Source organism: Pseudomonas sp. YuFO20 (assembly GCF_035064975.1).
In the GTDB taxonomy this organism is placed as follows: Bacteria; Pseudomonadota; Gammaproteobacteria; order Pseudomonadales; family Pseudomonadaceae; genus Aquipseudomonas; species Aquipseudomonas putida_AE.
Genome location: NZ_JAXDEO010000007.1, coordinates 1 through 56644, shown reverse-complemented (window position 1 = coordinate 56644; position 56644 = coordinate 1). Strand labels below are relative to the sequence as shown.

General features: G+C 61.6%; 55 protein-coding genes (1 of these 55 cut by a window edge). 28 read left to right on the top strand and 27 right to left on the bottom strand.

From position 1 onward, the window contains the following. Nucleotides 1-657 carry the 3' portion of a DNA-3-methyladenine glycosylase gene (locus SOP85_RS05900; protein ID WP_274074452.1) on the top strand. 42 nt of this gene lie to the left of the window's left edge, so 657 of the gene's 699 nt are visible here — the last part of the coding sequence; its start codon lies beyond the left edge, outside the window; it ends in the stop codon at nt 655-657. 175 nt (nt 658-832) lie between these two features. Continuing rightward, nucleotides 833-2149, top strand: coding sequence for a bifunctional DedA family/phosphatase PAP2 family protein (locus SOP85_RS05895; RefSeq protein WP_323626380.1), 1317 nt, complete (start codon nt 833-835; stop codon nt 2147-2149). Nucleotides 2150-2285: 136 nt separating this feature from the next. Here SOP85_RS05895 and SOP85_RS05890 read toward each other — a convergent pair whose 3' ends face one another. The 4 genes from SOP85_RS05890 to SOP85_RS05875 all read right to left on the bottom strand — a co-directional run bounded on the left by SOP85_RS05890 (nt 2286) and on the right by SOP85_RS05875 (nt 4334). Then, a complete protein-coding gene (locus tag SOP85_RS05890; protein WP_323626379.1) occupies nt 2286-2546 on the bottom strand; it encodes a hypothetical protein in 261 nt (86 codons plus the stop codon). Nucleotides 2547-2656: 110 nt separating this feature from the next. Beyond that, on the bottom strand, nt 2657-3247 hold the full coding sequence (locus SOP85_RS05885; protein WP_274074450.1) for an LON peptidase substrate-binding domain-containing protein: 591 nt from the start codon (nt 3245-3247) through the stop codon (nt 2657-2659). An 11-nt stretch (nt 3248-3258) separates the two neighbouring features. Beyond that, nucleotides 3259-3975 (bottom strand): LrgB family protein, encoded by a 717-nt coding sequence (locus SOP85_RS05880; protein ID WP_008065952.1) that lies wholly within the window; start codon nt 3973-3975, stop codon nt 3259-3261. Then, nucleotides 3972-4334, bottom strand: coding sequence for a CidA/LrgA family protein (locus SOP85_RS05875; RefSeq protein ID WP_274074449.1), 363 nt, complete (start codon nt 4332-4334; stop codon nt 3972-3974). Before SOP85_RS05875 ends, SOP85_RS05880 begins: the two co-directional genes overlap by 4 nt. A gap of 194 nt (nt 4335-4528) precedes the next feature. Between SOP85_RS05875 and SOP85_RS05870 the strand changes: the two genes are divergently transcribed. The 3 genes from SOP85_RS05870 to SOP85_RS05860 all read left to right on the top strand — a co-directional run bounded on the left by SOP85_RS05870 (nt 4529) and on the right by SOP85_RS05860 (nt 7485). Next, complete coding sequence (locus tag SOP85_RS05870) at nt 4529-4984, top strand: MaoC family dehydratase (protein ID WP_274074448.1); 456 nt, start codon at nt 4529-4531, stop codon at nt 4982-4984. 113 nt (nt 4985-5097) lie between these two features. After that, nucleotides 5098-6816, top strand: a complete 1719-nt coding sequence (locus tag SOP85_RS05865; RefSeq protein WP_274074447.1) for a C13 family peptidase — start codon at nt 5098-5100, stop codon at nt 6814-6816. 27 nt (nt 6817-6843) lie between these two features. Continuing rightward, entirely contained in the window at nt 6844-7485 is a 642-nt protein-coding gene (locus SOP85_RS05860; protein ID WP_274074446.1) for an oxidoreductase, read from the top strand. A gap of 85 nt (nt 7486-7570) precedes the next feature. Here the strand turns inward: SOP85_RS05860 and SOP85_RS05855 are convergent, their stop codons facing one another. Genes SOP85_RS05855 through mpl form a run of 3 tightly spaced genes read right to left on the bottom strand, consistent with a single transcriptional unit; the run spans nt 7571 to nt 9826 of the window. After that, entirely contained in the window at nt 7571-7855 is a 285-nt protein-coding gene (locus tag SOP85_RS05855; protein WP_274074445.1) for a YceK/YidQ family lipoprotein, read from the bottom strand. Then, entirely contained in the window at nt 7848-8480 is a 633-nt protein-coding gene (ubiX, locus tag SOP85_RS05850) for a flavin prenyltransferase UbiX (RefSeq protein WP_274074444.1), read from the bottom strand. The genes SOP85_RS05855 and ubiX overlap by 8 nt, the downstream gene beginning before the upstream one ends. Then, nucleotides 8477-9826, bottom strand: coding sequence for a UDP-N-acetylmuramate:L-alanyl-gamma-D-glutamyl-meso-diaminopimelate ligase (gene mpl / locus SOP85_RS05845; RefSeq protein WP_323626378.1), 1350 nt, complete (start codon nt 9824-9826; stop codon nt 8477-8479). The genes ubiX and mpl overlap by 4 nt, the downstream gene beginning before the upstream one ends. A gap of 194 nt (nt 9827-10020) precedes the next feature. On the opposite strand from mpl, the gene SOP85_RS05840 reads away from it, so the two are divergent. Continuing rightward, nucleotides 10021-11145, top strand: coding sequence for a J domain-containing protein (locus SOP85_RS05840; protein WP_323626377.1), 1125 nt, complete (start codon nt 10021-10023; stop codon nt 11143-11145). Between the two features lie 36 nt (nt 11146-11181). Here the strand turns inward: SOP85_RS05840 and SOP85_RS05835 are convergent, their stop codons facing one another. Then, entirely contained in the window at nt 11182-13104 is a 1923-nt protein-coding gene (locus SOP85_RS05835; RefSeq protein ID WP_323626376.1) for a sigma-54-dependent Fis family transcriptional regulator, read from the bottom strand. Between the two features lie 301 nt (nt 13105-13405). Between SOP85_RS05835 and exaC the strand changes: the two genes are divergently transcribed. The 10 genes from exaC to SOP85_RS05785 all read left to right on the top strand — a co-directional run bounded on the left by exaC (nt 13406) and on the right by SOP85_RS05785 (nt 24779). Beyond that, nucleotides 13406-14926: an acetaldehyde dehydrogenase ExaC gene (gene exaC / locus SOP85_RS05830; protein WP_274074440.1), complete on the top strand. Its 1521-nt coding sequence runs from the start codon at nt 13406-13408 to the stop codon at nt 14924-14926. Nucleotides 14927-15137: 211 nt separating this feature from the next. Next, complete coding sequence (gene eat / locus SOP85_RS05825; protein ID WP_083349793.1) at nt 15138-16508, top strand: ethanolamine permease; 1371 nt, start codon at nt 15138-15140, stop codon at nt 16506-16508. 185 nt (nt 16509-16693) lie between these two features. Beyond that, entirely contained in the window at nt 16694-18088 is a 1395-nt protein-coding gene (locus SOP85_RS05820) for an ethanolamine ammonia-lyase subunit EutB (RefSeq protein ID WP_323607787.1), read from the top strand. 5 nt (nt 18089-18093) lie between these two features. Further along, nucleotides 18094-18918 carry an ethanolamine ammonia-lyase subunit EutC gene (gene eutC, locus SOP85_RS05815; RefSeq protein ID WP_274074600.1) on the top strand — a complete coding sequence of 275 codons (825 nt, stop codon included), beginning with the start codon at nt 18094-18096 and terminating at the stop codon, nt 18916-18918. A gap of 116 nt (nt 18919-19034) precedes the next feature. Continuing rightward, entirely contained in the window at nt 19035-19496 is a 462-nt protein-coding gene (locus SOP85_RS05810) for a GNAT family N-acetyltransferase (RefSeq protein ID WP_077186306.1), read from the top strand. A gap of 212 nt (nt 19497-19708) precedes the next feature. Next, on the top strand, nt 19709-20365 hold the full coding sequence (locus SOP85_RS05805; protein WP_274074437.1) for a DedA family protein: 657 nt from the start codon (nt 19709-19711) through the stop codon (nt 20363-20365). 4 nt (nt 20366-20369) lie between these two features. Next, nucleotides 20370-21182: a zinc-dependent peptidase gene (locus SOP85_RS05800; protein ID WP_274074436.1), complete on the top strand. Its 813-nt coding sequence runs from the start codon at nt 20370-20372 to the stop codon at nt 21180-21182. 113 nt (nt 21183-21295) lie between these two features. Further along, nucleotides 21296-21823, top strand: a complete 528-nt coding sequence (gene ppa / locus SOP85_RS05795) for an inorganic diphosphatase (RefSeq protein ID WP_003205933.1) — start codon at nt 21296-21298, stop codon at nt 21821-21823. A 228-nt stretch (nt 21824-22051) separates the two neighbouring features. Further along, entirely contained in the window at nt 22052-22798 is a 747-nt protein-coding gene (locus tag SOP85_RS05790; RefSeq protein WP_274074435.1) for a S24 family peptidase, read from the top strand. A gap of 508 nt (nt 22799-23306) precedes the next feature. Continuing rightward, a complete protein-coding gene (locus SOP85_RS05785; protein ID WP_323626420.1) occupies nt 23307-24779 on the top strand; it encodes a DUF1254 domain-containing protein in 1473 nt (490 codons plus the stop codon). A gap of 55 nt (nt 24780-24834) precedes the next feature. On the opposite strand, the gene SOP85_RS05780 is transcribed toward SOP85_RS05785, so the two are convergent. Genes SOP85_RS05780 through SOP85_RS05755 form a run of 6 tightly spaced genes read right to left on the bottom strand, consistent with a single transcriptional unit; the run spans nt 24835 to nt 34996 of the window. After that, nucleotides 24835-25647: a YfaP family protein gene (locus tag SOP85_RS05780; protein WP_323626375.1), complete on the bottom strand. Its 813-nt coding sequence runs from the start codon at nt 25645-25647 to the stop codon at nt 24835-24837. 3 nt (nt 25648-25650) lie between these two features. Then, entirely contained in the window at nt 25651-27270 is a 1620-nt protein-coding gene (locus tag SOP85_RS05775) for a DUF2300 domain-containing protein (protein ID WP_323626374.1), read from the bottom strand. Between the two features lies 1 nt (nt 27271). Continuing rightward, nucleotides 27272-31828, bottom strand: a complete 4557-nt coding sequence (locus SOP85_RS05770) for an alpha-2-macroglobulin family protein (protein ID WP_323626373.1) — start codon at nt 31826-31828, stop codon at nt 27272-27274. Further along, complete coding sequence (locus SOP85_RS05765) at nt 31825-32490, bottom strand: DUF1175 domain-containing protein (RefSeq protein ID WP_323626372.1); 666 nt, start codon at nt 32488-32490, stop codon at nt 31825-31827. Before SOP85_RS05765 ends, SOP85_RS05770 begins: the two co-directional genes overlap by 4 nt. Further along, on the bottom strand, nt 32460-34172 hold the full coding sequence (locus SOP85_RS05760) for a DUF2138 domain-containing protein (protein ID WP_323626371.1): 1713 nt from the start codon (nt 34170-34172) through the stop codon (nt 32460-32462). The genes SOP85_RS05765 and SOP85_RS05760 overlap by 31 nt, the downstream gene beginning before the upstream one ends. 35 nt (nt 34173-34207) lie before the next feature. Continuing rightward, entirely contained in the window at nt 34208-34996 is a 789-nt protein-coding gene (locus tag SOP85_RS05755) for a YfaP family protein (protein WP_323626370.1), read from the bottom strand. Nucleotides 34997-35453: 457 nt separating this feature from the next. Here SOP85_RS05755 and SOP85_RS05750 point away from each other — a divergent pair, with 457 nt between their 5' ends. The 4 genes from SOP85_RS05750 (at nt 35454) to SOP85_RS05735 (ending at nt 40592) form a co-directional block, all read left to right on the top strand. After that, nucleotides 35454-35696 (top strand): exodeoxyribonuclease VII small subunit, encoded by a 243-nt coding sequence (locus tag SOP85_RS05750; protein WP_007894317.1) that lies wholly within the window; start codon nt 35454-35456, stop codon nt 35694-35696. Further along, on the top strand, nt 35693-36580 hold the full coding sequence (ispA, locus tag SOP85_RS05745; RefSeq protein WP_323626368.1) for a (2E,6E)-farnesyl diphosphate synthase: 888 nt from the start codon (nt 35693-35695) through the stop codon (nt 36578-36580). The genes SOP85_RS05750 and ispA overlap by 4 nt, the downstream gene beginning before the upstream one ends. Before the next feature lie 91 nt (nt 36581-36671). Next, nucleotides 36672-38570 (top strand): 1-deoxy-D-xylulose-5-phosphate synthase, encoded by a 1899-nt coding sequence (dxs, locus tag SOP85_RS05740; protein WP_274074419.1) that lies wholly within the window; start codon nt 36672-36674, stop codon nt 38568-38570. A 138-nt stretch (nt 38571-38708) separates the two neighbouring features. Continuing rightward, a complete protein-coding gene (locus SOP85_RS05735) occupies nt 38709-40592 on the top strand; it encodes a TonB-dependent receptor domain-containing protein (protein WP_274074418.1) in 1884 nt (627 codons plus the stop codon). A 137-nt stretch (nt 40593-40729) separates the two neighbouring features. On the opposite strand, the gene SOP85_RS05730 is transcribed toward SOP85_RS05735, so the two are convergent. The 12 genes from SOP85_RS05730 to nrdR all read right to left on the bottom strand — a co-directional run bounded on the left by SOP85_RS05730 (nt 40730) and on the right by nrdR (nt 49484). Continuing rightward, nucleotides 40730-41530: a cobalamin-binding protein gene (locus SOP85_RS05730; RefSeq protein ID WP_323626366.1), complete on the bottom strand. Its 801-nt coding sequence runs from the start codon at nt 41528-41530 to the stop codon at nt 40730-40732. Continuing rightward, entirely contained in the window at nt 41530-41949 is a 420-nt protein-coding gene (locus SOP85_RS05725) for an MFS transporter (protein WP_323607775.1), read from the bottom strand. The genes SOP85_RS05730 and SOP85_RS05725 overlap by 1 nt, the downstream gene beginning before the upstream one ends. Continuing rightward, on the bottom strand, nt 41946-42563 hold the full coding sequence (gene ribA, locus SOP85_RS05720) for a GTP cyclohydrolase II (RefSeq protein ID WP_180204442.1): 618 nt from the start codon (nt 42561-42563) through the stop codon (nt 41946-41948). The genes SOP85_RS05725 and ribA overlap by 4 nt, the downstream gene beginning before the upstream one ends. A 181-nt stretch (nt 42564-42744) precedes the next feature. Next, a complete protein-coding gene (locus SOP85_RS05715) occupies nt 42745-43482 on the bottom strand; it encodes a substrate-binding periplasmic protein (protein WP_274074415.1) in 738 nt (245 codons plus the stop codon). A gap of 24 nt (nt 43483-43506) precedes the next feature. Further along, the gene (locus SOP85_RS05710) at nt 43507-44010 is read right to left on the bottom strand and encodes a phosphatidylglycerophosphatase A family protein (protein WP_046815881.1); all 504 of its coding nucleotides are present in this window, start codon (nt 44008-44010) and stop codon (nt 43507-43509) included. Next, nucleotides 44007-44972, bottom strand: a complete 966-nt coding sequence (thiL, locus tag SOP85_RS05705) for a thiamine-phosphate kinase (RefSeq protein WP_323626365.1) — start codon at nt 44970-44972, stop codon at nt 44007-44009. The genes SOP85_RS05710 and thiL overlap by 4 nt, the downstream gene beginning before the upstream one ends. Nucleotides 44973-44990: 18 nt before the next feature. Then, the gene (gene nusB / locus SOP85_RS05700; RefSeq protein WP_008053839.1) at nt 44991-45491 is read right to left on the bottom strand and encodes a transcription antitermination factor NusB; all 501 of its coding nucleotides are present in this window, start codon (nt 45489-45491) and stop codon (nt 44991-44993) included. Continuing rightward, nucleotides 45488-45964 (bottom strand): 6,7-dimethyl-8-ribityllumazine synthase, encoded by a 477-nt coding sequence (ribH, locus tag SOP85_RS05695; RefSeq protein ID WP_003228649.1) that lies wholly within the window; start codon nt 45962-45964, stop codon nt 45488-45490. The genes nusB and ribH overlap by 4 nt, the downstream gene beginning before the upstream one ends. A gap of 91 nt (nt 45965-46055) precedes the next feature. After that, nucleotides 46056-47147, bottom strand: a complete 1092-nt coding sequence (gene ribBA / locus SOP85_RS05690) for a bifunctional 3,4-dihydroxy-2-butanone-4-phosphate synthase/GTP cyclohydrolase II (RefSeq protein ID WP_274074413.1) — start codon at nt 47145-47147, stop codon at nt 46056-46058. 32 nt (nt 47148-47179) lie between these two features. Further along, on the bottom strand, nt 47180-47842 hold the full coding sequence (locus tag SOP85_RS05685) for a riboflavin synthase (protein WP_007906836.1): 663 nt from the start codon (nt 47840-47842) through the stop codon (nt 47180-47182). A gap of 47 nt (nt 47843-47889) precedes the next feature. Continuing rightward, nucleotides 47890-49023, bottom strand: coding sequence for a bifunctional diaminohydroxyphosphoribosylaminopyrimidine deaminase/5-amino-6-(5-phosphoribosylamino)uracil reductase RibD (gene ribD / locus SOP85_RS05680; RefSeq protein ID WP_323607772.1), 1134 nt, complete (start codon nt 49021-49023; stop codon nt 47890-47892). Then, nucleotides 49020-49484, bottom strand: a complete 465-nt coding sequence (nrdR, locus tag SOP85_RS05675) for a transcriptional regulator NrdR (RefSeq protein ID WP_003228656.1) — start codon at nt 49482-49484, stop codon at nt 49020-49022. The genes ribD and nrdR overlap by 4 nt, the downstream gene beginning before the upstream one ends. 118 nt (nt 49485-49602) lie before the next feature. Between nrdR and SOP85_RS05670 the strand changes: the two genes are divergently transcribed. From SOP85_RS05670 to trxA, 3 genes are all read left to right on the top strand, one after another. Then, nucleotides 49603-50067, top strand: coding sequence for a YbaY family lipoprotein (locus tag SOP85_RS05670; protein WP_274074411.1), 465 nt, complete (start codon nt 49603-49605; stop codon nt 50065-50067). Beyond that, on the top strand, nt 50064-50720 hold the full coding sequence (locus tag SOP85_RS05665) for a class I SAM-dependent methyltransferase (protein ID WP_274074410.1): 657 nt from the start codon (nt 50064-50066) through the stop codon (nt 50718-50720). The genes SOP85_RS05670 and SOP85_RS05665 overlap by 4 nt, the downstream gene beginning before the upstream one ends. Nucleotides 50721-50852: 132 nt before the next feature. After that, complete coding sequence (gene trxA, locus SOP85_RS05660; protein WP_008065763.1) at nt 50853-51725, top strand: thioredoxin; 873 nt, start codon at nt 50853-50855, stop codon at nt 51723-51725. Nucleotides 51726-51820: 95 nt separating this feature from the next. On the opposite strand, the gene SOP85_RS05655 is transcribed toward trxA, so the two are convergent. Then, complete coding sequence (locus SOP85_RS05655) at nt 51821-52165, bottom strand: hypothetical protein (RefSeq protein WP_274074409.1); 345 nt, start codon at nt 52163-52165, stop codon at nt 51821-51823. A gap of 135 nt (nt 52166-52300) precedes the next feature. On the opposite strand from SOP85_RS05655, the gene SOP85_RS05650 reads away from it, so the two are divergent. From SOP85_RS05650 to SOP85_RS05630, 5 genes are all read left to right on the top strand, one after another. Then, a complete protein-coding gene (locus tag SOP85_RS05650) occupies nt 52301-52861 on the top strand; it encodes a DUF2796 domain-containing protein (RefSeq protein WP_274074408.1) in 561 nt (186 codons plus the stop codon). Nucleotides 52862-52996: 135 nt separating this feature from the next. Further along, nucleotides 52997-53707, top strand: coding sequence for an ABC transporter ATP-binding protein (locus SOP85_RS05645; protein ID WP_323607768.1), 711 nt, complete (start codon nt 52997-52999; stop codon nt 53705-53707). A 1-nt stretch (nt 53708) separates the two neighbouring features. After that, nucleotides 53709-54974 carry an ABC transporter permease gene (locus SOP85_RS05640; protein ID WP_323626361.1) on the top strand — a complete coding sequence of 422 codons (1266 nt, stop codon included), beginning with the start codon at nt 53709-53711 and terminating at the stop codon, nt 54972-54974. 10 nt (nt 54975-54984) lie between these two features. Beyond that, nucleotides 54985-55503, top strand: coding sequence for a DUF3299 domain-containing protein (locus SOP85_RS05635; RefSeq protein WP_323626359.1), 519 nt, complete (start codon nt 54985-54987; stop codon nt 55501-55503). Nucleotides 55504-55737: 234 nt separating this feature from the next. After that, the gene (locus SOP85_RS05630) at nt 55738-56436 is read left to right on the top strand and encodes an OmpW/AlkL family protein (protein WP_274074404.1); all 699 of its coding nucleotides are present in this window, start codon (nt 55738-55740) and stop codon (nt 56434-56436) included. Nucleotides 56437-56644: the final 208 nt, after the last annotated feature.

Genomic DNA, 56644 nt, shown 5'->3' with positions numbered 1-56644 from the left:
AAGGGCCTTCCGGACGCGTTTTTCGACCGCGACGCGCAAGTTCTCGCCCGCGATCTACTCGGAAAAGTCATCCGCCATCGGGTCGGCGATCTGTGGCTCAGCGCGCGGATCATCGAGACAGAAGCCTATTACTGCGCAGAAAAAGGCAGTCACGCCTCCCTCGGCTACACAGAAAAGCGTAAGGCTTTGTTTCTGGATGGCGGGCATATCTATATGTACTACGCTCGCGGCGGCGATTCACTCAACTTCAGCGCCCAAGGGCCGGGCAATGCCGTGCTGATCAAATCCGCCTACCCCTGGGTCGACGAGTTGAGCGGGTCGGCGAGCCTTGCGCAGATGTTGTTGAACAACCCCGACGCCCAAGGCCGCCCTCGCCCCTCGCAAAAGCTCTGCGCGGGTCAGACACTGCTCTGCAAGTCGCTGGGCTTGAAGGTGCCGGTATGGGACGCCAAGCGCTTCGATCATGAAATTTTACTGGTGGAGGATGTCGGACAGACCCCAGCCCACATCATCCAGGCCACCCGCCTGGGCATTCCCCATGGACGCGACGAGCACCTGATGTACCGCTTCGTCGACGCGGCCTATGCCGCCTATTGCACGCGGAACCCGCTGCGACGGGGCCAGGTCGAAGGTCGCGATTATCTGGTGCTGACCTGACTATGGAATGATCCATTGTGGGAGCGAGCTTGCTCGCGAATGCACCGGGTCAGTCGACATCAACGCTGGCTGATCCACCGCTTTCGCGAGCAAGCTCGCTCCTACAGGGGACCCGTAGCGTTTAAAGATGATATTCGCCCGCCAAGGGCCATTTGAATTCGATGGAGTTGTTTTTATGGGCCCATGGCTCGAAAGCGTGACCGGCTGGTTGACGGTCAACCCGCAATGGCTGGCGGCAGCGGTATTCATCGTGGCCTTTGTGGAATGCCTGGCGATTGCCGGCCTGATCGTGCCTGGCACCGTATTGCTGTTCGCCGTGGCGGTACTGGCCGGCAGCGGCGCGTTGTCGTTGAGTGAGACGTTGCTCCTGGGTTTTCTCGCCGGCGTGCTCGGCGACGTGGTTTCGTATTTCCTCGGCCGCCACTTCCATCAGAACATCCGGCGCCTGCCGGGCTTGCGTCATCACCCGGAATGGATCGCCGGGGCAGAAGCGTATTTCCAGCGCTACGGTATCGCCAGCCTGCTGGTCGGGCGCTTCATCGGCCCCCTGCGCCCGATGCTGCCGATGGTCGCCGGGATGTTCGACATGCCCTTCCCGCGCTTCTTCGCGGTCAGCCTGCTGGCTGGCGCCGGCTGGTCGGTGGCATACCTGCTACCGGGCTGGGCCACAGGCGCGGCGATTCGATTGCCGCTGCCCGAAGGCTTCTGGCTTGAGGCCGGCATCGTGGCCGGCAGCATTGCAATCATGGTCGGGCTGAGCGCAACCAGCAGCCTGCGCCGCCATCGCAAGGCCACGGTGTTCATTGCCGGCATGAGCTTGCTGATTCTGGCGGGTCTGTTTATCGGTTATCCCCACCTGGACGCCCTCGATCAGGGGGTCATGACCCTGGTGCAGGAGCACCGCAGCCCGACGCTCGATGAAGTGGCCGTGGTCTTCACCCTGATTGGCGAATTCCGCAACATGCTGATTTTCAGCGCCTTGCTGGTGGTGCTGCTGCTGATTACCCGGCAATGGCGCCAGCTGATCTTCGCCACCACCACCCTGCTCTGCACCGCGCTGGGCAACACCCTGACCAAACACTTTTTCGGCCGCGTGCGCCCGGAGGTATTGAGCGACCCGCTGACCAGCTACAGCATGCCCAGCGGCCATGCATCCGGGGCGTTTGCACTGTTCCTGACCCTCGCCGTCCTGGCCGGCCGCGGGCAACCGCCACGGATGCGCCTGACCTGGTTGCTGGTGGCGTGCTTGCCGGCGCTGGCGATCGCCCTCTCCCGCGTTTACCTCGGTGCACACTGGCCGACGGATGTGCTGGCGGGCGCGATGCTGGCGTCGTGTGTTTGTGCGGCGAGTTTGTGGTTGATTCAGCGTCAAACCTCGCTCAACGCCATGCCACCCAGGGTCTGGTGGCTGGTCCTGCCATCGTTGGTAGCGCTTTTCGGATTCTTCGTCTTGCGGCATCTACCGCATACGATGTTGCGGTATTCCTATTAACAAAGATTTTCAGCCAATCTAAAGTCGCCCCCCCAAAAAAACAATCCCGCTCGAACTGAGCGGGATTGTTTTTTACAAGTAGTAATTTAACCTCATATAAAAGGCAAACTACGATCACGGGAACAACCAGTGATTATTATGGAAAAGGGATTCTGTTAATAGCTTCGGCAGCCCGCTCCTCAAGAAAGTCATGCAGACGTCCGTCATATCGCTTAAATACGGCATCGAGCTCAGCGTCTACCTTATCCCGGATTTCAACATACCGAGCAGCCGGATTGCGGACCACCAACTCATCGGCGATTTGACGCCAAATCTCAGTCAGAATAAAAAAATACGCCTCCCTTTGTGAGGGATCAAGCGGGCTAAAAAAAGCAGGATCAACAACTTTAACATCCATAATTAAAACTCTCCTTGTTATGTCGATCCAGAAACCTGGACCACAAGGAAAACTTAATTAGAAGAACGTCGCCTTACAAGCATTTTAATTTTAAAATTAAAACAAAACAATTAAGCAAACAACTCCCCCTGCAACTCATCCAGCAACGCCTGAATCGCATCCAGCCGTTGCTGCGGATCATCAAGTTGCAGCAGGTCGATCTTGTCCACTTCGGCAAACGGCAACAGGTAAGCCAGCTGGTTGGCCAGCGACTGTTGTCCGGTGGCCTCGGTGCCCATGTTCAGCGCTTCGACCATCGGGTGTTCGGCCAGGGCCTTGAGCAAGGCCACCAGATCGGCGTCTTCGTCCTGCAGCGGCTGCTCAGGCTCGTCTTCCAGCCATTCGACCTCGGCGAGGATCAGCTGGTCGCGCTGGACTTCGGTGGTCAACACGTTGAACCGTCGCCCGCCCTCAACCCGTATCCCCAGCAGGCCGTTGTCCTGCTGCTGAAAATCGGTGATGCGCGCTTCACAACCGACCATGGCAAAGCCCTGCGGCGCGATACCGACTTCGCTCCCTTCAAGGATGCACACCACGCCGAAGCCGCCGCCCTGTTTCATGCAGCGACCGATCATGTCCAGGTAACGCGCCTCGAAAATCTGCAGATCGAGGATGCAACCCGGAAACAGCACCGTGTTCAGCGGAAAAAGCGGCAGACTCATAGACATATTCCTTACACCACCATCGACACCGCCAACGGCAGGAATACCGCCGTGGCCACGCCCATCAAACTCATCGCCAGCGCCGCGAAGGCGCCACATTCGTCACTTTCCTGCATCGCCACCGCGGTGCCGACCGCATGGGCGGTCATGCCCAGGGCCATGCCGCGAGCCTCGGGACTGTGGACACCAAGCCGGGTCAACAGGCTCGGGCCGAAGATCGCCCCGATTACCCCGGTGATCAGCACGAACACCGCCGCCAGCGCGGCGACGCCACCAATCTGCTCGGCTACCAGCATGGCGATGGGCGACGTCACCGATTTCGGCGCCATGGTCATCAGGATCATGTGTTCGGCCCCAAACCACCAGCCCAACAGCACGCCCATGCACGTGGCGACCACACCGCCTATCACCAGCGTAGTAAATATCGGCCAGAACAACTGTCGGATCCGCCGCAGATTGAGGTAAAGCGGCACGGCCAGCGCGACCGTCGCGGGACCCAGCAGAATGCTCAGGATCTCGGTGCTCTTGCGGTACTCGGCGTAGGTCAGGCCGCAGCCGACCAGCACACCGATCACCAGCAACATGGAGACCAGCACAGGCTGCAAAAAGATCCAGCGGGTTTTCTCGAACGCCGCCAAAACCAGCTGATAGGCGCCGAGCGTGATGCCGATGCCGAACAAGGGATGATGTATCACCGACGTCCAGGCGCCGTGCCAGTCCAGGATCATTGGCCGTCCTCAGGTTGAACATGGCGCTTGACCATGCGTTGCATGAGGACACCAGCGAACGCCATCGACAGCAACAATGACAACACCAGCGCGCCGACAATGGCCCAGAAATCGGCGGCGATGTCCGCGGCGTACACCATCACCCCCACGGCCGGCGGCACCAGCAGCAATGGCAGGTAGCGCAGCAGGCTGCTGGCTGCAAGGTTCAACGGCTCACCGACCTGGCCACGACCGATCAGAAATATCAGCAACAGCAGCAGGCCGATGATCGGCCCCGGCAGGAAGGGCAGGAACAAATGGTTGATCGCGGTGCCGAGCAATTGGAACAGCACCAGCCAGGTCAGGCCACGTAACAACATCAAAGATCTCCCGCAAAATCGGTCACCCGCATTGGCCCGCGCATTATAAGCACGCTTGCGCTATGGACCGGCATTCGCCATAAGCATGGTCTGTTGACCGCGGCCTTTTGCCATGGTGATCTAAAGTGGTAAATCCGGGAGGTCAAATCCCCCCACCTAAAAACTATAAAATCGATGAACCCAGGAGAGTCTCAATGCCCTATGTACCCGTTGCAGAGCTCAAAGATTATATCGGCAAGGAACTCGGACGTTCCGAATGGCTCACCATCGATCAGGAGCGCATCAACCTGTTCGCCGAAGCCACCGGGGACTATCAGTTCATCCACGTCGACCCGGTCAAGGCCGCGCAAACGCCCTTTGGCGGTACCATTGCCCACGGCTTTCTGTCGCTGTCGCTGATTCCGAAACTGATGGAAGACATCCTCGTCATGCCAGAAGGCTTGAAGATGGTGGTCAACTACGGTCTGGACAGCGTGCGCTTCATTCAGCCGGTCAAGGTCGATTCGAAGGTGCGCCTCAAGGTCGAACTGTCCGAGGTCACCGAGAAAAAACCCGGTCAATGGCTGCTCAAGGCCATCGCCACACTGGAAATCGACGGCATGGACAAACCGGCGTACGTCGCCGAATCCCTGTCGCTCTGCTTCGTGTAAGCCCTCCGGGATGCGAAGCAGCACAGGCTGTTTCGCACCGGCTGTTTTTCTACCGGCTGTATAAGGACACATAGCTGCGGCATACTCGGTCGCCTAATTGCCCGGAACCCGCTATGCGCCCACTTGCACTCCTCGCCTTGACCCTGATGCTCACCGCTTGCGGCGACGGCGAATCGCTATTGCCCGCGGATGCCCGCCTGCCGGACGGTGGACGCTATCGCGGGGAGCTGGTCAACGGGTTGCTGCAGGGCCAGGGCCGCATCGACTACCCGAACGGCAGCTGGTACGCCGGCGAGTTCGATCAGGGCCAGTGGCATGGCCAGGGTGAATGGCATGGCAGCAATGGCGAGGTCTATCGCGGGCAGTTCAAGCAAGGCCTGTTCGATGGCCAAGGGTCCCTGACCACCAACGGTGGCAGTTACGACGGTGGCTTCAAGCTGGGCCGACGCGACGGCGAAGGCACCCTCAAAGAACACGGCATGCTTTACCGGGGCGGGTTCAAGGCCGACCAATATTCGGGGCTTGGCCGCCTGGAGCTCGAAGATGGCAGCGCCTATCAGGGCCAGTTCGCCCACGGCAAGCCCAATGGCGATGGCCAACGCAGCGACGGCAGCGGCAATCAATTCACCGGGCACTTCGTCGATGGTCAGCTGGAAGGCAACGGAACCTTCAACAGTGCCGAAGGCGATATCTATGTCGGCGGGTTCAAGAACAACCAATTGCACGGCAAGGGTCGTTATGAAAACGCCGACGGCGACGTCTGGCTGGGTCAGTTCAAGGAAGGTTCGCTCAACGGCAAGGGCGAATTGATCGGCGCCGACGGCAGCCATTACATCGGCCACTTCAGCGACTGGCGCTTCACCGGCCAGGGCCGCTTGAACCTGGCCGACGGCAGCTTCTACACCGGCCAGTTCGACAACGACACTTACTCCGGGCGCGGCACCCTGGTCCTCACCGACGGTTCCGTGCTCAGTGGCACCTGGATCAACGGCCAGCGCGTGCGCGATGCCGAGGGCAAATTGCTGCCCGACACCCTCGAGCTTGGCTTGCTGGCCCAGGGGCGCTTGCTCGAAGAGGCGCTGAGCAACGTTCCAGCCTCGACCCCGGCCGTGGAGCTTTATACCCTGACCCTTGGCGGCGACGGCAAGCAGAGCGTGTTCCTGCGCGAATCCGACTATGTCGCGAACATGCTCACCAGCCGCTTCGGCGCCTATGGCCAGATCCGCCTGGTGAACCATCGCGACCACCTCGGCGACCGGCCGATGGCAACCCGGGAGAACCTGCGGCGCGCCGCCCAGACGCTGGCCGAACGCAGCGGCCCGGAAGACCTGGTGTTCATCTACCTGACCAGCCATGGCACCAGCGAGCACGAACTGGTGCTCGACCAGCCGCGCATGGAACTGGCGGACCTGCCCGCCGACGAGCTTGCCGCCGTCCTTGCCCCGCTGAAAAACCGCGACAAGATCATCGTGATCTCGTCCTGCTACTCCGGCGGTTTCATCCCCGCCCTGAAGGACGAACGCACCCTGATCATGACCGCTTCGCGAGCTGACCGCGTGTCCTTCGGCTGTTCCGAAGAAGCTAACTTCACCTACTTCGGCGACGCCCTGTTCGCCCAGGCGCTGAACCAGACCGATGACCTGGAGCAAGCCTTCAAACTGGCCAAGGCCACTGTCGCCGAGCGCGAGCTGGCGGACAATTTCGAAGCCTCCGAACCGCAGATCTGGGCACCGAAAACCGTGCTCTCGCATTGGCAACTGTTACGTAAGCAGCAGGCACGAAAAGCGCTGCAAAGTGTCTCCATTGACAGCAAGGATGCAAAGAACAACTAAGCTGAACTGTATCAAGGGAGAAACATTATGTACTTGACGCCTCAGCACGTGTTGCTTGCCGGAGCTACTGGTTTGACCGGTGAACACTTACTCGATCGCTTGCTCAACGAGCCAACGATATCGCGAGTATTGGCCCCCTCGCGCCGACCACTGGCCGAACATCCGCACCTGGAGAACCCGGTAGGCGACCCCACTGAGTTCCTGCCGCAATTGAACGGCCGCGTCGACATCGCCTACTGCTGCCTGGGCACCACCATCAAACAGGCCGGCTCTGAGCAGGCGTTTCGCGCGGTGGACCTGGACATGGTGGTGGCGTTCGCCAAGCGTGCCCGGGAGATGGGCGCACGGCACCTGATCGTGATCAGCGCCCTGGGCGCCGATCGCAGGTCCTCGATTTTCTACAACCGGGTCAAAGGCGAAATGGAATATGCCTTGCGCGCGCAGGACTGGCCGCAGCTGACCATCTGCCGTCCTTCGTTGCTGTTGGGCGAACGCACCCAGCCACGCCTGGGCGAGCAGTTCGCCGGGCCCTTGTCGAAACTGATTCCCGGCAAGTACCGAGGCATAGAAGCCTGTCAGCTGGCCCGCGCGATGTGGCGCCTCGCCCTGGAGGAGCAGGATGGGGTGCGGATTGTCGAGTCGGATGAGTTGAGGAAGCTGGGCAAATAGATCAAAAGATCGCAGCCTTCGGCAGCTCCTACAGGGTGTACACCTTCCCAATGTAGGAGCTGCCGAAGGCTGCGATCTTTTGTTTTTACAATCCGCCGGTTGCCTGGAAACTCACGCCGATCACCGTCAGCAACGACAATGGCAACAACAGTGTGTCGAGCAACGCACTGGCCGGCAGATCAACACCCGGATAGCTCGGTGCCTCGGCGCCGAAGCGGTCCATCGCGCAACAACCGCCATTGAGCGCATACAAATCCAGCCGCGTCCCGGAGTACACCACTGGCGCGCCTGGCTTGGCCGCATCCAGCGTACGCGCCGTCGCACATCCCGCCAGCTGTAACGCCAGCACTATCAGCAACCACTTACTCATCGCTGGTCAGATGGTATTCGCCCCAACGCGGCAGCATGTCCTGGGGAATGTTCAGCAGATTGAGGATCCGCGCCACGACGAAATCGATCAGGTCGTCGATGGTTTGTGGCTGATGGTAGAAACCCGGCGAGGCCGGCAAAATCGTCACGCCCATGTTCGACAACTTGAGCATGTGCTCCAGGTGAATGCTCGAATATGGCGCTTCACGGGGCACCAGGATCAACTGCCGGCGCTCCTTGAGCGTGACATCGGCGGCGCGTTCGATCAGGTTGTTGCACGCTCCCGTCGCGATAGCCGACAGGGTCCCGGTGGAGCACGGCACCACCACCATCGCCGCCGGCGCACCGGAGCCCGAGGCCACCGGGGACATCCAGTCTTCCTTGCCGTAGACCCGAATCTGCCCGGCGGCGGCACCGGTGTATTCGGTGAGGAAGGCCTGCATCATCTGTGGCTTGGCCGGTAGCGTGACGTCGGTTTCGGTGGCCATCACCAGTTGCGCGGCCTTGGAAATCAGGAAGTGCACTTCGCGCTCTTCGCGCACCAGGCAATCGAGCAGGCGCAAGCCATACTGGGCGCCGGAAGCGCCCGTCATCGCCAGCGTGATGCGGTCCGGACCGTTACTCATTTGAGCGCCTCGGCCAGCTTGCCGTGCAGGCCGCCGAAGCCGCCGTTGCTCATGATCACCACGTGGGTGCCCGGCTGGGCCTGGCTCTTGACCCGCTCGATGATGCCTTCCAGCGAGTCGCTGACAATCGACGGTACCGTGCACAGCGCCGCGGTGCCGGCCAGATCCCAGCCGAGATTGGCCGGTGCATACCAGATCACCTGGTCGGCATCGACCACGCTCTCCGGCAAGCCGTCACGGTGCGCGCCCAGCTTCATGGAGTTGGAGCGCGGTTCGATGATCGCAATCAACGGCGCATCGCCAATGCGCTTGCGCAGGCCGTCGAGTGTGGTGGCGATGGCCGTCGGGTGGTGAGCGAAGTCATCGTAGATGGTGATGCCGCGCATCTCTGCGACTTTTTCCATGCGTCGCTTCACGCTTTTGAAGGCGCTCAATGCGGCGATGCCCATGGCCGGAACCACGCCAACATGGCGCGCGGCAGCCAAGGTGGCCAATGCATTGGCCACGTTATGCTGGCCGGTCATGTCCCAATCGACCACGCCTTGAGTGACGCCTTCGAACATCACTTCGAACTTCGAGCCATCCTCACTGAGCAGCTTGACCTGCCACTGCCCGCCGGCACCGGTGGTTTGCACCGGGGTCCAGCAACCCATCTCGATCACGCGCAGCAAGGCCGGTTCGGTAGTCGGATGAATCACCAGGCCTTCGCTCGGGATGGTTCGCACCAGATGGTGGAACTGTCGCTCGATGGCCGGCAGATCCGGGAAGATATCGGCGTGGTCGAACTCCAGGTTGTTCAGGATCGCCGTGCGCGGACGGTAGTGAACGAACTTGGAGCGTTTGTCGAAGAACGCGCTGTCGTACTCGTCGGCTTCGATCACGAAAAACGGTGTGTCACCCAGGCGCGCCGATACCGAGAAGTTCTGCGGTACACCGCCGATCAGGAAGCCCGGGCTCATGCCCGCGTGCTCCAGCACCCAGGCGAGCATGCTGCTGGTGGTGGTCTTGCCGTGCGTACCGGCGACCGCCAGTACCCAGCGGCCCTGCAGCACGTGGTCGGCCAGCCATTGCGGGCCGGAAACGTAAGGCAGGCCTTTGTTCAGCACGTATTCGACCGCCGGGTTGCCGCGCGACATGGCGTTGCCGATGACCACCAGATCGGGGGCCGGGTCCAGTTGCGCCGGGTCGTAGCCCTGGGTCAACTCAATGCCCTGAGCCTCGAGCTGAGTGCTCATCGGCGGGTAGACGTTGGCATCGGAGCCGGTCACGTGATGGCCGAGCTCTTTGGCCAGGACCGCCATCGAACCCATGAAAGTGCCGCAGATACCCAGAATATGAATGTGCATAGTCGACCTCGTAAAACATGGCCGCAGGTTAGCTTAGGGAGGGGAAAATCGCACCTTGTGTTTGAGCTGACCCATGCTGCTTCCCTCTACACTATTGCATCATCCGAAAACACTTGGCATCAGAATGCGCTGTTCCAGGCTGGATTTACCTTGATAATGCCGCTCATCCCTTGAACGTTCACTTGGAGCAGTCCGTGAAGAACAACACTTCCCAGATCAACATCGCACCTGCCTCAGGCACGAAAAAACTTTCCGCTGGACAGCGGAAATTCAACGGGCTCATCAAGAAGATCGAAAAACAACGCCTGGTGCTTCAGGAATGGCAATCCGCTACTCCCCTGTATATCGAACGTTGGCATCTCGAGTTCGCCCCCCGGCTCGAGCAATTTCATCAATGCAATGTTGAGCTTGTGCATGCCCTGGATCATCTCAGCGAACGGATCAAGCTCTCGAAAGTCGATCGCCGGACCTTGGTTCAGGAAATCCTTGACCAAGCTTACTCATTGATCGATCGCGGCTGTAATGAGGAGCAGGAAGCCGCTTTGAAAGCGCTGTACAACAAGCATAGCGGCGGTGACTTTGATGCTGATGAGCGTGAAGGAGACGAATTACTCAAACTCGGCCTGAAAGACATATTCGGTGTTGAGTTGGACGATGATGTCGACATGCAGTCCCCTGAAGACATTGCGCAAAAAATTCTTGAACAGCAGCAAGCTGAACACACCGCACAGCAGCAAAAACCGGGTAAAAAAAACGCACGCCAGCAGCGCCTGAAAGAAGAGGCTGCCCAAGTCAGTCAATCTATTCGCGAGGTTTACCGCAAACTGGCCAGTGCCCTGCACCCCGACCGGGAAACCGATCCGGACGAGCGTAAACGAAAGACATCTCTGATGCAGCGCGTCAACCAGGCATATAGCGAACGGAACTTGCTCGAACTGCTGCAACTGCAGTTGGAAATGGAGCACATCAATGCGAGCACTCTTGAAACTCTGTCTGCTGATCGACTCAAGCACTACAACCAGGTCCTGACCGAGCAACTGGATGAGTTGGAACTGGAAGTGCTCAACCTTGAACTGTCTTTCAGGCAACAATTCAATCTCGAGCCATTCGATGAGCTATCCGTTCAGAACCTGCCTGACATCTATCAACACCAACTCGACATGTTGATCACTGACATCGAAGAGCTAAGCGTTCTGCATGAACAGCTCAAGGATCCTAAAGTCCTGAAATCATGGCTAAAGCAACTACGGCAATATCAGAAGACCATGGAGTTTGATGAAACTCTATTCGATGACTTCCCGGATACATTTTTTCGTTGAGCCACAGTTGTTCAGGTTCACTCAAATACCCACTCCCTAACGGGAGATCCCGTGCTTGCGTAGCTTCCTGTAGAGGGTATTGCGGCTGAGCCCCAACAGCTCAGCCGTATTCGTCATATGCCACCGCGTATGCTCCAGCGCATTCAACAGCGCCAGCCGCTCGGCATCTTCCAGCGGATGTTCGCAAGGCTCTTCAATTTTTGGCACGACCACCGGCTGCGCCTGACGAATCATCGCCGGCAGATCCTCCAGCCCGATCCGTCCGCCGTCACACAACGCCGCCAACGTACGCAACACATTTCGCATCTGCCGCACGTTGCCCGGCCAGGCGAATCCCAACAACGCCTCGCGCGCCGGCCTGTCGATCAGCACGGTTTCCCCGCGCGCCTCCTCGGCCAGCAGAAAGTCGAGCAACTGCGATTTGTCACTGCGCTCGCGCAACGCCGGCAACGCGACTTCGAGCCCATTGAGCCGATAATAAAGATCCTCGCGAAAACCGCCGTCCTGCACCCGCTCCAGCAGATTGCGGTGCGTGGCACTGATGATCCGCACGTTGACTGATTCCGGCTCGCCACCGATTGGCACCACTTGCCGATCTTCCAGCACGCGCAACAAACGGGTCTGCATGGCCAGCGGCATGTCGCCGATTTCGTCGAGGAACAAGGTCCCGCCATCGGCCTGCTGCAGCTTGCCGCGCATGCCCTCCTTGCGCGCACCGGTGAAGCTGCCGCCGCGATAGCCGAACAGCTCACTCTCGATCAGGCTTTCGGGGATGGCCGCACAGTTGAGGGCGACGAAGGCTTTTTCCGCTCGCTGGCTGGCCTGGTGGACGGCCTTGGCGAAGGCTTCTTTGCCCGAACCGGTTTCGCCGTTGATCAGCAAAGGGACGTCCCGCTCGTATACGCGCAGGGCCTTGCGGAAATCCGCCTGCAACGTTGGATCGCCGAGGCAAATGCCCGACAGGCGCGAGCGCTCTTCCACCACCGGGCCTGGCACCAGCGGCACCGGCGTTACCGGCGCTTTACGCGACTGCCCGCGCAACACGGCGAACAGGTTGCGTCCGTCACGGGTGCGCAGTGGCCAGCTGGCGCTGGCGTTGACGCTCGCGCGGCCGAGCAGTTCGTCCAGCGAGCAGTCGAAAAACGCCTCCACCGGCTTGCCCAGCAAGCCGCCACGGATATGCCCCAGCAGGTTCAGTGCGCTCTGATTGACCGCGCAGATCCGCCCTTCACCGTCGAACGCCAGCAGCCCTTCGCTGAACAAACCGACGGACTCGGCCTGCAGATGAAAACGCAGCAGCCATTGATTGTCGAAACAACGCAGGAAATAGCAGCTCTCGATCATCTTCGCCGAAAGATTGACCAGGGCCATGGTGTGAAACTGACTTTGCCGCGAAACCTCGTGCCGGGCAGAGGACACGTCGAGAACCGCCAACAGCTCGCCGTGCGGATCGAATACCGGGCTTGCCGAACAGGTCAGGCCGGTGTGTCGCCCGCGGAAATGCTCATCTTGGTGAATGGTCAGCGACTGGCGCTCCACCAGGCAGGTGCCGATGCCGTTGGTGCCTTCACAGGCCTCGCTCCAGTCGGCGCCCAGCCAGAGACCGGCACACTCGAAAATCTTGCGTTCGGCCGGTGCCGTCACGCAATTGAGGATCACCCCGCGAGCATCGGTCAACAGCACAGCGTGGCCGGCACCGGAGAGTTGCTGATGAAGGCTGGTCATTTCATTACCGGCGATGTGCAGCACCTGCTGCAAGCGCTCGCGGCTTTCCAGGACGCGGCCATGTTCCAGCACCGTCGGCGCCATGGTCAGGGCGGGGTCGAGATGATAGTCCTCCAGGCACCGCAGCCAGGAACGGGCGATGGACGGGTCGCTGCCCGGCCCCTGCAGGTGGGCCTTGCCCTGGGCGACGGTCAATACCTGCTGGGCATGGCGACTCAAATGGTTGTCGTGCATTTCTTATTATGCTCCCCGGGGCTCGGCGACCCGTGCATGCGGTGATGCCGAGCATCCTCCAGCCGGGCCAGCATTGCAATGCTGGCGAGACCGGCCAGTCACAGCCTGTGCCAGAAACGGTACAAAGTGTCACGAGCACTGTACCGAAAGCGTCACAAGCACTCTCCGCCCGTCCGACAAAAACCGCGCAAGGCCTTGATTTACATGACCTGCAAGGCAGTGGCCCGACCCTTGCTCTACGCTTAAAGCAAGCGCACACGCGCGTCTTCCTTATAAGCACAAGAACCAAGGAGAAAACATCATGCGTTACGCTCACCCCGGTACTGAAGGCGCTATCGTTTCGTTCAAAGCCAAATACGGTAACTACATCGGCGGCGAGTTCGTCGCGCCTGTCAAAGGTCAGTACTTCACCAATACCTCGCCAGTGAATGGCCAACCCATTGCCGAATTCCCACGCTCCACGGCCGAAGACATCGACAAGGCCCTGGACGCTGCCCACGCGGCCGCCGATGCCTGGGGCGCCACGTCCGCCCAGGCACGCTCGCTGGTGCTGCTGAAAATCGCCGACCGCATCGAACAGAACCTGGAACTGCTGGCGATCACCGAATCCTGGGACAACGGCAAGGCCGTGCGCGAAACCCTCAATGCCGACATCCCGCTGGCTGCCGACCATTTCCGCTACTTCGCCGGCTGCATCCGCGCCCAGGAAGGCAGCGCTGCCGAAATCGACGGCAACACCGTGGCCTATCACATCCATGAACCCCTGGGCGTCGTCGGGCAGATCATTCCGTGGAACTTCCCGATCCTGATGGCCGCCTGGAAACTCGCCCCGGCCCTGGCCGCCGGTAACTGCGTGGTGCTCAAGCCTGCCGAGCAAACCCCTCTGGGCATCACCGTACTGGTCGAGCTGATCGGCGACCTGCTGCCACCGGGCGTGCTGAACATTGTCCAGGGTTACGGCAAAGAAGCCGGCGAAGCCCTCGCCACCAGCAAGCGCATCGCCAAGATCGCTTTCACCGGATCGACCCCGGTCGGCTCGCACATCATGAAATGCGCCGCCGAAAACATCATTCCGTCCACCGTGGAGCTGGGTGGCAAGTCGCCGAACATCTTCTTCGAAGACATCATGAAGGCCGAACCGTCCTTCATCGAAAAAGCCGCCGAAGGCCTGGTGCTGGCGTTCTTCAACCAGGGTGAGGTCTGCACCTGCCCGTCCCGCGCACTGGTGCAGGAATCGATCTATGACGAGTTCATGGCCGTCGTGATGAAGAAAGTCCTGCAAATCAAACGTGGCGACCCGCTGGACACCGACACCATGGTCGGCGCCCAGGCGTCCGAGCAGCAATTCGACAAGATTCTTTCCTACCTGGAAATCGCCAAGGGCGAAGGCGCCGAGCTGCTGACCGGCGGCAAGGTGGAAAAACTCGAGGGCAACCTGGCCTCCGGTTATTACATCCAGCCGACCCTGCTCAAGGGCACCAACAAGATGCGCGTGTTCCAGGAAGAAATCTTCGGCCCGGTGGTGAGCATCACCACCTTCAAGGACGAAGCCGAAGCCCTGGCCATCGCCAACGACACCGAGTTCGGCCTCGGTGCCGGCCTCTGGACCCGCGACATCAACCGTGCCTACCGCATGGGCCGCGCCATCAAGGCCGGTCGTGTCTGGACCAACTGCTACCACCTGTACCCGGCGCACGCCGCGTTCGGCGGGTACAAGAAGTCCGGCGTCGGCCGTGAAACCCACAAGATGATGCTCGACCACTATCAGCAGACCAAAAACCTGCTGGTGAGCTACGACATCAATCCGCTGGGCTTCTTCTAACCTGGCGCGACACCGCGTAACGGCTTTCGCTGGCAAGCCAGCTCCTACAAGGATCACACCGCACCTGTAGGAGCCGGCTTGCCGGCGAAGGCGCCCTCATTGACATAACACTCAAGGCCTGGCCGCTCTGGCACGGGCTTTGCCTGCCCGTATCACACCCAAACGCAACACACGCAAGTCCAACAAGATCAAAAAAAAACAGCGAGGACTTATGACTTCTTCCACACAGCTCAAACCCACACTCGGCACCCTGCATCTATGGGGCATTGCCGTTGGCCTGGTGATCTCCGGCGAATACTTCGGCTGGAGTTATGGCTGGGGCACCGCCGGGACCCTGGGGTTCCTCGTCACCGCACTGATGGTGGCAACGATGTACACCTGCTTCATCTTCAGTTTCACCGAATTGACCACGGCCATTCCCCATGCCGGCGGACCGTTTGCCTACAGTCGACGGGCCTTCGGTGAAAAAGGCGGATTGATCGCCGGCATCGCCACCCTGATCGAATTCGTATTCGCGCCGCCGGCCATCGCCATGGCCATCGGCGCCTATCTCAACGTGCAATACCCGGAACTGGATCCGAAAATCGCCGCGGTGGGCGCCTACTTCGTGTTCATGACCCTCAATATCCTCGGTGTCAGCATCGCCGCCACCTTCGAACTGGTGGTGACCGTGCTGGCAGTCGCCGAACTGCTGGTCTTCATGGGCGTGGTTGCGCCAGGCTTCAGTTTCAGCAACTTCGTACTTAATGGCTGGTCTGGCTCCAGCGAATTCACCATTGCTTCCATTCCCGGCATTTTCGCGGCCATTCCCTTCGCCATCTGGTTCTTTCTCGCCATCGAAGGCGCAGCCATGGCCGCCGAGGAAGCCAAGGACCCGAAACGCACGATTCCCAGGGCCTACGTCAGCGGCATCCTGACCCTGGTGTTCCTGGCCATCGGCACAATGGTGATGGCCGGTGGCGTCGGCGACTGGCGCCAGCTGGCCAACATCAACGACCCGCTGCCCCAGGCCATGAAAGCGGTGGTTGGCAACAATTCAACCTGGATGCACATGCTGGTGTGGATCGGGCTGTTTGGCCTGGTGGCGAGTTTCCACGGGATCATTCTCGGCTACTCGCGCCAGTTCTTCGCCCTGGCCCGCGCCGGTTACCTGCCGCGCAGCCTGGCCAAGCTCTCGCGCTTCCAGACCCCGCATCGGGCGATCCTGGCCGGTGGGGTCATCGGCATTGCGGCCATCTACAGCGATGGCCTGGTCAACCTGCAAGGCATGTCGCTGACGGCGGCCATGATCACCATGTCGGTATTCGGTGCCATCGTGATGTACATCATCAGTATGCTGAGCCTGTTCAAGCTGCGTAAAACCGAGCCGAACCTGGAGCGCACCTTCCGCGCGCCGGGCTATCCGATCGTACCGGGGATCGCGCTGTTCCTGGCGCTGGTGTGCCTGGTGGCGATGGCATGGTTCAACACCTTGATCGGCCTGGTCTTCCTCGGCTTCATGGCCGCCGGCTACCTGTATTTCCAACTGACCGCGCGGCAACGTTCCGAAGCACCGGCGGACGCTATGCTCGAAGGGATCTAGTTGCACCGGCGCCGGGCCCGTTGCCCGGCAACGCCCTATGGACGTGCACACCCCCCTGTAGGAGCTGTCGAGTGCAACGAGGCTGCGATCTTTAAAAGCAAGATCAAAAGATCGCAGCCTCGTTGCACTCGACAGCTCCTACAAAGGGTCGGAAATGAATTTGAGTTATTTGGAGGACACCGCCCATGGCCGTATTTGCCCATTCCGTCGGCGCCCAGACCTACCGCTTCGAAAACCTCAAGGAAGTGATGGCCAAGGCAACCCCGGCGCGCTCCGGGGACTATCTGGCCGGCATCGCCGCCCTCAACGACGGCGAGCGCGTGGCTGCGCAGATGGCGCTGGCCGACATCCCGCTGAGCCACTTCGTGCAGGAAGTGCTGATTCCCTATGAGGCCGATGAAGTCACCCGCCTGATCATCGACACCCACGATAAACAGGCTTTTGCGGTGGTCAGCCATCTCACCGTCGGCGGTTTTCGCGACTGGCTGCTCAGCGACGCCGCCGACGAACAGGTCCTGCGCGCCCTCGCCCCCGGCCTGACCCCGGAGATGGTGGCTGCCGTCTCGAAGATCATGCGCGTACAGGACCTGATCCTGGTCGCGCAGAAGATCCGCGTGGTCACGCAGTTCCGCGGCACCCTCGGTCTGCGCGGCCGCCTGTCCACCCGCCTGCAACCCAATCACCCCACTGATGAACCGGCCGGCATCGCTGCGAGCATTCTCGATGGCCTGCTGCACGGTAACGGCGATGCCATGATCGGCATCAACCCGGCCACCGACAGCATCGCCTCGATCTGCGCCATGCTGGAAATGCTCGATGCGATCATCCAGCGCTACGAAATCCCGACCCAGGCCTGTGTGCTGACCCACGTCACCACTTCAATCGAAGCGGTCAATCGCGGCGTCCCCCTGGACCTGGTGTTCCAGTCGATTGCCGGCACCGAGGCGGCCAACGCCAGCTTCGGCATCAATCTGAATGTGCTCAAGGAAGGTTACGACGCCGGGTTGAGCCTCAATCGCGGCACGCTCGGCAAGAACCTGATGTATTTCGAAACCGGCCAGGGCAGCGCCCTGTCGGCCAATGCCCACCACGGCATCGACCAGCAGACCTGCGAAACCAGGGCCTACGCGGTGGCCCGCCATTTCAATCCGTTCCTGGTGAACACCGTTGTCGGATTCATCGGCCCCGAATATCTCTACAACGGCAAACAGATCATCCGCGCCGGCCTCGAAGACCACTTCTGCGGCAAACTGCTGGGGGTGCCGATGGGCTGCGACATCTGCTACACCAACCACGCCGAGGCGGACCAGGATGACATGGACACCCTGTTGACCCTGCTCGGAGTGGCCGGGATCAATTTCATCATGGGTATCCCTGGCTCAGACGACATCATGCTCAACTACCAGACCACGTCGTTCCACGATGCGCTGTACGCCCGGCAGACGCTGGGGCTCAAGCCTGCGCCGGAGTTCGAGCAATGGCTGGCGAAAATGGGCATCTTCACCCAGGCGGACGGCAAGGTCCTCTTCGGTAACAGCCTGCCGCCGGCCTTCCGCCAGGCCCTGGCGCAATTGGGATGAGTGATATGGAAAAACCACCCTTCGATCCGCACAACCCGTGGCTGGAACTGCGACGCCTGACCCCCGCGCGCATTGCCCTGGGCCGCACTGGCACCAGCATGCCCACCCGTGCCCAGCTGGACTTTCAGTATGCCCACGCCCAGGCGCGAGACGCGGTGCACTTGCCGTTTGATCATGCCGCCCTCAGCGAGCAACTGGCCGAACGGGGTCGTCAAAGCCTGTTGCTGCATAGCGCAGCGCCTGATCGCAACAGCTACCTGCAGCGCCCCGATCTGGGGCGCAAATTGAGCGTGGAATCGGCAAAAAACCTGCGCGAATACGCCACGGCCAATCCTGGCGGAGTCGATCTGGCCATCGTGGTAGCCGATGGTTTGTCGGCATTGGCGGTGCATCGCCATACGCTGCCGTTCCTGGCGCGCTTTGCAGAGCAGAGTTCAGCCGACGGATGGTCAATCGCGCCCGTCATACTGGTGGAACAGGGGCGAGTCGCGGTAGCCGACGAGATCGGCGAACTGTTGGGTGCAAAAATGACCGTGATCCTGATCGGCGAACGCCCTGGCCTGAGCTCTCCAGACAGTCTGGGATTATATTTCACCTACAATCCAAAGGTCGGCCTGACCGACGCCTATCGCAACTGCATCTCGAATGTGCGTCTCGAAGGCCTGACTTACGGCATGGCGGCACACCGTTTGCTGTATTTGATGCGCGAGGCGTGCCGGCGACAGTTATCCGGGGTCAATCTGAAGGACGAAGCGCAGGTGCAAACGCTGGAATCGGACGCAGGAGCGGACCTCAAAGGAAATTTCCTGCTTGATGCGCCCCAAACCTGAACCGCTTCCGCATTGCGCTTTCTCACCTTTTTCAGGCAGGATCGACGCACGGCTGCCAGTGAGTACCCTTTGCCGCCAAAGCACGTGAAGACAGCCACTTGAAGACGAGACCTACCATGCGGATTATTCAAGCGACCCTCGAACACCTGGACCAGCTGACCCCGTTGTTCGTCAAATATCGCGAGTTTTACGGCTCCCTGGCCTATCCGGACTCGTCCCGGGCGTTCCTCGAGAAACGCCTGCGTCGCAAGGAGTCGGTGATCTACCTGGCCCTGTCCGATGACGACAGCAACAGACTGCTGGGCTTCTGTCAGCTGTACCCGAGCTTTTCTTCGCTGTCGCTCAAACGCGTGTGGATCCTCAACGACATCTACGTCGCCGAAGACGCCCGCCGCCAGCTGGTTGCAGACAACTTGATCCGCACCGCGAAGAAAATGGCCAAGGAAACCAACGCCGTGCGCATGCGCGTGTCCACCAGCAGCAACAACGAAGTGGCGCAGAAAACCTACGAATCCATCGGATTCAAGGAAGACACCGAGTTCAAGAACTACGTATTGCCGATCAGCGACGAGTTGTAAGGTCAAAAGAGATCGCAGCTTTCGACCGAAGGCTGCGGTCTTGTCCTCAATTCACCCTGAAATCCCCTGCTACAAACCCTACGCGCTTTTCACTTCCCAGCCCGTATAATCCCGTACTTTCCGGCTTGTAAGAAATACTACCTCCTGTCTGTAGTCTTACGCGAAGTCATCCGCAGGCCTGCCAAGTCGGGCCGTTACCACAGGTGCCGTCCATGGATTTCAACCCGCTCGATCTCGTCCTGCATCTCGATGTCTACCTCGATTTGCTGGTCACCAACTACGGGCCATGGATCTACGCCATTCTGTTTCTGGTCATTTTCTGCGAAACCGGGCTGGTGGTCATGCCCTTCCTGCCGGGCGATTCACTGCTGTTCATCGCCGGCGCCGTTGCGGCCGGTGGCGGCATGGACCCGGTGTTGCTGGGCGGCCTGCTGATGCTCGCGGCCATCCTCGGTGACAGCACCAACTACATCATCGGACGAACGGCCGGCGAGCGATTGTTCAGCAACCCGAACTCGAAGATCTTCCGGCGCGACTACCTGCAGCAAACCCACGACTTCTACGACAAGCACGGCGGCAAAACCGTGACCCTGGCGCGTTTCCTGCCGATCATCCGCACCTTTGCCCCCTTCGTCGCCGGCGTCGCGAAAATGCCCTACCCACGCTTCTTTGCCTTCAGCGTGCTGGGCACGATTCTCTGGGTCGGTGGCCTGGTCACCCTGGGTTACTTCTTCGGCAACGTGCCGTTCATCAAATCCAACCTGTCGCTGCTGGTGGTGGGCATCATCCTGCTGTCGCTGGTGCCGATGATCATTGGCCTTGTGCGCAGCCGCCTTGGCGGTTCGAACTCCAAAACCGCATCGCGCTGACAGCATGTGGTCCCTTGGCGCCTGGCGCCGTCGGCGCACCCTGGCCAAGCACCCGATCGCCGACGAGATGTGGCAACGGGTGCGCCATCACCTGAGTTTTCTCGATGGCATCAGTGCCGCCGAAGACCAGTGGCTGCGCGAAGCCTGCGTCCTGTTCCTGCAAGACAAACACCTGACCGCCCTGCCCGGTGTCGAGCTGCATCAGGAACAACGCCTGCTGCTCGCCGCCCAGGCTCAACTGCCGTTGCTACACCTGGGTGACCTGAACTGGTACCAGGGTTTTCACGAAATCGTGCTCTACCCCGACGATTTCCTCAGCCCCCAGCGCCATCGTGACGCCAGTGGCGTCGAGCACGAATGGGACGGCGAGCACAGCGGCGAAGCCTGGCAACAAGGGCCGATCATCCTCGCCTGGCCGGGCGTCATGGCCAGCGGCGGCTGGGAAGGCTACAACCTGGTGATCCACGAACTCGCGCACAAGCTCGACATGCTCAACGGCGACGCCAACGGCCTGCCACCGCTGCACTCGGACATGCGGGTGAGCGACTGGGCCAGGGTCATGCAGCAAGCCTACGACGATCTCGACCGCCAACTGGAGCGCAATCCGGACGCCGAGACCGCCATTGATCCGTATGCCGCGGAAAACCCGGCCGAGTTCTTCGCCGTCACCAGCGAATACTTCTTCAGTGCCCCGGATTTGCTGCACGAGGCTTATCCACAGGTCTATGAGCAACTGAAGCTGTTCTATCGCCAGGACCCACTGGCAAGGCTGCGGCAACTTCTGGCCGAGAACCCGGTCTATCAGGCACACGACTAAGGTCTACACGACCTCTGGTACGTGGCGTCGACGTAGGAATATGCCTATAATCGCCGCCACTTTTTGGTCAATCCGGCCAAGTGTTTCTGGTCAACTAACGGGGGCAACGCCCAATGAGCTACAGCAAGATTCCGGCTGGCAAAGACCTGCCGAACGACATCTACGTCGCGATCGAGATTCCGGCCAACCACGCGCCGATCAAATACGAAATCGACAAAGACAGCGATTGCCTGTTCGTTGACCGTTTCATGGCCACCCCAATGTTCTACCCGGCCAACTACGGTTACATCCCGAACACCCTGGCTGACGACGGTGATCCCCTCGACGTGCTGGTCGTAACCCCTTACCCGGTTGCCCCAGGCTCGGTGATCCGCGCTCGTCCAGTCGGCATCCTGAACATGACCGACGATGGCGGCGGCGATGCCAAAGTGATCGCGGTTCCACACGACAAGCTGTCCCAGCTGTACGTCGACGTGAAGGAATACACCGACCTGCCGCCGCTGCTGATCCAGCAGATCGAGCACTTCTTCGCGAACTACAAAGATCTCGAAAAAGGCAAATGGGTCAAGATCGAAGGCTGGGCCGGCGCAGACGCCGCCCGCGAAGCGATCACCAAGTCGGTTGCTGCCTATAAAGGCTAAGAGCAGCTGCAGGCTTCAAGCCGCACGCTTCAAGAAGAACCCCGGTTGATCCGGGGTTTTTTTTGCGCGTCTGTAAAGCGGATTAAACAATTCGTTTAACGCGCTGCAATGCCGGGTTTTCCTGTTTATTTTTTACCCAACGCGCCTCACATCCAGTCGTAAATTTCCCTCGAAATTTGAACGAGCCGTTTATTCAAAGCCCCGGCGGGCGCCAGTAGACTCCCGTTCATGAAAAAGAACACTAGCGGCCCACGGTTTAAAGCGCTCCTTGAAGCAGCGAACATCACGACGACAGGATTCGCCGAATTCCTGGATACGGCTCCGCAAAATGTACACAACTGGTACACCCGCGGCGTCCCCGCCCATTGCATGGAAGAAGTCGCCCGGAAACTCTCGGTCAACAGCGACTGGCTGAAAACCGGCGAAGGCTCGAAAGACGCCAGGCACCTGCGCCTGGTCGACGACACCGGCCACACCTTCGACGCCCAGGCCATCCGCGGTGTCTACACCGTGGTCGAGCCCACCGACATCGAACTGCCCTTCTACAAGGAAGTGATCACGGCCCCCGGCTCCAAAAAGACCCACGTCATCGAAGACCGCGGACAAAGCCTGCGCCTGCCCCGCAGCCACCTCGACTCCCTGGAAATCAACCACGCCGATGCCATCGGCGCCGCCATGATCGGCAACAGCATGGCCGAGAAAATCGACGACGGCTCCACCCTGGCAATCGACCGCGGCCTGACCCAGATAGTCGACGGCGAAATCTACGCCATCGAACACGACGGCATGCTGCGCATCAAATACCTGCACCGAATGCCCGGCAATGCCTTGCGCATGCGCAGCCATAACCGCGCCGATTACCCCGACGAAATCTTCCGCCCCGCGCAAATCGAAGAACAGAACATCCGCGTACTGGGCTGGGTGTTCTGGTGGTCGACACTGAACAAACGACGACCACCGCTACCGTTCCTGTAGCCCCAGGAAACGCCAACTCACACACCAGACTGGGAATTCTGCAAAAAAATCAGTATGCTGCGCCCCACATTTGCGCATCACCCCGCCAAGCGGCCCTGATCGCACCGACAAGGCAGATGACTTTCTCGCCAAGTCCCACAGCCGGACGCAAGATCCGGGTGTACGTTTTGAAGGCTGGCGCGGTTTACCAAAAATGAACCAAGCCAGTCCCCGAGAAGCCGGCCACAAGCCGGCTTTTTAATGCCCGCCAGAAAGCCGACTCGTCTGAAAAAACTCGGGATAACGCCCTCCGGGCTTTTGAATGGAAGCCGTCCCGAGTCGCCTCGAGTGAAATCCCCCCCCTCGTATGCACTGCCCAAAAATCCGAGCTATACCTCTCGCTGGCTGTCCGAAAATGCAAGATGCATTTCTGATGTCTGCATAGTGTCCGCGGACCTGATCCCCAGTTTTCTTTGCAACTGCCCATAACCTGCAGTTGCTCATAACTAACGAGGTGAAAATGAACAGGATGTCATACAGGGGCTGGACGATCGCTGCGGCAGTTGTCGTAGCGGGATCAACGCTTTTCGCGGGGTGCGCGGGCAAGAACGATCCGATTGCGCAGGCAGACAAGGCGGATGTAGCCAAGGGCGTGGCCGCGCCGAGTCTTGAGCAGACCAAGGCGATCGCCGAGGAAGGATTTATCTACGGTTTGCCGCTGGTCATGAACTATGCCGTGATGAACGAGTTCGCAGTGGACCCCAAGTCCAGCCAGTTCAAGGCCCCCTTCAATCAGCTGCACAACGAGCATCGGGTCGCGACGCCCGCCGATACCGCGGTCATTACGCCAAACAGCGACACGCCGTACTCGATACTCTGGGCCGACCTGCGCGCGGAGCCGCTGGTGATCACGGTGCCCGCGGTCTCCAAAAAGCGTTACTACTCAATACAACTGATCGACGGCAACACCTATAACTATGGCTACATCGGCAGTCGGGCGACTGCCAGCGCAGCCGGCAGCTATCTGGTTGCAGGGCCTGACTGGAAGGGTGCGACACCTCCGGGCATCGACAAGGTGTTTACGTCCTCGACCCCCTTCGCGCTCACCTTGATCCGCACCCAGTTGTTCAATCCGGCCGACATGCCAAATGTCGAGAAGGTGCAGGCGGGCTACAAGATCCAGGCGCTGTCCGCCTTCCTTCATCAACCCGCGCCGCCCGCTGCGCCGAAGATCGATTTCGTACCGGCGACCACGGCAGGTATCAAGGCCAACTTCTTCGAGTACCTGTCGGCCGCGATGGAGTATGTGCCAGCATCGGCTGACGACAAGGCGATCCGGGCCAGGCTGGCCAGCATCGGGGTCGGTCCCGGCCGGAAATTTGAATTCAAGGACCTCTCGCTCGAGCACAAGGCCGCGGTCCTTCTTGGGATGAAGGCCGGTGACGAGAAGGTCGACAAGTTTCTCTCGAGCGGCATGAAGAATATCAATGGCTGGAACGTCGGTGCGTTCTTCGGTGATCAGGCGTTCTACCAGTCCAACTGGCTCATGCGTGCCGGTGCCGCGAAGGGCGGCCTGTACGGCAACGACGCCGCCGAGGCGATGTACCCCTTCACGCGCACCGACGGCAGCGGCCAGACGCTCGATACCAGCAAGCACAATTACACGCTCACCTTCCCGGCCGGCAAGCTGCCGCCCGTCAATGCCTTCTGGTCGGTGACGATGTACGACGGCAAAAGCCAGCTGCTGATCAAGAATCCGCTCAACCGCTACCTGATCAATTCGCCGATGCTGTCAGCCATGACGAAGAACGCGGATGGCTCGCTGACCCTGTACATACAGAAGGATTCGCCGGGCAAGGCCAAGGAGCCCAACTGGCTGCCCGCACCTGACGACACGGTGTATCTGGTGATGCGTCTCTACTGGCCGAAGACCGCACCGCCTTCGATTCTTCCCGCTGGCAACGGCAGCTGGCAGCCACCGGCGCTGGTGGTCGCGAAGTAGGGTGAATGTTGCGGCTGCTTGCGCCTGGCAAGCAGCCGTTCGCGCGACTGGCGATTTACGGATAACTGAACGCCTTCACCAACGTCAACTCCCCCACCGCCCGCATCGGCACCAGAAACGTCTCCATCTTCTCGCTCGGCGTCCCTTCCTCGGTAATCACGGTCACCTGCGCCGTCGTCAGCGGCTGAACCGCATCCTCCTGCCCTTCTTCATCACTGCGATACCCACCGCCAAAGTAATTCACATACACCAGATACTGCCCCTTGATCGGCGCAGGCATGGCGAAGATTTCCGGGCCGTAGCCGGTGGTGACGTCGACGTCGAGGGCGGCGCCGTTGGCCACGGCGCGGTCGCCGTACCAGATGTGGGCGCCGTCCGGGGTGATCAGGTGCAGGTCGAGGTCGGTGCCGTCGCTGTCCCAGGCCAGCAGTACGCGCAGCTTGGCAGGAGTCGCGCCTCCACTGGCGTTGAGGAACTGGGTTCGGTGGCGTTGTTGGCCGTCGGGGCTGCGGACTTCGACGCTGTTGCTGCCGTTGGGGAAGGAGAATGGTCGATCGAAGCCGCCTGATGGATCGATTTTCAGGGGCATGCTGACGCCGTTGACGATCAGCCGGCCGGGGTCGCCGTTCTTCGGCGCAGCTTTGATCTGACCAGCGATGCGCGCGGTGTTTGCCTGGCCTGCCGGGGTGTTCACCGACGATGCCGGGTAGTTGACGACCTGGCGAAAACTCTCGCCTTCACCTTCGGCTGCGCCGGTTCGCCAGCCGCCGGAGGGGGTGTCGAGTTTGACGCTGTCGGCGGCGGTTGCCGGCGATAGCATGGCGATCGCGCAGAGCAGCAGCAAGACCTGTGGGTAACGATGGGTCATGGTCTATTCCAGCAAAAGGTGGCGGGCGAGCCCTTCGATGTAGGTTTCATCCTGGCCGTTGGGGTGCGCTTCGAAGGCCAGGTGCAGGTATTCGTGGGTCAGGTCGAGGCGGTCCTGCAGGGAGAGCACGCCGCGCACGTAGAGGCGCTGGCGTTCGCGGTCGACGAAGGGGCGGCCGAAGGCCAGGCGGCAGACGGCGAAGGTGCTGACTTCGTTGTAGCCGGCTTCGCCTTCCAGGCGCGGGCGCCAGCTGCGGCGCTGCTTTTGCAGCCAGTCTTGCGCGGCGGGCAGCGCTTCGCAGGAAGCCACAGGATTGTCCCAGCGGCTGAGGCTGGCGCGTGGGTAGGCGTGGAGCAGGATGGCGTCGTAACGCTGGCCGGCGCTGGCTTGTTCCACGGCTTGTTGCCAGGACAATTTGTCGAGGCCTGGCTGGTTGGAGTGGTAGGTCACCGTGCTGCCGGCGAGCACCAGGTCGCTGGTCCAGGCGGCGATGGCGCGGGTATCCGCAGTGGCCGGGCGTGGGGCGACTCGCTGGCGCTGGCTGCTGTCGTCGATGCTCAGGCAATCACCGTGACGGGTGGCGTTTTGCAGCAGGTAGGTGCGGATGGCCACGGTGAGGGCCTTGGCGGCTTCCGCGGGTTCCGCGCTGGCCTCACGCTGCAGAACTCGGGCGACATATTCTTCGCGATCCAGTCGGGCGACCAGTTTGTCCTTGAATAAAAACAGTTCGCCGTCACTGTGGATATCCAGTTGGTTGCCGTTGACGAACTCGACGCGGTAATCGCCCTGCAATTGGCCGGAGGACACCACGCGGTCACCTGACATGACCCGCTGAAGTGGATAACGCGAGAACAGATCGACCTCGACACACTGCCCCGCCTCCGCCGGCCAGGACGCCGGCACCACCACAGACAACGCCTGGGCGTAGTCGCGCAGGACCCGCTGGCTGGTTCCGCGCCCTCCCGCCCAGATCGGCGTGCCATCCGCTGTCCAACCGGCGAATCCACCTTGGCGCGATGCCGCATCCCGATCCCCCAGCCAGCTCCAGGTCTTTACCCGCAAGCGGCTACCGAGCTCGCCCACGACGTTGCCATCCGCCGCGTTCAACAGCACATCCAGCAACACGCGACGCGCCTGGTCCTGCGCCGGCATCAGCGCCAGCGCGCGCAACAATTCAACCACCGACACCCGGGTGGCGGGCTGCAATGACGGCAAGTCCAGCAGCCACTGCGGTGCCTGTCGTGCCTGCCAGTATTCACGCCAGGCGCCAGGGTCAAGCGCCAGGCGCGCCGGCTCGAAATACAACCCACAGGACTTCACCAACGCCTGATCCCGCTCGACTTTGCCACCCGCAGCGCAGCAATAGACTTCCTCTTTCGACTGCCCGCGACACTCATACGCCGGCTCCCGCGCGCCGGTATCCACCAGCCAGGCGTACACAAACAGCTTCCAGACACTGCCCAGGGGCGCCTGCAGACTGTCGGCCAAGGGCTCGCGCGACAGCAGTTGCGTGTGGCTCAACGTCAGCAGTTGATCCTTGTAGGCCAGCCGTAACGGTTCCTCCTGCGCTGTGACCAGCGCGGGAATCAGACTCAGCAGCAACCAGACCCAAGGCCGATGCATGTCAGTGAACCGTCACCTGACCGAGCGCCGGTTTCTGCTCCTGGGCCTGATGCTGCGGCGCGTAGACCTGCGTGAAGCGCGCCGGCGGCAGGTTGAACTGGCCTTTCTGCGAGAAACGCACCAGGTGACGCAGGCGCAGCTCCCCGCTCAAGGCATCCACCGGAACGGCGTAGGCCATTTGTCCCGGCTCGAAACGGGCCTTCTCCAGCGCAGACGGTTCGGTCCCGGCCTTGCCCATGAGCTTGATGCCCCAAGTCGTGCGCTCGACATCCGCGCCCGGTGGCAGCGGTACTTCCAGCAGGCCATAGCGCAAGGGTCTGGCGGCTTTGCTGGTCAGGATCACTTCGTCGAGATACAGATTGTCGCTGGACAACGGCGCATGGCCGACCGGCTGCAGCTTGAAGGTGAAGGCTTCATCGCCCGGCACCAGTTGCGACAGGCGACGGGTGATGGTCACGGGCAGCGGATCGACCGCTGGCTGCTGGCTCTGGAAGCTCAATGCGGCGCTCAGTGGCCGCTCCTGCGCACCGCTCAACGACAATACGCCGGGTACCTGTGCGCCTTGCCAGGTCCAATAGACTTCACCCGTGGCGCCCTGCTCCTGCTTCCAGCCGTCGCCCGGTTTCAGGGCCACGGCCGGCGCGGCCTGTTCGATGCTGCGTTGCAACCACGTCAGTGCCAGCGCGCGTTCCAGGGTGGATTGCTGTGGCAGCAGACGTTGCAACAACGCTTGCGCGTGGGCCTGATCGAAAGGCTGCAGTGACGCATTCAACGCCTCGGCAAACGGCTCGGAGCTGTTGGCCAGGCGCTGCTGCGCGTCGGCCAGTTGCCGCTTGAACGCGTCCGGCAAAGCGACCTTCGATTGCGCGGCTAACGAGGCAGTCAAGACGCGGGCAGCGGCCAGGCCCAATGCCGAATCCGGATCCCCCATGACCAGGCTATCGCCCGCCACGTCCATGACGTTCTCGGCACGCCCCTCACCTGCCTGCATCAGATCTTCCATCAAACCGCTGAGCAAGGTGTTGACCGGCAACTGCATTTGCCTGGCGAACGACAGGATCAATGCCCGTTGCAGCAGCGGAGTGCTCTTCGCCTGTTTCGCGTACACCTCCAGCACCCGCTGCCAGTGTTCCGGCGGCAGACTCAGTTCCAGCACCCGGCTGGCGTGCCAGTCGGCGTAATAGGCGTAGGCGGTGAGAAACGCGTCCGGCTCGCCGTCCATGCCCCACCAGGTGAAGCTCGCCGAAGGACCAGCCATCTGCACCAGGCGCAGGCGGCTGTTCTGCATGATCAGACGCAAGCGATCGCGCACCTGCGGGTTAGACGACAAGGCGGGATAGGCGATGCTCAGCGGCAGCAAACCGCTGGCGGTTTGCTCGACGCTGCCATACGGGTAGCCCAGCAGGTCATCGAGGGCCGCACGGAACAGCGCTTGCGGGCTGTCATCCAGGCGCAGGCGAATATCCGTGGCATCCGCCGGGAGGGTCAGCGGCGTCTCTGCGCCGGCCACGTCCAGGCGCTGGCTTTGCGTGACTTGCCAGCCTTCGCCGGTTGCGCTCAGGCGCACGGCCAGGGCATCGGCGGTTTTGCCGTCCTGCACCAGTTCAGCGCTCCACTCGCCATTGACCAACTCGAACGCTGGCAACGGCAGGTAGTTGATGCCGCTGTTGAGCGTGACAGGAACCCGTTGATCGCTGCCCGCGTAATGAATCACCAGCTCAGCTTTGACAGGGTTTTGCGCCTGGCTGAAAGCAAACACACCGAGATCCGGTTTGTCGCCCGCGCGGAATTTGCTCGGCCCGCTCCACTTCAGGTACAGCGGTTTCTCCGAGCGTACGAACTGCTTCTTCTGCCCGACCTGGCCGTCATCGGCGATGGCCCGGGCGGTGATGCGCCAGCGGGTCAGCGAGTCCGGCATCTTGAAGGTGAACCGCGTCTTGCCGTTGGCGTCGGTCACAAGCTCCGGTTGCCACGCGGCGGTGTCGACGTCTTCGCGACGCGGCCGCTCCAGCACTTTCACCCCGCGCTCGCTGCGGTTGGCCTTGCCCGGCGCGCCGGGGCTGCCGGGCAATGCGACGTCGTAGCTGATGAACGACAGACTGGCGCTGGTGCGCACGTTGTTGCGGCGCGGATGGTAGAAGAACTGGTCGATGCTGGGGGCGATTTCCGGTTGCAAGGCATAGACCATTTCGTCGACCACACTGACCGTCAGATGCGCCGGGATCGGCTTGCCGGCGAACTGCGTGGTCAGGTCCACCGAAACGGTGTCGCCGGGTCGGTAGGTCTCTTTGTCCGTGGCGATGGCCACGTCGATCTGCGGCGTGATCACCTTGATCCCGGCGTTCTGGAAGCTGTACTGGCCGCCCTTGGTGTACAGCACCGAGAAGGTCAGGTTCGGCGCGAAGCTGTCCTTTACCACGATGCGCGCGCGGTATTGAGTGTCGCTGAGTTTTTCCAGCTTCAGCCAGTCGCTGCCCTTGGACAGCAACGCCGTGGCCTCGACCTTGTCGCGCTCCAGCGACAGCAGCGCATCGTTGATAGGCTCGGGGAAGGTGATCAACGCCAGCGCTTCGTCGCCGGCTTTGTACTCGGGTTTGTCGAGGACGATTTCCACGGTGCCCGGTACGGCTTTGACGCCCTCGCCGGTGACCGAATGACCGGTGGCGCCGAGGGTGCGGCCGTGGTCGTCCCTGAGTGTCAGGTTGTAGGTGCCGGGACGCTCGAAGGCCAGGGTGAAACCTTTGTCGGTTGCCGCGAGTTTACCTTCGCCAGTGCTCTGGTCTTCCAGGCGAACCCAGCCATAGCTGCCCGGGGTGACCGCTGCACTTTGTTCGCTTTCGTTGACGTACCTGAACGCAACCTTGTCGCCCACCGCACTGAAGCGCCGGGGTGCACTCAAGCGAAAATTCGCCGCGCCGCGATCGATGAGGATTTCCTTGGTGGTCTTGACCCGATACGCCGCGCCATCGCTGGCGAACACCGTGAGCATGTAGCGACTCGGTTTTTCCGCAGGCGGCAAATCGAGGACAGCGTTGCCCTTGGCGTCGGTGGTCAGTTCGGTGCTGGTCAGTTCCACCGGGAATTGCCCGAGGTATTGCAGCTCGTTGTCGACCATCGACAGTTGCTGGGCGCGCAGGCTAAGGCTCAGTTTGGCGTTGGCCACCGGCTTGCCATCCGGATACAGCAGCACCAGGTTGCCCTTGACCGGTTCACCGGTGCGGTAGTCCTGCTTGGCCAGGTTCAGGGAGATTTCGAAGTGCGGCTTGATGTACTCGGCCACGCGGAAGGCGCTGCTGTAGGCCTGCTCCTTGTAGTTGGAACGCAGCTCATATCCACCGGCCACGGCGTTGTCCGGCAACTGGAAACGACCTTGAGTGCCGGCCTTGGAATCGAGTTTCAGGTCCAGGCGTTGCAGCGCCGTACCAGTCGCATCGAGCACCGTCACATTGACGTCGGCAGCGGTTGGCTGCACCGAATCCCGGGCATTCTTGAACTCGCGCCCGACGATTTTCAGCGATACCCAATCCCCTGGCCGGTACAGCGGGCGATCGGTGAAGGCAAAGAGTTTGGTGTCGTAGATTTCGCTGTCGTAGTAGAAGTTTTCCGAAACGAAAACCCCACCCTCTTCATCCTCACCGATCACGAACGAACGTTCGGGGCTGACGTGTTTCAGGCGCAGCAAACCATCGGCGTCAGTCGCCCCGCTACTCATCACACCCAGGCCATCGGTCCACAGCACATTGACCTTGGGCACCGAGCTACCCTCGTGTTTGCGCGCGGCCCACACCAGCAGTTCGTCCCCGGCAATCTTGCTCACCGCCACGGTGTTGGAGACGAAGACCATGGTGGTCGCACGGTACTTGCCGATCAACGCTTCCACCAGATACAGCCCCGGTTTCAAGTTGCCCAACGGGATGTAGACGTTGCCCGGCGCGACACTGACGAATTCACTGGAAGACCCGGCGAGGTTGACGCCTTCAGGCGGCTGGATCGGTTTGGCTTGCCACAGCGGATAACGAAACTGGCTGACCACCGGCAGTCCCGGAATCAGCGCGAATTGCGGCTGCGCGTCGTAGGGCGTTGGCGCGGCCATGGCGCTACCCATTTTCAGTTCCGGCACCTGCTCGGTGACTTGTTTACGCGACTCGTAGGAAAACGCCCGCTGCATCACCCGGCGGGATTTGCGGTACCAGTTGTCCCACAGGTAGGCGAGCGTATTCGACAAGCCTTCGCCCTTGAACTGGCCGTCACTGACCACCCGGTGCAGGTTCTTCTGGCGTTTGAGGAAGTCGAGCGGCTTGTCGATGCGATACACCCGAATGTCGGCGCCGCCGTAGGGTTCCATGCGCAAGCGACGGTAGTCGCGACCCGGCGCTTCGAGGCGAACCATTGCCTGTTCGTCGCTGGCAAAACTGCTGTCGGCCAACAGGAAAAAACTCTCACCGGCCACCGGCGTGTAGCCACTGGGCTCGACGGTGTCTGCGGCGTTGGCCACCGATACAGGCAGCACCAATACCAACAACAGGGACAGAAAACGCAGCATGCGGGCACCGGTCATTGGGAGAGAAAATTCAGTCGATAGACGCCGATGAAGTTGGGGTTGGCTGCATCGGGTATCCATCGGGTGTCCTTCCATGTCATGAGTTGTTGCAGGCTTGCCGAGCGCATGCCGTTGTCGGCGGGGGTGGTGGTGCCGGTGTGATAGGCGATGTAGCGGCCCATCCAGATCATCAGGTGCTGGTCGTCGCCCTGATCGAAAAACATCAGGTCGCCGGGGCGTGCCTGTGCGACATCGCGGCCAACCAGTTGGCTGTTGAACTGAATCAGCTTGATCGCGTTGACGTAGGGCCCGACCTTGCCACCACCCTGCTGCCACTGCTGGGCGAGGCCGCGCTGGGCATCGCTCAGTTGCAACTCCGGCGGCAGGTAGCGGTTGGACAGGCCATTGCTGCGCAGCCATTTGTCATCATGGACTTTCAGCGCTTCGTTGGCGGCAAAACGCACCAGCCCTGCGCAGTCCTGCTGATACCAGCGCGGGCTCGGGCCCTGGCTCAGTTGCTCCTGGGCGATGCGCACGAACCAGGCGCGGAATACCTGGGATTGCTGCGGGTCGAGCGCCGGTGCGTCGACGGCCCGGGCGCCCGCGCTCAACAACAACGCCAGCACTCCGAGGCTGCGGATCAGTGCGTTCACAGCGCTTTCCACTCCAGCGGCAGCCATTGCCAGTGGCCATCGGGCTCGCTGCCCTCGGGCAGGGTCAGGGCGTACTTGCCGTAACCGCCGAGCTTGCGCAATTTCGGGATCAGGTAGGTTTGCGCTGCGTTGTAGAACACCGGTTCCATGTCTTGCGGCAGGCTGTCGAGGGTTTCGCGCTGCATCAGTTGGGCCATGGAGTCCGGGCCGAAATACACCGGCATCAGCAGGTCCTTGGGCACCACGTCGGCCATCGGCGGGAAGCGTTTGTCGAGGGTGCCGAGGGCTTTATCCACCAGCTTGTCGTCGAGGGAAAACAGTAGCGTCGAACCGTGACGCGCCAGGCTGACTTTCATGAAGGCCTTGCCGGTGATCTGATCGGGATCGGATGCATCCTTTGCCGCATAGGGACCGAAACTGGAGCTGACCTGGCGCTGCCATTGATGACTCAGGCCTTCCTGCTTCTCGACCACCGGGAACGCATGTTCATCGACCTTGCCTTCATAAGCGCCGACCATCGAGCCGAACAGTTTGCCCAGTTCACCATCGAGGCTGGCACTGTCTTCATCCTTGAGGCTGGCTACCAGCAGCGGTGTATACAGCCGCGAATCGGCGTACCAGCACAGGCCCGCCGCACCGCCCATGTGCTCGGTCAGCGCCTGGGCCGAGGCCTCGTCGGCACCGAGTTTGAGCAGCAGCGGCTGCTGTTGTTCGGCCGCCAGCGGCAGGGCCACACAAGCGCTGGCGCCCATGGGCATGGCTTGCCAGATCGGTTTGAAATCGAAGTCCGGCTGGTTGTCCAGTTCATCCATGGCGAGGAAGCTGTGCCAGCCCTTGTCGTCCATGTCGAAGCGCAACCCGGCGAAGTTCGGGATGAAACGCTGATACCCCATGGCCAGCACACTGGCATTCACCGACAGCCGCTGTTTCACCTCTGGCGCGCGGGGTTGCAGGCCGAAGGCCTCGGGAAACAGTTTGTCGCCGTTGAGCAGCGCGGCGATGGCTTGGGTCGAGACGCCGCCCGCTTCCTGCGTCGCCCCACTTTGCGGATCGTAGAGCCTGGTCGGATTCGACAGCACCACCAGCTTGTCGCCGTGGGAAGCAAACAGCAGCGCCTTGCTGGCGTTGTACGTGAGTTGATAGAGCGCCACGTCGTCGTTGCCGACTTTCACGTCCGCGAGTTTGCTCAACTGCGAATCATCCAGCGCCACTTTCGCCAGCGGCTCCAAGACCTTGGCCAGCCCGCCACGATCCATCACCAGCAGAAAATCCTTGAGCCGGCCGTCCGCCCCGCGCCACAACGCAACGTCCGCCGGTTGATCGAACAGCTGCTCGATTAGCGTGTCCTGCAACTTCAGGTCATGTTCGTAAATGATCCGCCGCAGGCTGCCAATCAGCCCGAGGCGATCGGCATGGGTCTGGTAATAGAAAACGAAATCTTCGGTCAGGGTTTCCTTGAGGAACGGCACCATCAGCAGGTCCTTGGGCAACTGGCTCAGGGAGTGGGTTTCGAGCAAACCATCAGGCCGGCTCATGCCGAGCTTTTCAGCCGCCAGTTGCGGTGCCGGGGCTTTGTTTTTATGCATCAGCCAGCCCATGCCAGCGGCCACGCCCGCGACCAGACACAGCCCGGCCACAATGACCGGCCAACGGCGGGACGGTTTGGCGCTCGGTGTTTCAGCCGCCGGTAAAATAGTGCTATCGCTCATTTCACAAAACCCAGTTCATCCGTGGAGCGGGATGCTTAATAGTTGAAAGTCTTGACCAGCAGCAGATCCCCGATCGCGCGCAGGGGCACGATGAAGGTTTCGCGTTTTTCGTCGACGGTGTTTTCGTTGAGCACCAGGTTGATCTGCGAGGTGATGACCTCGTTCTGGTTGCTGGTCTCATCGAAGTTATAGCCGCCGCTACCGAAGTTGCCCCAATAGTTGACGTAAACCAGATAGGTGCCATGCAGCGGCGCGGTCATGGTGAACATTTCCGGGCCAGGGCCGTCGACGCCGTCCGGGTCCAGGCCACCGCCATTGCTCATGGCCGGGCGCGCCCAGAACGCATGCTGGCCGTCCGGGGTGACGATGTGCAGGTCGAGCTCGGCTTTCGGATCGTCCCAGCCCAGCACCACGCGAATTCGCGCCGGAGTGCGCAGGTTGTTGGCTTCATAGAACTGCACGCGCTTGAGCGACTGGCCTTCGGCACTGCGCACTTCGACGCTGTTGGAACCGGCCCCGAATGCATAGGGCCGGGCAAAACGCCCCTGATCGTCGGTGTACAGGTTCAAAGGATTGCCGTTGACCGCCAAGGTATGGAGCCCGCGCTGTGCGCCGATGGCCTTGAGCTGGCCCTGGATCATCGTGCGATTGCGCTGCACACCGCGATCGATGGGGGGCGTGGGATAGGCGACTTGCGGGTTTTCCGTACGGTCGAGCAAACCGTTGAAGCGCCAGCCGCCCACCGGCTCCGACAACTCGGCACTCGGCGCGGCCAGGGCGGGCGCACAGAACCAGCCGATCAGCAGCAAAAGAAATGAGCGCATGTAACGCCTCCTGCCATGCATGACGAAACCTTGCGCCTGATCCTCGGCGCGTTACAGATGCGGATACTGCGTTTCGTCTGAAAGACCCAGGCTCGCGGGTCGTAGATGGCGCGAAGGTTAGACGCTCAGTCCGCGCCTAACAATCGGAGAACGCTGAAAATGAGGTGCGAATCACGCCGACGGCTGGACGGTGAGCCGAATAAAGATCATATTCGGCTCACTATATGAGCCGAATAGCCTTTCTAATCGGCTCACGTCCTCAGGTTGCAGATCAATTATCCTGAAACCCTGGAGCTGCCGAAGGCTGCGATCTTTTGATCTTGCTTCTAAAAAACAAAATCAAAAGATCGCAGCCTGCGGCAGCTCCTACAGGGGGCTTGCAGCGCCGGTGTATTTGCCCATAAACCCCCTATCTGCTAGTGTCGCGCCGGTTTAACGTCAACCGGAAATCGCCGCCATGGCCCGCAAAAAAGCTGCACTGGATTTCGAACAATCCCTCGCTGACCTGCAAACGCTGGTAGAGCGCCTGGAGAATGGCGAATTATCGCTGGAAGACTCGCTGACCGCTTTCGAGCAAGGCATCGGCCTGACCCGCGATTGCCAGGCGGCGCTGGCCCAGGCCGAGCAAAAGGTTCAGGTGCTGCTCGAGCGTGACGGCGAGTTGGCCGAGGAACCCTTCGACGCGGATCAACCAGAATGATTGAAGCGTATTCGGCGACCAGCCAGGCCCGCGTCAACGCCGCCATGGAAACCCTGTTCACCGCGCCGAGCCCTGAGCTGGCGCGGCTGTACGAAGCCATGCGCTACAGCGTGATGAATGGCGGCAAGCGCGTGCGCCCGCTGCTGGCCTACGCCGCCTGCGAAGCGCTGGGCGGCAAGGCCGAGCAGGCCAACGGCGCGGCCTGCGCAGTGGAACTGATCCACGCCTATTCGCTGGTGCACGACGATTTGCCGGCCATGGACGACGACGACCTGCGTCGCGGCCAGCCGACTACGCACAAAAAATTCGATGAAGCCTGCGCAATCCTCGCCGGCGATGGCTTGCAGAGCCTGGCGTTCAGCGCCCTGCTCGACCCGCGCCTGAGCAATGCCGACGCCGAGATCCGCCTGCAAATGGTCAGTGCGTTGGCCTTGGCGGCAGGTCCGGCGGGCATGGTCGGCGGCCAGGCCATCGACCTTGGCTCGGTCGGCCTGAAGCTCGATCAGCAGGCGCTCGAATACATGCACCGGCACAAGACCGGCGCGCTTATCGAAGTCAGCGTCAAGCTAGGCGCCTTGGCCAGCGGTCGCGCCGAGAGGGACGAACTCAAGTCCCTGCAGACTTATGCACAGGCCATCGGCCTGGCCTTCCAGGTCCAGGACGACATTCTCGACGTCGAAAGCGATACCGAAACTCTTGGCAAACGCCAGGGCGCCGACATTGCCCGCGACAAGCCAACCTACCCGGCCCTGCTCGGCCTCGACGCCGCCAAGGCCTATGCCCTGGAACTGCGCGATCAGGCGCTGCACGCGCTGCGACCGTTTGACGCGGCTGCCGAGCCCCTGCGCGACCTGGCCCGTTACATCGTCTCGCGCCGCAGCTGACGGCGTATCCGCCAAAAAAGACCAACGCGTGGGCAGGGGCCGATGCATCAGGTAAACTGCCGCATCTTTTATACCTATAACGATTCGCCTGATGCCCACGACGTTCCATGAGATTCCCCGCAAGCGCCCGACCACGCCCCTGCTCGACCGCGCGAACACGCCGGACGGCCTGCGCCGGTTAGGCGAAGCCGAGCTGGAAACCCTGGCCGATGAGTTGCGCCTGGAATTGCTCTACACGGTCGGCCAGACCGGTGGGCATTTCGGTGCAGGCCTGGGCGTCATCGAGCTGACCATCGCGCTGCATTACGTTTTCGACACCCCGGACGACCGGCTGGTGTGGGACGTAGGTCATCAGGCTTATCCACACAAGATCCTCACCGGTCGTCGCGAGCGCATGGGCACCCTGCGCCAGAAGGACGGTATTGCCGCCTTCCCGCGCCGCTCCGAGAGCGAGTACGACACCTTTGGCGTCGGCCATTCCAGTACGTCGATCAGCGCGGCCCTGGGCATGGCGATTGCCGCCCGCCTGCAGAACAGCGAGCGCAAGGCGATTGCCGTGATCGGCGACGGCGCACTGACGGCCGGCATGGCGTTCGAAGCGCTGAACCACGCGCCGGAAGTGGACGCCAACATGCTGGTGATCCTCAACGACAATGACATGTCGATCTCGCGCAACGTCGGCGGCTTGTCGAACTACCTGGCGAAGATCCTTTCCAGTCGCACCTATGCGAGCATGCGCGAGGGCAGCAAGAAAGTGCTGTCGCGCCTGCCGGGTGCCTGGGAAATCGCCCGCCGCACCGAAGAATACGCAAAAGGCATGCTGGTTCCCGGCACCCTGTTCGAAGAGCTGGGCTGGAACTACATCGGCCCGATCGACGGCCACGACCTGCCCACCCTGATCGCCACGCTGCGCAACATGCGTGATCTCAAGGGCCCGCAGTTCCTGCACATCGTCACCAAGAAAGGCAAAGGCTTCGCCCCGGCTGAAGTCGACCCGATCGGTTACCACGCCATCACCAAGCTCGAGCCTGTCGATGCGCCGGCCAACCCGCCGAAAAAAGCCAGCGGGCCGAAATACTCCGGCGTGTTCGGCGAGTGGCTGTGCGACATGGCGGCTGCCGACCCGCGCCTGGTCGGGATCACCCCGGCGATGAAGGAAGGCTCGGACCTGGTGGCCTTCAGCGAGCGTTTCCCGCTGCGCTACTTCGACGTGGCGATTGCCGAGCAACACGCCGTGACCCTGGCGGCCGGCATGGCCTGCGAAGGCGCCAAGCCTGTGGTGGCGATCTATTCGACCTTCCTGCAACGCGGTTACGACCAGTTGGTGCACGACGTCGCGGTGCAGAACCTCGACGTGCTGTTCGCCATCGATCGTGCCGGCCTGGTCGGCGAAGACGGCCCGACCCATGCGGGCAGCTTCGACCTGTCGTTCCTGCGGTGCATCCCCGGCATGCTGGTGATGACCCCGAGCGACGAAAACGAACTGCGCAAGATGCTCACCACCGGCCACCTGTACGAAGGCCCGGCGGCCGTGCGTTATCCACGCGGCAACGGCCCGAATGCGACCATCGAGAAAGACCTCGAGCCGATCGAAATCGGCAAGGGTGTGGTTCGCCGTCGGGGCAGCAAGGTCGCCCTGCTGGTGTTCGGCGTACAGCTGGCCGAGGCGCTGAAAGTCGCCGAGACGCTGGACGCGACCGTGGTCGACATGCGTTTCGTCAAACCGCTGGATGAAGCACTGGTTCGCGAGATTGCCGGCAGCCATGAACTGCTGGTGACCGTCGAGGAAAACGCCATCATGGGCGGCGCCGGTGGTGCGGTCAGTGAGTTCCTCGCCCGCGAGAACATCCTCAAGTCGATGCTGCACCTGGGCTTGCCGGATGTTTACGTCGAGCATGCCAAGCCGGCGCAAATGCTGGCGGAGTGCGGGCTGGATGAGGCCGGGATCGAAGCATCGATCCGCGAACGCCTGCAACTGCTGAATATTTAAACGCAAGACCCTGTGGGAGCGGGCTTGCTCGCGAAAGCGGTGAATCTGTCGATAGAAATGTTGACTGACACACGGCCTTCGCGAGCAAGCCCGCTCCCACATTTTGTTTGTGTACACCCAAGCACCAACGGATCACCGATGAAACTCTCCCCCCTCGCCCTGACGCTGACGCTTCTGCCGTCCGGACACCTGCTGGCCGACTCCTTCGAACGCGACCAGGCCCTGAAACTGCCCGACGTGCTGATCAGCGCCAACCGCCAGGTCCAGGCGCGCAACGACAGCAGCGCCGCCAACACGGTATTCACCCGCGAAGACATCGACCGACTGCAACCGAACAGCGTCACTGATCTGCTGCGCCGTGTACCGGGAGTGCAAGTGGCACAAACCGGCGGACGCGGCAGCTTGCCGGGGATCTACATTCGCGGCACGCAGTCGGCCCAGAGCCTGGTGCTGGTGGATGGCCAACGGATCGGCAACTCGTCCTCCGGCGACAGCAATCTGCAACACATCAACATCGAACAGGTCGAGCGCGTGGAAGTGCTGCGCGGCTCCCGTTCGGTGATCTACGGCAGCGATGCGATTGGCGGGGTGATCCAGATCTTCACCCGGCGTGGCAGCGAGCCCGGCCTGCAGCCACGCCTGCATGTCGGTTTTGGCAGCAACCAGACCTGGGAGCGCAGCCTCGGTTTGTCCGGTGGAGATGAGCAGACCCGCTTCAACCTCGGCGCCAGCCTCGATGAAACCGCCGGGATCGATCGCACCCATGAGTCGTATCCCAGCGACGGCGATCACGACGCATACCGCAACAAATCCCTGAGCCTGAGCCTGAGTCACGCCCTCAGCGACGACGTCGAGATCGGCGCCAACCTGCTGGATAACCGTGGCAAGAGCGAATATGACAATCCGTTCGGCCGCTTCGACCTGGACACTTTCGAGTCAGTCCAGCAGCAGCCCTACAACGAATTCGATGTGAGCAGCGTCAGCAGCTACGTCGACGCACGGGTCAACGACCTGTGGAAAACCCGCGTCGAATTCGGCCATAGCGAAAACCGCGAGAAGACGTTCGACAAGCTCAGCGATGAACGCAGCGTGTTCAACACCTACCGCGATTCGGTGAACTGGCAGAACGACCTGACACTCAACGAGCACAACAGCCTGATCCTCGGCGGCGACTGGTACCAGGACCGGGTCAACAGCAGCACGCCGTTCGACGAGGACAGCCGCTGGAACCGCGCGGCCTTTATCCAGCATCGCTACCAGGCCGACAGCTTCTCCACCGAGCTGGGCCTGCGCCGCGACCAGAACCAGCAGTTCGGCGGCCATAACAGCTGGAGCGGTACCTTCACCCTGCCGCTGAACCCGGACAACGACGTGCTGCTGACCTACAGCGAAGGTTTCCGCGCTCCGACCTTCAACGACCTGTACTACCCAGACTTCAGCAACCCGGACCTGAAACCCGAGACCTCGAAAAGTTACGAGCTGCAATGGCGCAGCCAACTGACCGAGAACAGTCGCCTGGAGGCCTCGCTGTACCGCACGGACCTCGAAGACGCGATCATCTTCGGCAGCAACTCACGACCGGAAAACGTCGCCTCGGCGCGGATCAACGGCTTTGAAGCGGCGTTGAAACAGCAGTTGTTCGGCTGGCAGAGCAACCTTGGCGTGGCGATCATCGACCCGCGGGACCGCGACACCGGGCATACCCTGGCCCGTCGTGCCCGGCGTACGTTGAGCTGGGATCTGGACCGCCAGTTCGACCGCCTGGGCCTGGGCGCCAGCTGGCAAGCTGTGAGCAGCAGCTATGACGACCTGAACAATCAACAGCCATTGGGGGGTTATGGATTGTTGGGATTGCGCAGCAGTTGGGCGCTCAATCGTGAAGTCAGCCTGGAGCTGAAGGTCGATAACCTGCTGGACAAGGGATACAGCCGGGCGATGTACAGCCATGAAGGCAGCCAGTACGGGTATCGCGAGGAGGGTCGGGCGTGGATGTTTGGGGTGACTTGGACGCCTGGGCTCTGATTTGAAGTTTTTGTTGGCCAGTCTGGCCTCTTCGCGAGCAAGCCCGCTCCCACACTTGACCTCTGTCGTACACAAAATCGGTGTCCACTGAAATCCAGTGTGGGAGCGGGCTTGCTCGCGAAGGCCGCAACTCGGTCTCAGCGTTCGGGCGCTATCAACCGGCACAACTTGGCCGTAGCCTCAATCATCTGCCCACTCGGCCGCTCCAGGCCTTTATCCGTCACCAACCGCAATTGCCCCTGCCGCACCGCCGCCACCTGCGGCCACAGCTTCCACGCATCCAGCTGCGCCTGATCACCGGCCAGAATCACCTCGGGATCGCGCTGCAGGACCGCTTCGACACTGACCTGCGGCGCCGGCAGTGCCTGATCGCCGAACACGTTTCGCGCCCCGCACACTTCGAGCGCCGCGCTGATGATCTGGCCACCGCCAACGGTATAGAGCGGCCGGTCCCAGACCTGATAGAACACCCGCAACGGCTCTTCGCGCCTGTAGCGTTGACGCAGCTCAGCCAGCCGCTGACGCAAACCGCCAGCCAACGCAGCCCCACGCTCAGGCCGGCCAAGCTGCAAGGCAATCGCCTCGATCTGCGCGGTGAGCTGTTCGAAATCATGGGGTTCGGCGACGTAGGTGGGGATGCCCAAGCGCTTGAGTTGCTCACGCTGGGCCGGGCCGACACTGCCGGGCCAGAGCAGCAGCAAGTCGGGCTTGAGGCTGAGCAGCCGCTCCATGTCCAGTTGGCCGTAGCGGCCCACGGAGGGCAGATCCTTGAGTTCGGCGGGACGCTCGCCGGCATCCAGCACGCCAACCAGCAAGTCGGCCGAAGCCAGCTCAACGACAATTTCAGAGAGCGACGGCGCAAGGCTGACAACCCGTTCGACCGCGACTGCCGAGCCACTGGCGGCCAGCAGCAACACCGCCAGCCAGACAGGACGCATCAACCGAGCTGACGCGGAATACGGTAGAGGTAGAACAGCACGGCAGTCGACAGCGCCAGCAGCATCAGCGGCACCGCTTCGAGGCCGACGAACACCGCCAATGCACCGATCCACGCCGGCAGGCCTGCTGCCAGGAACGCCGTGCGCCGCTTGGCCGCCAGACTGATCCAGGCGCCAGGCTCTTCAGGGGTGTCGAGGGCTTTCTGAGTGGCGATCAGCGCATGTTTGTAGCCGCCAAAGAACTTCAGGCTGACAAACATCGAGGCGACACCAGCGATGAACAAGGGCATCGCCAGCACCGGCAGGATGGCCTCGCTCTGGCCGAACACGGCGTTGATCACGAACAGCGGCAACAAGGCCAACGCCAGGTATTGCCACCAGTTGACGGACAGTCGCCGCCGCACCTGGCCGCGGGTCACGCCCGGCCTACCTCGCCCTGATGTTCGTTGCCCATCATGTGGTCGAGTTTGCTGGCCTTGGTCGCCAGGTAGAGTTTGTTGTGCGGATTGTGCCCGGTGTGCAGCGGCACGCGCTCGGCGACCGCGATGCCCATGTCGGTCAAGGCTTTGACCTTGCGCGGGTTGTTGGTCATCAGGCGCAGGGATTTCACCCCCAGGTGCTCAAGCATCGGCAGGCACATGGCGTAGTCACGCTGGTCGGCGGCAAAGCCCAGACGCTCGTTGGCTTCAACGGTGTCGGCACCGCCGTCCTGCAGCTCATAGGCGCGGATCTTGTTCAGCAGGCCAATGCCACGGCCTTCCTGACGCAAGTACAGCAACACGCCCCGACCTTCACGGGCGATGGCCTGCAGCGCGGCCTCGAGTTGCGAGCCGCAGTCGCAACGCTGGCTGAACAGGGCATCGCCGGTCAGGCATTCGGAGTGCAACCGGCCGAGTACCGGGGCACCGTCGGCGATCTCACCCAGGCTCAGCACGACGTGCTCGCGGCCGGTGGCCTCATCGAGAAAGCCGTGCATGATGAATTGCGCAAAAGGCGTTGGCAGCTTGGAAGCGGCGACAAAAACGACAGGCACCGGTGTGCTCCTGATCTAAAAGTCTGAAGATTCGCAGGCCGGCATTGTAACAGCAGGTTCCAACCGACGCTTAGGCTGAATTATCGGCCATAACAATCAAAAAGTTTGATCTCTGTAGGAGCTGCCGCAGGCTGCGATCTTTTGATTTTAATAGATCGCAGCCTGCGGCAGCTCTTACAGGTTAGTTCTCATCGAACGGATAGGGTTGCTTCCAGCGCTCGAAGATCGGTTTGAGCTCACCGCTTTTCACCAACTGCGCCATGCGCTGGTCGAACAGTTCCATCAGGCTGCGGGCCGCCGGGGTCTTGGCAAAGCACAGGTACAACGGCAATTCGGCAATATGCGTGCGGCGGAACTGGGAAGGATCCTTCGCCCGACTGAGCACCCAATCGACTTCAGTTAGAGCATCTATGTAGAAGTCGGCGCGGTTCTGCGTCAGCATCGAAACGATGCCGGTACGCCGCAACACTTCGTTGTAGCGGCGGATATTGGGCAGATAATCCTGAAAATCGTAGCCACGCACCCACGCCAGGCGGTAATTACCCAGGGTTTGCGGGGTCGGTTGCGGGCTGCTGGCCAAGCCCAGGGCATAGATATGGTCGGTATCGAAGTTCCAGCGCGGATAAAGCACGTCGCTGGATTCTTCATGGTAGGAGCCGACACAGGCGTCGACCTCACCGCGCTCGGCCAGCCCCATCGAGCGCACATAGGGTTCGCTGCGGATGTCCAGCTTGACCCCCGCTGGCTCGAAGACTTTGCGCAACACGTCCCAGCCCAGGCCGTGGCCGTCGGCAGCGGTGTAGTCTTCCCAGTCTTCGCTGGCCAGATGAATCACCGATGGCGGGGTGGATGCCTCCTGCGCCTGGGCAAGTGCACCGAACACCATAAACACCATCGCTACCAACCAGCGTCGAGCCATCCCTAGTTCTCCCTAATTAATCCCTCAGGCGAAAATCCATACCAGCCCCTGCATCGCCAACCAGGCAAACACCCCGGCCAATACATCGTCGAGCATGATGCCGACGCCTCCATGCACATGCCGGTCAACCCAGTGAATCGGCCACGGCTTGAGGATATCGAAGAAGCGGAACACCAGGAACCCTGCCAACAGCCACTGCCAGCCTTCCGGCACCAGCCACAGGGTGATCCACATTCCGACCATCTCGTCCCAGACGATGCCTTCGTGGTCGTGTACCCGCAAATCATCGGCCACCTTGCCGCACAGCCAGAAGCCGAACAGCATGGTGATGCCCAGCATCAGCCAGTAACCCCAGTCGGGCAACATCTGCCATAACGGGATAAAGGGTAGCGCAACCAGCGATCCCCAGGTGCCTGGAGCCTTTGGCAAGGTGCCCGAGCCGAAACCGAACGCCAGGAAATGCCAGGGATTGCGCCAGACCGAGGGCGGTACGAATTCCGCCGGGACCTGTTTGGGATGATCTGTCACGGTGTCTCCCGAAAATGTTGATAGCCCCGGGTTTGCGGGGTGATGTCATGCCCATCGGTATCCAGCAGCGTCACGCCCTGCCCCGCCACGATCCGCCCGATCACATGGATCGGCCAGCCGTCGGCCACCAGTGGCGGCAACTCGACGGACGGTATGGTGAAGACCAATACGTAATCGTCTCCACCACTCAGGGCTGCGTCCTGCGCGCCCGGCTGGCCGAGGAAGGCCACCAGTGCTTTGGACAGCGGCAAGCGATCCCGTTCGATCAGCACCCCGACTTTCGAAGCCAGGGCAATGTGCCCGCAATCGGCGAGCAGACCGTCGGAGATATCCATGGCTGAAGTGGCCTTGCCGCGCAACGCCTGCCCCAGGCCAAGCTGCGGTTGCGGCGACCAGTAATGCGCCAGCAGCGGCTCGGCGATGGCGGCTTCAGCGTCGCGCTCGCCGAGCACCAGCGGCAAGGCGCCAGCGGCATTGCCCAGCTCACCGCCGACACACAGCAAGTCGCCAGGCCGCGCGCCGCTGCGGGTCAAGGCCAGGCCACCCGGCACCCGACCGAACACGGTCATGGTCAGGCTCAACGGCCCGCGGGTGGTGTCGCCGCCCACCAGCGCCACGCCGCAGCTCTGCGCCATGAGGTTCAAACCACGGGCGTAGGCCTGCAGCCAATCGGCGGTCACCGTCGGCAAGGTCAGGGCAAGGGTAAAGGCAACGGGGGTGGCGCCCATGGCGGCCAGGTCGCTGACCGCTACGGCCAGCGAGCGCTGACCGAGCAGAAACGGATCGCAGGGGTCGGCGAAATGCACACCGGCCACCAGCGTATCGGTAGAAATCGCCAACTGCTCCCCGGGAGGCACAGCCAGCAAGGCGCAGTCGTCGCCAATCCCCAGGGCAACGCCTTCGCCGCCCAGCGCACAAGGCGCGGCGGTGAAGAAATTGCGGATCAGCTCAAACTCACCCATCGCAGACTCAAGCGCAAATTAGCGCTTGAACGCCTTCACTTCAGCTTCACGCAGACGTGGGGCCAGCTTGTCGAGCACACCGTTGACGAACTTGTGCCCATCGGTGGAACCGAAGACCTTGGCCAGTTCGATACCCTCGTTGATCACAACGCGGTACGGCACGTCGACACGCTTGAGCAGCTCCCAGGTGGACAGGCGCAGAACCGCCAATTCAACCGGGTCCAGCTCTTCGATGGTCAAGTCCAGGCAAGGCGTGAGCGCCGTGTCGATTTCGGTCTTGAACTGCGGCACCCCGTGGAGGATCTCGCGGAAGTAGGCACCATCGACATCGGTGAAATCGTTATCGACCCGGAACTGCGCTTCGATCTCGTTCAGCGACTGCTTGGCCATGTGCCATTGGTACAGCGCCTGGGTCGCGAGCTGACGGGCTTCGCGACGCTTGACGCTTTTCGATGGCTTGCCAGCATCCGCAGGTTTTGGATCGCGCGGGTTGAAACGATCGCTTTCGTCGCTAATCACTTGGCCTCCAACTGCGCCAGCAGGCTGACCATTTCCAGAGCGGACAGGGCAGCTTCGGCACCTTTGTTACCGGCCTTGGTGCCGGAACGTTCAATGGCTTGCTCGATGGAATCAACGGTCAGCACGCCGAAAGCGACCGGAACGCCGAACTCCATGGACACCTGGGCCAGGCCCTTGGTGCACTCGCCAGCCACGTATTCGAAGTGCGGAGTACCGCCACGAATGACCGCGCCCAGTGCGATGATTGCCGCGAACTCGCCCTTCTGAGCGACTTTCTGCGCAACCAGCGGGATTTCGAAGGCGCCAGGAGCGCGGATGATGGTGATGTCGCTTTCGCTTACGCCATGGCGAACCAGGGCATCAACAGCACCGCTGACCAGGCTTTCAACGACGAAGCTGTTGAAACGGCCCACTACCAGAGCATAGCGGCCTTTAGGGGCGATGAAGGTACCTTCGATGGTCTTCAGGGTCATTCGTTAGATCTCTTAAAGAGCCGGGACGCGTCTCGTACGCATCCCTCAGTGATATTTGAACCGCGAATACAGGGCCGGATACGACCGTTCATTATTCGGAGGGCACGTATTCTACAACTTCCAGATCGAAACCGGATATCGCATTAAATTTCATCGGCGCCGACATCAGGCGCATTTTACGAACGCCCAGGTCGCGCAGGATCTGCGAACCGGCACCCACGGTGCTGTAGGTGGTCGGTTTTTTCACCGCCGCGTGGTCGGCAGTTTCGCGGATATGCGCCAGCAACACGTCGCCATCGAGCGGGTGGCCGAGCAACAGCACCACGCCACTGCCGGCCTCGGCAACGGCGGACATGGCGGCGCGCAGGCTCCAGCGGCCCGGTTGCTTGACCATCAGCAGGTCGCGCAGCGGGTCCATGTTGTGCACGCGCACCAGGGTCGGTTCTTCGGCACACACGTTGCCCAGGGTCAGGGCCATGTGCACGTCGCCTTCCACGGAATCACGATAGGTCACCAGGTTGAATTGGCCCAGTTCGCTGTCCAGAGGCTGCTCGGCAATCCGCTGAACGGTACGTTCGTGGATCATCCGGTAGTGAATCAGGTCGGCGATGGTGCCGATCTTGATGTTGTGCTCGGCGGCAAAGGCTTCCAGCTCGGCGCGACGGGACATGGTGCCGTCGTCGTTCATCACTTCGCAGATCACCCCGCTCGGCTCGAAACCGGCCATGCGCGCCAGGTCGCATGCGGCTTCGGTGTGGCCGGCGCGGGCCAGGGTGCCGCCGGCCTGGGCCATCAGCGGGAAGATGTGGCCTGGGCTAACGATGTCTTCAGCCTTGGCATCACGGGCGGCAGCCGCTTGCACGGTGCGCGCACGGTCGGCGGCGGAGATGCCGGTGGTGACGCCGGTGGCTGCTTCGATCGAGACGGTGAACTTGGTGCCGAAGCCGGAGCCGTTGCGCGGCGCCATCAGCGGCAGCTTGAGCAGCTCGCAGCGCTCGCGGCTCATCGGCATGCAGATCAGGCCACGGGCGTGCTTGGCCATGAAGTTGATGTGTTCGGCCTGGCAGCACTCGGCGGCCATGATCAGGTCGCCTTCGTTCTCGCGGTCTTCGTCATCCATGAGGATGACCATCTTGCCTTGGCGGATGTCTTCAACCAGTTCTTCGATGCTATTGAGCGCCACAAGGCACCCCCCTTCTTTCGAAATTTTGAGCTTCAGGATTTGAGGTAGCCGTTGGCGGCCAGAAAGCTTTCAGTGATGTTACTGGAGGTTGGCTCTGCGGCCTTGTCGCCCAACAGCAGGCGCTCCAGATAACGCGCCAGCAAATCCACTTCCAGATTCACCCGGCGACCTGGCTGGTACGACGCCATGATGGTTTCGCTCAGGGTGTGCGGAATGATGGTCAGCAGGAACTCGGCGCCATCGACCGCGTTCACGGTCAGGCTGGTGCCGTCGACGGTGATCGAGCCTTTATGGGCGATGTACTTGGCCAGGTCCTTCGGCGCGCGGATGCGGAATTCCACGGCCCGCGCGTTCTCGGTGCGGGCAACCACTTCGCCCACGCCGTCGACGTGACCGCTGACCAGGTGCCCGCCGAGGCGAGTGGTCGGGGTCAGGGCTTTTTCCAGATTGACCGGGCTGCCGCTTTTCAGGTCGTTCATGGCGGTGCAGTCGAGGGTTTCACGGCTGACGTCAGCCGCGAAGCCGTTGCCCGGCAGTTCAACCGCCGTCAGGCACACGCCGTTGACCGCGATGCTGTCGCCCAGCTTGACGTCGCTCAGGTCGAGCTTGCCGGTTTCGACGTGGACCCGCACATCTCCACCTTTAGGGGTCAATGCACGAATACTGCCGATGGATTCGATAATGCCGGTAAACATGGAGTCCTCCTCGAGAACAGGGCCAGCGCTATAACGATGGCCGGGAATTATACGCTGGCGACTGGCAAAGGAATGGCAGTGACCCGCCAGTCATCGCCAACCGCGCGAATTTCGGTGATTTTGAGCTCGGGCGCATCCTTCATTTGCGCGAGCGGCCAATCCAGCAACGGCCGCGCCGAAGAACCCAGGAACTTGCCGGCGATGAAAATCTGGAACTCGTCCACTAGACCGAGTTGGGCAAAGGCACCCGCCAGCCGTGGTCCGGCCTCGACCAACACTTCATTGACCTGACGGTTGGCGAGTTCGACCAGCAACTGACGAAGATCGACCTGCCCATCGTAACCCGGCACGATCAGGCACTCCGGGCCGTTGGCGTATTGTTCTTCCACTGCCACGCAGGTAGCGACCAGCGCGGGACCTGCCTTGAAGAATGGCGCATCCAGCGGCACCCGCAGGCGGCCATCGACCAACACACGCAGCGGCGGTCGGCTCATGGCCAGTGCGGCCTGTTCGGTGTCCAGACCGAGTTCATCGGCGCGCACGGTCAAACGGGCGTTGTCCGCCAGCACCGTATCGGCGCCGGTCAGCACCACGCTGGCCTGAGCACGCAAACGCTGAACCGCCGAGCGCGCTGCCGGGCCGGTAATCCACTGGCTTTCGCCGCTTTCCATTGCCGTGCGACCGTCGAGGCTCATGGCCAGCTTGACCCGCACAAACGGCAAGCCATGCTCCATGCGCTTAAGGAAGCCTTGATTGAGCTTGCGCGCCTCGCCTTCCAGCACGCCGCTTTCGGTGGCGATACCGGCCTGCTCCAGGCGCTGCAGACCACGACCGGCGACTTCCGGGTTCGGGTCCTGCATCGCCGCCACGACCCGCGCCACACCGGCGTTGACCAACGCATCGGCGCACGGTGGCGTGCGCCCGTGGTGACTGCAGGGTTCGAGGGTCACGTAAGCGGTCGCGCCCCGGGCCAGCTCACCGGCGGCGCGCAGGGCGTGGACTTCGGCGTGGGGTTCCCCGGCGCGCTCGTGCCAGCCTTCGCCGACGATCTGCCCGCCGCGCACGATCACGCAGCCGACTCGCGGGTTGGGGTGGGTCGTGTAATGACCTTTGCGCGCCAGTTCCAAAGCACGGGCCATGTAATGGGCGTCGAGGACGGCAAGCTCTGCTGACGTGGTCATTCTTTCACCGGTTCCCGGGCCAGGCGATCGATCTCTTCGCGGAACTCGTTGAGGTCCTGGAAGCGGCGATACACCGAAGCGAAGCGGATGTAGGCGACTTCGTCGAGCTTTTGCAGCTCGGCCATCACCAGCTCACCGACCACGAGGGACTTGACCTCGCGCTCGCCGGTGGCGCGCAGTTTGTGTTTGATGTGCACCAGCGACGACTCGAGGCGCTCGACACTCACCGGGCGCTTTTCCAGCGCCCGCTGCATGCCGGCGCGGAGTTTTTCTTCGTCGAACGGCTGGCGACTGCCGTCGGTTTTGATCAGGCGCGGCAACACCAGTTCAGCGGTTTCGAACGTCGTGAAACGTTCGCCGCAGGCCAGGCATTCACGCCGGCGGCGCACCTGTTCGCCCTCGGCGACCAGACGCGAGTCGATGACCTTGGTGTCGTTGGCACCGCAGAAGGGACAGTGCATGGTGGCAGGCAACAAAAAAAGGGAGGGCCATGGTAGCGCATCCGGGTGGCAAGACAAGCCATAGGGTTTGCGGTATACAGATTGGCTATATATGGATTACGTGTTGCCGGAGCCGCAAATGTCCCTGAGACCACTCGTTTTGCTCAGTTTTTTCAGCCTGTTGGTCGCCTGCAGCAGCGATGCACCCCAGCCGCAGCCGCCAACGCCAGGCCCTGCACCGGAACAGGCGCAGAAGAAAGCCCGGGAATCGGCGAACCTCGGCCCGCTGCCGGCCTATCAGCGCGAACTGAGCGGTACGCTGCAAGGTGTGCCGACAGGTGCTGAAGTGGAACTGGCGCTGCTGGTGATCGACGACAAAGACCGTCCACAGCAATTGCTCGCCAGTTCGAGCCTGATCGGCAACAACCAGGTGCTGCCGTTTCACCTGCGCTTCAACCCGGATTCGTTCCCGGCCGGTGCCCGTGTAGAACTGCGTGGCCGCGCCAGCCAGTCCGGCCAGTTGATCCTGCATCTGCCGTCACAGCGGATTAGCCAGCCGACCACCCAGGCCCTGGGCCAGCTGCAATTCGTCAAAGCCCCATGAGTGCACCGCACGACCTGCAACAGGCCTTGGGGGAACTGCTGGGTGATGCGCGACTGGTTGCCTGTGAATTACCGGGGACCGACCTGAAGTTATGGCTGATCGATGGCGACAACATGGATCGCGCGTTCAGCCCGGAAGAAACCCGGCGGATTCTGCACGAACCGCCGTACTGGAGCTTCTGCTGGGCCAGTGGCCTGGCGGTGGCGCGTTACCTCGCCGACTTCCCTGAGTGGGTCAAGGGCAAGCGCGTGCTGGATTTCGGCGCAGGCTCCGGCGTGGCCGGGATTGCCGCGGTGAAGGCCGGGGCGCTGGAAGTGGTGGCTTGCGACCTGGATCCGCTGGCGATTGCCGCCTGTCGGGCGAATGCCGAGCTCAATGACGTACAGCTCGTTTACTCGACGGATTTTTTCGCCGAGGCCGATCGTTTCGATCTGATTCTGGTCGCGGATGTGCTGTACGACCGGGCGAACCTGCCACTGCTCGATGAGTTCCTGAGTCGTGGCAAGGAGGCTCTGGTGGCGGATTCGCGCGTTCGGGATTTTCGTCATCCGTTGTATCAACGCATTGAAATGCTTGAAGCGATGACCTTGCCGGACCTGGCCGAGCCGGAAGAGTTTCGGCATGTGAGCCTCTACCACGCTCGGCGCGGCTGAAGCCGCTAAAAGATCGCAGCCTTCGGCAGCTCCTACACGGGGATGCGGTTTAACCTGTAGGAGCTGCCGAAGGCTGCGATCTTTTGCGCCACGCCTTATAGTTCACCTATTCACGCTTTTACGAGATTGCCCATGAGTCAGCAAACGCCGTACATCTTCGACGCCACGACTGCCGATTTCGACCAGTCGGTGATCGAGAACTCCTTCCACAAACCGGTGCTGGTGGATTTCTGGGCCGAATGGTGTGCGCCCTGCAAGGTGCTGATGCCGATGCTGCAGACCATCGCCGAGAGCTATCAGGGCGAGCTGCTGCTGGCCAAGGTCAACTGTGACCTCGAACAGGACATCGTCGCCCGTTTCGGTATTCGCAGCCTGCCGACCGTGGTGCTGTTCAAGGATGGCCAGCCGGTCGATGGTTTTGCCGGTGCCCAGCCGGAGTCGGCCGTGCGCGCGCTGCTCGAGCCCCATGTGCAAATGCCGCCACCGGCCGCCGCCGATCCGTTCGAACAGGCCCAGGCCTTGTTCGACGACAGCCGTTTCGCCGATGCAGAGGCCCTGCTCAAAGTGCTGCTGGGCGAAGACAACACCAACGCCAAGGCGCTGATTCTCTACGCCCGCTGCCTCACCGAGCGCGGTGAGCTGGGCGAAGCGCAAGCCGTGCTCGACGCGGTCAAGAGCGATGAGCACAAGGCCGCCCTGGCCGGCGCCAAGGCGCAGATCAAGTTCCTCGGCCAGGCCAAGGACTTGCCGGATGCCGCCGACTTGAAGGCTCGCCTGGCGAAAAACCCGCAGGACGATGAAGCGGTCTATCAGCTGGCCGTTCAACAACTGGCCCGCCAGCAATACGACGCGGCGCTGGATGGACTGCTCAAGCTGTTCATTCGCAATCGCAGCTACAGCGAGGGTCTGCCGCACAAGACCTTGCTGCAGGTGTTCGAATTGTTGGGTAATGACCATCCGCTGGTCACCACGTACCGTCGCAAGTTGTTTGCCGCGCTTTATTAAGATCAAAAGATCGCAGCCTCGCTTCGCTCGACAGCTCCTACAGGGGATATGCGTTGCCCTTGTAGGAGCTGCCGCAGGCTGCGATCTTTTGCGGTTTATTCGATCCAGTGGAAAATCGGCGTATCCGCGCCACTCTGCACCTTCACGTCCGGGCTATGCCGCAAGCGCACCAACAGGCGCTTGCCCGCCGCCGCACTGCCGGTCAGCCCTTCCAGTTGATCGAGTAATTGCGGCCCGCTCAATTGCCCGGCCTTGCGCAGCAGATCTTTGGCGACCTGCCACAGCGCATCGTCCTGATTCAGCGGTTTCGCCACTGGCGCAGCACTGACCTCGGTTTTTTCCACTTTCAACTGCGCACCCAGCCTTGCCCAGTCGGCGTCATCCATCTCCAGCGTCAAATCCACCGGCCAGTCGCCGATGCTTCCGCGAATTCGCAACATGAGTCAGCTCCCGAACATTTCTTCGCACCCATGCTCCCACGGGGCTTGTGCAACGCCAAGCAGGCAGACACACTCTGCGCATCATGTTATAAGATCACATAACATTTCTTTCATCTTGTCTTTCGGAGACTCGCCATGCGTCACCTGCTTCTCGCTCTGCCGTTTGCCTTGTTGCCGCTGGCTGGCGTTCACGCCGCTGACGAACATGATCACGACCATGAGCACGGCAGCCTTGGCGCCCATGAGCACGGTGTCGGGCGCCTGAACGCGGCACTGGATGGCCTGACCCTGGAGCTGGAGCTGGACAGTCCGGCGATGAACCTGGTGGGCTTTGAGCACGTCGCCGCAACCGATGCCGACAAAGCCAAGGTCGCTGCGACCCGCGCTCGCCTTGAGCAACCGCTGGCGCTGTTCAGCCTGCCGAAAGCCGCCGGTTGCGTGGTGGAAAACCAGGAGCTGGAAAGCCCGTTGTTTGGCGACACGCCAGAGGCCGACGATGAACACCACCATGACCACAGTGAAATCCACGCCCGCTACCAATTCACCTGCGCCACGCCGGGCGCGCTGAAGACCCTGGATCTGGCGAATATCTTCAACAGCTTCCCGGCGACCCGGAAAATTCAGGTACAACTGATCGGCCCGAGCGGGCAGCAAGGGGTTGAAGTGACGGCCAAGGCTGCCTCCCTCAAGTTCTGATCCACCGCACAACCAATGTGGGAGCGGGCTTGCTCGCGAAGGCAGTGTGTCATGCAACATAGATGTCGACTGACACTCCCCCTTCGCGAGCAAGCCCGCTCCCACAGGATAATCAACACCCATGAAATCAGCGCCATGACCCAAGCACTCATCGAATTGTCCGACCTGAGCTTCAGCTGGCCCGGTCACCCGCCGCTGCTGGATATCCCGGCGTTTCGCCTTTCGCCTGGGGAAACCCTGTTCCTCAAGGGCCCCAGCGGTAGCGGCAAGACCACCCTGCTGGGCCTGCTTGGCGGCGTGCAGAAGCCCGATCGTGGCAGCATCCGCCTGCTTGGCCAGGAGCTAACGGAACTGTCGGCCGGCGCCCGCGATCACTTTCGTGTCGATCACACTGGCTACATCTTCCAGCAGTTCAATCTGCTGCCGTTTCTGTCGGTGCGCGAGAACGTCGAACTGCCCTGCCACTTCTCGAAACTGCGCGCCGAGCGGGCGAAGCAGCGCCACGGCAGCATCGACCAGGCCGCCGCCACCCTGCTCGCCCATCTGGGTTTGAAGGATGACAACATCCTCGCGCGCCGCGCCGACTCCCTGTCCATCGGCCAGCAACAACGGGTGGCCGCCGCGCGCGCGCTGATCGGTCAGCCGGAACTGGTGATCGCCGACGAGCCGACCTCGGCCCTCGACTACGACGCCCGGGAGAACTTCATTCGCCTGCTGTTCGCCGAATGCCGCGAGGCCGGCTCGAGCCTGTTGTTCGTCAGCCATGACCAGAGCCTGGCGCCGCTGTTCGATCGCAACCTGTCGCTGGCCGAACTCAATCGCGCCGCCACCCCGTCCGAGGTCTGAGATGTATCTGTTCCGTCTAGCCATGGCCAGCCTGGCTAACCGCCGTTTCACCGCGATCCTCACCGCGTTCGCCATCGCCCTGTCGGTGTGCCTGCTGCTGGCCGTGGAACGGGTGCGCACCGAGGCCAAGGCCAGTTTCGCCAGCACCATCAGCGGCACCGACCTGATCGTCGGCGCGCGCTCCGGCTCGGTCAACCTGCTGCTGTACTCGGTATTCCGCATCGGCAACGCCACCAACAACATCCGCTGGGACAGCTTCGAACACTTCGCCAGCAACCCGAAAGTGAAGTGGGCCATTCCGATGTCCCTTGGCGATTCCCATCGCGGCTATCGCGTGATGGGCACCACCGGGGCGTACTTCGAACACTACCAGTACGGCCGCCAGCAACACCTGGAACTGGCCGAGGGCCGTGCTTTCGCCAGCGACCCGTTCGAAGTGGTGCTCGGTGCTGAAGTCGCGGACGCGCTGCACTACAAACTCGGCGACAAGCTGGTGCTGGCCCACGGCGTGGCCGTGATCAGCCTGGTCAAGCACGACGACAAGCCCTTCACCGTGGTCGGCATTCTCAAGCGCACCGGCACCCCGGTGGACCGCACGCTGCACATCAGCCTCGGTGGCATGGAAGCCATTCACGTTGATTGGCACAACGGCGTGCCGGCCCGGGGCAACGGGCGGGTCAGCGCCGATCAGGCGCGCAATATGGACCTGACACCCCAGGCGATCACCGCGTTCATGCTCGGCCTCAACAGCAAGATCTCGACCTTCGCCCTGCAGCGCGAGATCAACGAATTCCGTGGCGAACCGATGCTGGCGATCCTGCCGGGCGTTGCGCTGCAAGAATTGTGGAGCTTGATGAGCACGGCGGAAAAGGCCCTGTTCGTGGTGTCACTGTTCGTCGTGCTGACCGGCTTGATCGGCATGCTCACGGCGATTCTCACCAGCCTCAACGAACGTCGGCGGGAGATGGCGATCCTGCGATCGGTGGGCGCGCGGCCCTGGCACGTCGCGACGCTACTGGTACTGGAGGCGTTTGCCCTGGCGCTGGCCGGTGTGGTGGCCGGCGTGGCATTGCTCTACGTCTGTATCGCAGCAGCCCAGGGTTACGTGCAAGCCAATTACGGCCTGTTTCTGCCGCTGGCGTGGCCGAGCGAATATGAATGGACGCTACTCGGTGGCATCCTGATCGCTGCGTTGCTGATGGGCAGCGTGCCAGCCTGGCGCGCCTATCGCCAATCCCTGGCCGATGGCCTGTCGATCCGTTTATGAGGACGTTGAAATGCCCCGCGCTGTCTTTGCGCTGTTGATGCTGGTCGCCCTGCCGTTGTGGGCGGCCGAGCCGAAAGAGCTGACCTGGTCGGAAATGATCCCGCCGGATGCGGCACCGGAAGTGCCGAACATGACGCCGCTGCACGACCTGTCGAAGCTCAGCGATGCACTGGCCGCCGAATCGGCGCCGGCAGCGAAACAGGACATGCCCAACGCCCCGGTGGTCAAGGCCCTCGACGGTCAGAACATTCGTTTGCCGGGCTACATCGTGCCGCTGGAAGTGAGTGAAGAAGGTCGTACCACGGACTTTCTGCTGGTGCCGTATTTCGGCGCCTGCATCCACGTACCGCCCCCGCCGTCGAACCAGATCGTGCACGTCAAAAGTGAAGTCGGCGTGAAGCTCGACGAGCTGTATCAGCCTTACTGGATCGAGGGGCCGATGCAGGTCAAGCCGTCCACCAGTGAGCTGGCGGACGCCGGGTACCAGATGGAGGCGGACAAGATCTACCTGTATGAATTACCGGAGTGAATCCGGGAGTTAGTCGGCGCCTGCAAAATTGTCTTCGCGAGCAAGCCCGCTCCCACACTGGATCTGTGCATAGACACAATTCCATTGTGGGAGCGGGCTTGCTCGCGAAGGGGCCATCGAAAACACCACAAAAACCAAACCCATCACGATTTCATTGAGCTGCATCAAAAGACCAGATCGTTAGCCGCCTTACCATTGGACATCGAAGATTTTTAACGTCCTCTGGAGCCCCCCATGAACAAGTCCTTGCTCGGTGCCTCGCTGGTAGCGCTGGCGCTTGCAGCCCCGTTCGCCCACGCCCACGAAGCCGGTGACATCATCCTTCGTGCCGGTGCGATTACCGTCAACCCGGAGGCCGACAGTTCCTCAGTCAAGGTCGATCAGGGTCCGCTGAGCGGCGCCGACCTGGGTGGCAAGGCGACCATGAGCAGCGACACGCAACTGGGTCTGAACGTTGCCTACATGATCACCAACAACTGGGGGATCGAGTTGCTCGCGGCCACGCCGTTCGAGCACGACGTCAAGCTCAAGGGCACCGCCCTGGGTGCGGCCAACGGCAAACTCGGTACGCTGAAACACCTGCCACCGACCCTCAGCATCGTGTACTACCCGCTGGATGCCAAATCCGACTTCCAGCCGTACCTCGGCGCCGGTATCAATTACACCTGGATCTACGACGAGCATGTCGGCAGCGAAGCCCAGGCCAACGGCTTCAGCAACTTCAAGGCAGAAAACTCCTGGGGCATGGCGTTCCAGGTCGGTGCCGACTACATGCTGACCGACAACGTGATGATCAACGCCCAGGTGCGTTACATTGACATCGATACCCGCGCGACCGTGGAAAACGACGCCGTGGCACCGGGCACCCGGGCACGGGTGAACGTGGATGTCGATCCGTTCATCTACATGGTCGGTCTGGGTTACAAGTTCTAAGTATTCACGTGGTGGTGGATTGGTCGCTCCCTTGTCCTATGGACGGGAACGATCAGTAACAAAAAAAGGCGCCTCTACAGGCTAATGCCAGTCAGTTAAGCTGACTGGCATTTTTATTTCTGATCGGATACTTCGGCGATTTGAGCCGGATGGCTCGGGGATAAATACGCTCCTCTCGCCGATGAGGCAGGACATAGTGCGGCGCTGA

What these genes read in the sequence shown, in the direction of transcription:
- ribD (WP_323607772.1), bottom strand. Translation starts at nt 49,023, where the DNA reads ATGACCACGTCAGCAGAGCTTGCCGTCCTCGACGCCCATTACATGGCC.
- SOP85_RS05855 (WP_274074445.1), bottom strand. Translation starts at nt 7,855, where the DNA reads ATGAGTAAGTGGTTGCTGATAGTGCTGGCGTTACAGCTGGCGGGATGT.
- SOP85_RS05895 (WP_323626380.1), top strand. Translation starts at nt 833, where the DNA reads ATGGGCCCATGGCTCGAAAGCGTGACCGGCTGGTTGACGGTCAACCCG.
- SOP85_RS05655 (WP_274074409.1), bottom strand. Translation starts at nt 52,165, where the DNA reads ATGTTGCGAATTCGCGGAAGCATCGGCGACTGGCCGGTGGATTTGACG.
- ppa (WP_003205933.1), top strand. Translation starts at nt 21,296, where the DNA reads ATGAGCTACAGCAAGATTCCGGCTGGCAAAGACCTGCCGAACGACATC.
- SOP85_RS05820 (WP_323607787.1), top strand. Translation starts at nt 16,694, where the DNA reads ATGGCCGTATTTGCCCATTCCGTCGGCGCCCAGACCTACCGCTTCGAA.
- SOP85_RS05750 (WP_007894317.1), top strand. Translation starts at nt 35,454, where the DNA reads ATGGCCCGCAAAAAAGCTGCACTGGATTTCGAACAATCCCTCGCTGAC.
- SOP85_RS05640 (WP_323626361.1), top strand. Translation starts at nt 53,709, where the DNA reads ATGTATCTGTTCCGTCTAGCCATGGCCAGCCTGGCTAACCGCCGTTTC.
- SOP85_RS05780 (WP_323626375.1), bottom strand. Translation starts at nt 25,647, where the DNA reads ATGACCCATCGTTACCCACAGGTCTTGCTGCTGCTCTGCGCGATCGCC.
- trxA (WP_008065763.1), top strand. Translation starts at nt 50,853, where the DNA reads ATGAGTCAGCAAACGCCGTACATCTTCGACGCCACGACTGCCGATTTC.
- SOP85_RS05630 (WP_274074404.1), top strand. Translation starts at nt 55,738, where the DNA reads ATGAACAAGTCCTTGCTCGGTGCCTCGCTGGTAGCGCTGGCGCTTGCA.
- SOP85_RS05670 (WP_274074411.1), top strand. Translation starts at nt 49,603, where the DNA reads ATGTCCCTGAGACCACTCGTTTTGCTCAGTTTTTTCAGCCTGTTGGTC.
- SOP85_RS05800 (WP_274074436.1), top strand. Translation starts at nt 20,370, where the DNA reads ATGTGGTCCCTTGGCGCCTGGCGCCGTCGGCGCACCCTGGCCAAGCAC.
- SOP85_RS05870 (WP_274074448.1), top strand. Translation starts at nt 4,529, where the DNA reads ATGCCCTATGTACCCGTTGCAGAGCTCAAAGATTATATCGGCAAGGAA.
- SOP85_RS05860 (WP_274074446.1), top strand. Translation starts at nt 6,844, where the DNA reads ATGTACTTGACGCCTCAGCACGTGTTGCTTGCCGGAGCTACTGGTTTG.
- SOP85_RS05875 (WP_274074449.1), bottom strand. Translation starts at nt 4,334, where the DNA reads ATGTTGTTACGTGGCCTGACCTGGCTGGTGCTGTTCCAATTGCTCGGC.
- eutC (WP_274074600.1), top strand. Translation starts at nt 18,094, where the DNA reads ATGGAAAAACCACCCTTCGATCCGCACAACCCGTGGCTGGAACTGCGA.
- exaC (WP_274074440.1), top strand. Translation starts at nt 13,406, where the DNA reads ATGCGTTACGCTCACCCCGGTACTGAAGGCGCTATCGTTTCGTTCAAA.
- eat (WP_083349793.1), top strand. Translation starts at nt 15,138, where the DNA reads ATGACTTCTTCCACACAGCTCAAACCCACACTCGGCACCCTGCATCTA.
- SOP85_RS05880 (WP_008065952.1), bottom strand. Translation starts at nt 3,975, where the DNA reads ATGATCCTGGACTGGCACGGCGCCTGGACGTCGGTGATACATCATCCC.
- SOP85_RS05885 (WP_274074450.1), bottom strand. Translation starts at nt 3,247, where the DNA reads ATGAGTCTGCCGCTTTTTCCGCTGAACACGGTGCTGTTTCCGGGTTGC.
- SOP85_RS05685 (WP_007906836.1), bottom strand. Translation starts at nt 47,842, where the DNA reads ATGTTTACCGGCATTATCGAATCCATCGGCAGTATTCGTGCATTGACC.
- SOP85_RS05665 (WP_274074410.1), top strand. Translation starts at nt 50,064, where the DNA reads ATGAGTGCACCGCACGACCTGCAACAGGCCTTGGGGGAACTGCTGGGT.
- SOP85_RS05735 (WP_274074418.1), top strand. Translation starts at nt 38,709, where the DNA reads ATGAAACTCTCCCCCCTCGCCCTGACGCTGACGCTTCTGCCGTCCGGA.
- SOP85_RS05645 (WP_323607768.1), top strand. Translation starts at nt 52,997, where the DNA reads ATGACCCAAGCACTCATCGAATTGTCCGACCTGAGCTTCAGCTGGCCC.
- SOP85_RS05865 (WP_274074447.1), top strand. Translation starts at nt 5,098, where the DNA reads ATGCGCCCACTTGCACTCCTCGCCTTGACCCTGATGCTCACCGCTTGC.
- SOP85_RS05755 (WP_323626370.1), bottom strand. Translation starts at nt 34,996, where the DNA reads ATGCGCTCATTTCTTTTGCTGCTGATCGGCTGGTTCTGTGCGCCCGCC.
- thiL (WP_323626365.1), bottom strand. Translation starts at nt 44,972, where the DNA reads ATGGGTGAGTTTGAGCTGATCCGCAATTTCTTCACCGCCGCGCCTTGT.
- SOP85_RS05785 (WP_323626420.1), top strand. Translation starts at nt 23,307, where the DNA reads ATGTCATACAGGGGCTGGACGATCGCTGCGGCAGTTGTCGTAGCGGGA.
- SOP85_RS05810 (WP_077186306.1), top strand. Translation starts at nt 19,035, where the DNA reads ATGCGGATTATTCAAGCGACCCTCGAACACCTGGACCAGCTGACCCCG.
- SOP85_RS05650 (WP_274074408.1), top strand. Translation starts at nt 52,301, where the DNA reads ATGCGTCACCTGCTTCTCGCTCTGCCGTTTGCCTTGTTGCCGCTGGCT.
- nrdR (WP_003228656.1), bottom strand. Translation starts at nt 49,484, where the DNA reads ATGCACTGTCCCTTCTGCGGTGCCAACGACACCAAGGTCATCGACTCG.
- mpl (WP_323626378.1), bottom strand. Translation starts at nt 9,826, where the DNA reads ATGCACATTCATATTCTGGGTATCTGCGGCACTTTCATGGGTTCGATG.
- SOP85_RS05730 (WP_323626366.1), bottom strand. Translation starts at nt 41,530, where the DNA reads ATGCGTCCTGTCTGGCTGGCGGTGTTGCTGCTGGCCGCCAGTGGCTCG.
- ispA (WP_323626368.1), top strand. Translation starts at nt 35,693, where the DNA reads ATGATTGAAGCGTATTCGGCGACCAGCCAGGCCCGCGTCAACGCCGCC.
- SOP85_RS05760 (WP_323626371.1), bottom strand. Translation starts at nt 34,172, where the DNA reads ATGAGCGATAGCACTATTTTACCGGCGGCTGAAACACCGAGCGCCAAA.
- SOP85_RS05790 (WP_274074435.1), top strand. Translation starts at nt 22,052, where the DNA reads ATGAAAAAGAACACTAGCGGCCCACGGTTTAAAGCGCTCCTTGAAGCA.
- SOP85_RS05835 (WP_323626376.1), bottom strand. Translation starts at nt 13,104, where the DNA reads ATGCACGACAACCATTTGAGTCGCCATGCCCAGCAGGTATTGACCGTC.
- SOP85_RS05770 (WP_323626373.1), bottom strand. Translation starts at nt 31,828, where the DNA reads ATGACCGGTGCCCGCATGCTGCGTTTTCTGTCCCTGTTGTTGGTATTG.
- SOP85_RS05715 (WP_274074415.1), bottom strand. Translation starts at nt 43,482, where the DNA reads ATGGCTCGACGCTGGTTGGTAGCGATGGTGTTTATGGTGTTCGGTGCA.
- SOP85_RS05890 (WP_323626379.1), bottom strand. Translation starts at nt 2,546, where the DNA reads ATGGATGTTAAAGTTGTTGATCCTGCTTTTTTTAGCCCGCTTGATCCC.
- SOP85_RS05635 (WP_323626359.1), top strand. Translation starts at nt 54,985, where the DNA reads ATGCCCCGCGCTGTCTTTGCGCTGTTGATGCTGGTCGCCCTGCCGTTG.
- ubiX (WP_274074444.1), bottom strand. Translation starts at nt 8,480, where the DNA reads ATGAGTAACGGTCCGGACCGCATCACGCTGGCGATGACGGGCGCTTCC.
- ribH (WP_003228649.1), bottom strand. Translation starts at nt 45,964, where the DNA reads ATGACCCTGAAGACCATCGAAGGTACCTTCATCGCCCCTAAAGGCCGC.
- SOP85_RS05775 (WP_323626374.1), bottom strand. Translation starts at nt 27,270, where the DNA reads ATGCATCGGCCTTGGGTCTGGTTGCTGCTGAGTCTGATTCCCGCGCTG.
- dxs (WP_274074419.1), top strand. Translation starts at nt 36,672, where the DNA reads ATGCCCACGACGTTCCATGAGATTCCCCGCAAGCGCCCGACCACGCCC.
- SOP85_RS05805 (WP_274074437.1), top strand. Translation starts at nt 19,709, where the DNA reads ATGGATTTCAACCCGCTCGATCTCGTCCTGCATCTCGATGTCTACCTC.
- SOP85_RS05765 (WP_323626372.1), bottom strand. Translation starts at nt 32,490, where the DNA reads ATGGCTGCCGCTGGAGTGGAAAGCGCTGTGAACGCACTGATCCGCAGC.